Raw genomic sequence first — 57671 nt, 5'->3', positions numbered from 1 at the left:
AAAGCTAGCCCCAGTTTGTTGCCACAAGAAAAGGCTAATTGCGGGCGCACAGCCGGAGAAAAGAACTGAGCCCAATGAATGACCAAGACTCACAAATCGGTAACGAGCCCCTACCCCACTGCGCGATAAAATAAGAGTAAACCCCGGAATAAACACAAGGGCGAGAGAGGTTGTCAATAGCAGCCATAACCACAAATTCACCTGGTGGTAAAATAGTTGAACCCCCAGAGCCAGGATGAGTGGCGTTGTGATAGCAAGCCCTAGCAAGATGACTTTTTTAGGACACCAATGATCGGCAAGCCAGGCCGCAGCAACTTGCGCCCCCATATGAACCAGCAGCAATTGGGGCGTAAATTTCTGCATCTGGGTACTTGGGAAAAGTGGCAAGACGTTACTTAAAAAAGACCCCAAATACACAAAAAAAATTTGATTTAATCCGCCGACACCACCACACAACAAAATCGTCCCCATGAAAGCTTTTTTGGAAAAAACTTGTGATTGACGTTCTTTTAAGGGTTGAGTTTGATAGATAAGGTAATCAGCGGACTCAATCAAAAAATGGCGCATAATAAAGACTATTATCCCCAAAACGCCCCCAATTAAGAATGGAATACGCCACGCATTTGCTGTCGCCAATTGCGGGGTAAGTGAGACGGCATAAGAAGCCAAAAAGACCCCGAAATAGGATGCGAGGCCTACTAAGCAATTAATTAAAGTCGGCCGATCTTTCAGAAAAGTCTCATAGAGCATGATTCGAATGCCATCGGTTTCGCCCGATAAAAAGATTCCCTGGAACAACCGACAACCGATCAAAATTACTGTGGCAGTCACCCCCCAGTCTTGATAGGTTGGCAAGATCCCAATCAAGATGGTTGGGATAACAATTCCCAGCATTGTCCATTTCAACGCAATTTTGCGGCCGAATCTATCTCCAATCCATCCAAAAATGAGAGAACCAATAGGTTTGGCAAAAGATCCTAAGGCAAAAACAATATAGGTTTTAAGAAGGGATCCACTGGAATCATCTGCCGGGAAATAAAGTTGACTAATGAGAGCAGCTGTAAATCCATACAGGGTGTAATCATAATACTCAACAATTGTGCCCAAGAGAGGCAGCCAAAAACCTTTAGTTGTGGGAAGCCTGAAATAGCTAACGAATTGGCGTTTTTTAATAATTGTGTTCATTCACTCTTCCTCCGCTGGTATGAGCCAGATCAGGTTATAAGGGTATTTCTCAGCTGCAAGGCAGCACCCCTGGTGTTTTCTTAAAAAGACAACCTGACTATACCTTTCATTTATGTAAGTTACAATGAGATTATAGGTAGGTGAAAAAGTGTTAAATCGAAATAAAACTTCACATTTTTAACTGAATGTATAATATTAGCAAATTAAATTGAAGCGTTGTGATGGTATAGAACGTAGCTTTAGATGAGAGTTGAAGTCCTAAAACACCGTTAACAGAAGACAAGCCTTTAAGGTTTTTAATGCGACGGAAAATCGCCAAAAATCAGCTTAGAAAAGTTAACTTTTCCATTCAATTTATTATAAATGAGGAGAAAATTCGATGTTTCAGAAAATGTTTCTTATTCTAAGTGTTGCGCGCGCGACTATTTATCAGCCCCATGCCATGGAGCCCAATTCAGAAATAATCACAGACACACAAACGACGCTGATTCCAAAGAAAATCCCCTTTGTCATACACAACACAAGTAGTACTCTCGAATTTCGTCAGAACCAAAGATATTCGCTTATTGACTCTCCATTTATAGAAAAAGATCTTGGCACTTTAAAAAAATTGCGGTTTCGCGTCATCCCAGGAGCTATTACTGAAAACAAAAAAATATTTACTGAGTGGATGAATTATAACTCCTGTTTTAACCCAGCAACCCAGATGTTATCGACACGTGCCAGCACTCTCATTACCTTGCAGGATCCAGCATCTGTGACAAAAATTTCAGAACAACACTATAATAATCTTGGTAATAATAATCTCCTTCCAAAAAATATCTCTATTACCGAAGATCTTGCTAATAGCAAACTGTTAACTGTTATTTATTCCTTTGATATCTCAAAATTTATCCAATCAACACCCGCTGGGGGAAAATTGTATCAAAAGATGTGTTTTGCTAAAACATTTATATTAGATGTCAGCATGTCTTCGATTGAAAGCATCGATTTAACCTTTTACGGATTTAAAAATCGCCTGGATACTCCTAATATGTCATTAACAATCAATAAGACGCAAACGAGGTATACTTATGGCTATATAAATGAGTATTCCAATTAGGAAACCAATACTAATCAACTTGTGCATGCCGATACTTTTGCGTGGACAAGCGAGTTATTATTCCCTTTTAAAATAACTTGTAAGAAAAATAATATTGATTTTACAAAAGAAAACTTTGTTGGGTATTTACAAGGTATTTTCAACCAGAAAGTCTTCTTAAACTATCGGCCGAACTCCACATTCATTACGACAGCTGTTCAGACGTTGCCCGCTTTTAACCAATAGCTGTTGAGGGATTCAGAGGCACAAGGGATAGATTTTATAGCGCAGTTTTGGGAAAAATTTCTCGTCTTAAAAACCGTCAATAGCTGGTCCTCTTTAAGGTTTTTAAGACGATGAAAGGACGTGAAAAATCAGCTAAGAAAATGCTGTTTTTGGACTTAATTCACTATACGTCTTTGGAAGAGTTAAAATTCTTAACGTTTTTTGAGGTGCTGGCGCTGGTGTTGCTTTATTTTTTGTTTAATCTCTAAAATACTGGTGCGTGCGGCATTCACCCCTGCTTTGTAAACATAAGGATTTAAGCCCTCATCAAATGTACCAACAGAGGCCAGTGGCACATTAATAACATAATCTGCTGTTTGAGTGACTAATCGCCCCTGCTGAAGATAACTGATTTCCAAAGACCGTTTCAAAATCCCGAAAACATGAGAGGGCACTTCGTCTGATAATTGATCACCAAGATTGACAGCAATAACAAAATCAGCCCCAATTTTCCGAGCAATGTCAACCGGCACGGCATTAGCAACCCCGCCGTCAACAAAATAGTTACCCTGAATATTGACAGGCAAAAATACGCTTGGAAAAGCAGCAGAAGCCCGTACAGATTTATTTAAATCACCAGAAGAAAAAGCTGTAAGTTCCCCTGTTTTTAGATTGGTCGCCACCGCCACAAATGGCATCTGTAAGTCCGCGAAAGTTTTTGCAGTGAGATTTTCTTTCAAAAACTGTTTCATCGCCCAGCCATTACTGAACCCATAGGGTAAATGTGCCAATGAGATATCAAGCAAATCGTCCCGCTCAATCTTTAACAGCAACTGTTTTATATGCGCAAGGTCAGGCTTATCCGCATACAGTGCTCCTACAATTGCCCCCGCACTGCAGCCAACAATAAGATCTGGCTTAATCCCAGCCGCAGTTAATTCTTCTAACACTCCAAGATGAGCAAGACCCTTTGCTCCGCCCCCACCAAGGACAAACGCCACCTTAATATTGTCATAATGCGGCAGTGCTGGGCGATAGATCGATGCATTATTATCTAGGTTAATCGTTGTACAACCACTTAAGACCAAACAACAAAAGGTCATAAAAAATCTGGAGAATTTAGACTGTGTGCCTCTCATAAAAAGACGGCAAATGAAATCTACGAGAAGAAACATTGGAGGGGATGATTTTTTGAAATGAAATCTGCTCACAGAATACTAAGTTTAAAAAATAGCTTAGGGAAAACCCTAAGCTATTAACCTTGACGTGCTTTAAAACGTGGGTTTTGTTTGTTGATGATGTAAGTTCTGCCGCGACGACGAACTAATTTACAACCTTTATGACGAGACTTTAGTGTTTTTAGGGAGTTTGCGATTTTCATAACAAAATACTCAAAATTAAATCATTAAACTCTTTTTAAGGGATAATCAGGCTTATGTCAAGTCTTGGGTTGCGAGCTGTGGCAAATAATGTCAAATTTTTTGGCACCTGTGGCAAATTTAGCTGGAAATTCTTAAAAGTGTTGAAATAAAGTAGAGCCATTTTGTTTCAGCCACTCTCTTGCCTGTTTATATTGAGGGAAAAGCGCAGCAACGACTCGCCAAAAATCAGGACTATGATTGAGATGAACAAGATGCGCTACTTCATGGGCACCCACATATTCAAGAATAAAAGGTGGCGCCAGAATCAACCGCCACGAAAAGGACAACAAGCCATCCTGGCGACAGCTTCCCCAACGCGATTTATAATCTTTAATTTGTATGCCTTTAAAACTGACTTCAAGACGGGTTGCAAAATCAGAGCAGTGTTTTTCAAGTTGTTGCAGCGCCTCACGCCTAAAAATAGGTTTGAGACGGACTTTTATCAGATCAGAATCCATGTTATGGCAGATCAGCTGCTGCTCATGATTAAAGGCAACATTTAACCTTTTATGGGAAGTTGATTGAAAAACAAGTTGATAGTTTTTCCCCTGAAAAAGAATTTCCGAAGCATGGGTATTTGTCTTCGAAAAGGTAGCAAGTTGAGTTATTAACCACTCTTGATGCTGCCACACAAACGCTGTGATTTTTTCTAGCGATAGACGCTTAGGAGCCATGACAACAGGCTTCTTTTTTAGCCGATCAATACGCAGACGCAGTGTCTTTGCTGCTGCATGGCGTTGCACGGTCACGGTAATATCGTTGATTTTGATAATTTTTTGTGCGTCTGAGAAAGCCATTTAATAGAGTAATTGTAAGTGGAGAATTGACATTTTATAGCGTAGTTTTGGATGAGAGTCCAAGCTTTTAAAACAGAGAAGAGTCAAAGCTACTTAAGCCTTTTTAAGAAAATAGATGATCACTAAAAATTAGCTTAGATTTTTTCATCCCTCCTTCACTCAAGAGAGATATGGAGATATTTTTAGCCGAAATAGATTTAGGTGCATTGGAGGCACAAAGCCTTGTCTTTTTCAGTTTTTCTTCATACTGCGCAATAAAACTATTGTGAATTCTTATCTGTTTAGTTATGTTTGTACCCGGAGAGGTGGCCGAGTGGTCGAAGGCGCACGATTGGAAATCGTGTATACGGCAACGTATCGAGGGTTCGAATCCCTTCCTCTCCGCCAGAAATAGAGAAAATACAAGAGTCAAGATTAAAAGCCGACGCTGCGTCTTGAGTCTTGTATTTTTTTGTTTAAGAGTTGGAATAGGATGATAATCCTCGATATGCCCTTTCTTTCTGCTAAAGATAACTTCTTTGGAGAAATCTCCCCCTGATGATGACATTTATCGCTTTTATTGGTGCTGCAGTTGCTGAAATCACTGGATGTTTTGCCTTTTGGTATTGGCTTAAATTAAATAAATCTGCTATGTGGTTAGTCCTTGGGACGGTTTCTTTGTGGTTATTTGCCTATCTCCTCACTTTGGTTGAATCTGAGTTTGCTGGCAGAGCTTATGCGACATACGGGACAGTTTATATTTTTGCCTCGATCCTTTGGATGTGGGTTATAGAAGGAAATACGCCCGATCGCTTTGATATTATTGGCACGTTTGTGTGTGCGATTGGTGCTCTTATCATTTTTTTTGGCCCTCGAGGATAATCAATACTTGATTCTCTGCCTGAAGGATATTTTATATTCACATGTGACACTCGTATTTCTAACAAATTAATTCCTCATCTATTAGAACCGCAATATAAACATTCAAAGTCTCTGCTGCAGTTTTACACACAGTATTCTCATCATTTTCCGCAGTAAATTGACTGGAAAACAAAAAACAATGATTATATAAATATGGAAAAACTAATTAAAAAACTAATGGAATTCCTTATGATTTCTATTCACAAAACAGCACGTCTTTCTTGCCTAACTCTAAGCCTTTTTTTTGGTGGAATGCTAACCTCCACGCCAACTTTTGCCATGGATAGGCAGTGGGACGAGCAATCTGAAAAAAAATTTCAGCTTTTGAAGGAAATTCGTTATCAACTCCAAGATAACTTAGATTTAAATAAGTGGGATTTAGAGAGCCTTCGGGAAAATGTAAGAAAATATATAAAGTTAACCTCTACAGAAGAAACAGTCCCACATATCGATTTACTTAGACAGGCTGGTAACGAGCTAAAAGACTTCAGTGATAGCTTATTAGCATTTAGTACTGACCGAGTGGAAGATTGCCGCCATTCTTTAGAACAATTGACCACTTCCACTCAAAATTCAATCTCTTCAAAGCAACAGATTACAAATTTAAAACTTTTATTGGAGAATCGTTTACACACCAGTCTTGTTAATCAAGAAACAGCAAGAGACTATCAACAAACAATTAAGACATATCTTTCCGACTCTCTTGAAAGTCCTATGCCCCTCGACAAGGGAAAACTAGGCCAGTTTATTCCCTTCGCAGAATATAATGGCCTCACAGATTTATTGACGGAGATATACTATTATGCTGAAGAAAAAACGCTAAGTGATCAGAAAATCACTGACATTTATTACGAAGCACTTAATGATTTTGGTTTAGAAGAAATGATGAAAAATTTTTCATGTATCTTCTCTTTAGCAAGGGTTTTTGAGGAATATTTAATTAGTCGTACTGGATTTCTTCTCTCTCGCCAAATGACATTACAAAAAGGATCCACCCCATCAACCAAACAAAAAGATCAAGATTCATTAGATAAGCTTGACCGTGAAAAAGTAGAGATAGCTTGTACATTGTTTCAAAATCTTACCGAACCTCTCGCAATCATCTATAAAACATTGAAGCAAGTAAGTGGAAATAAAAATCCAGACTATCTATTATCGCCAGAAATCAAAGAATTACTTGCAGCATCACCAACACTCCTTCCCTATTTGCAGGGACAAAACGATGTGTCTGTAGACCCCGATTCATGTCTTGCTGATGTTGTATATTTTGATAGACTCAAAAATAAGACCATCATTGAAATTAAAAACAGGCTTGGAATCGTTCTTGCTCCACCACTAAAAAATTTAAAGCGTAATGAACGGCGCGAGATTGAGCGTCAATCAAAAAAAGAGGCCAAGAAAAAAGAAAAGCAACCATTATCTAAATCAAAGACTCAATCAAGTCTTACCCAAATTAAAGCAAAACAACTGCAACTAAAGGCTCAACCAAGTGTTGCTAAAATTACACCAAAACAACCCCCACAAAATCAAGTAAATCAGCTGGCGAAAAAACATGCAGTACAACCCATTGCACCACAATCAAGCTCTTCCTCACCAAAGGAACAACTAGATCTCACTCCTCGCCCACTAAAATATGAAGCAGTATCGTCCTCCAATTCTGTCACCTCTTCTTCAAAAGAAGAGATAAAAGAGCAACTAATCTCTCCCAAACCTAAACGGTGGCGCGGTGATGTCGTTGTTAGACGCCAAAAAGAAAGCAAAACGTTAGATTTAACGAGCGCTACTAAGGATTTAAATCTAGAAGTAGAACAGAAAAACACTCCCACTGCGACATCTTCAAATGTATCAGAAAGTAGCAGTGATTACGAAGTAACAACCTTTGTCACTCAACAAAATCTGAGTAAAGAAAATCTTAAAACTTTGGATCTCCTCTGTGATAATACCACCCATCCTAACACCATTTCACGGGATGGTTTCTTCAAGTTACTTGAAAAACTTGGAATTGCAGTGAAAGGAACTACTGGGAGTATTTATAGCCTTAAATATGAGAATAAAACCAAACTAATGCATATTCATGAGGAATTAGGACGCAATGTAACGAAACGAGCTCGCTTGGTCTTAGAATATTTTGGATTTTTGACAAAATAATAAAAAGCCCCCTCCATTGGGGGCTTTCTCTTTATCTAGAATACATTTAGCTTTACGCGGCACCTAATAACTTTAAAACGTAAGGCAAAATACCATCGCTCTTAAAGTAATCAACTTCATCTTGGGTATCAATACGGCATTTCAGATGAATGGTTTCCATCTCACCGTTGGGGCGTGTAATTTCGCATTTCACCGCCATACCTGGCGTAATCCCTTTTTCAAGACCCACCAAATTGATTGTCTCAAAACCAGTGAGACCCAAAGTTTTACGGTTGACGCTCTCTGGGAAAACAAGGGGTAAAATTCCCATTCCAACAAGGTTGGAACGGTGGATACGCTCAAAGCTCTCTGCAATGACTGCCTTCACTCCAAGCAACTTTGTTCCCTTCGCTGCCCAGTCACGAGAGGAGCCAGTCCCATACTCTTTTCCAGCAATCACCACCAACGGTGTTGATTCTTGACTATACTGCATGGCTGCTTCATAGATAGAAATAATTTCGCCGGTAGGACCAAAACGCGTATAGCCGCCTGTCTTTTCTGGAACCATTTCGTTAGCTAAACGAATATTGGCAAAAGTTCCGCGCATCATGACTTCATGGTTACCACGGCGTGACCCATAAGAGTTAAAATCAGGAATATCGATGTGATGCTGGGTCAGATATTTGCCAGCTGGGCCATCTTTTTTAATACTTCCTGCCGGCGAAATATGGTCCGTCGTTACACTGTCCCCCAACAATGCCAAAACTTTAGCCCCTTGAATGTCACCTATGGCTGTTTTCTGATGCAGATTGGTAAAGTAAGGTGGATTTTTGACATAGGTGCTGTCGTCATCCCAACTAAAAGTTTCACTAGGTTTCGCAGCAATTTCCTGCCATTCAGTGTCGCCTGTAAAGACGTCAGCATAGCGAGATCTAAACATTTCGGGGGTGAGGAATTGATCAATGGACTCTTGAATTTCTTTGGAGGTTGGCCAAATATCTTTCAAGTACACAGGTTGGCCATCCTTTGAAATACCCAACGGTTCTTTGGTGATATCAATGGCCATCGTACCGGTCAACGCATACACAATCACCAAAAGCGGTGAAGCTAAATAGTTGAGCTTTACATGCGGATTAATACGTCCTTCAAAGTTACGATTGCCCGACAAAACACCAGCGACACTCAAATCATTTTTCTCAATAACCTCAGAAATTTCTGGGTTAAGAGGACCTGAGTTACCAATGCATGTCGTGCATCCATAACCTACAAGGTAAAAACCCATGCTCTCTAAATCTTTAATGAGGCCTGATTTTTCCAGATAATCACTGACAACTTGTGAACCTGGCGCCAAAGAGGTTTTGACCCATGGTTTTGGTTTGAGCCCCAGTTGGTGCGCTTTGCGCGCCACTAAACCCGCACCCAACATCACCGATGGATTAGAAGTGTTGGTACAGCTGGTAATTGCGGCAATCACCACGTCCGCATTCTTCAAGGTGTAATCTTTTCCTGCAACGGGGAAGTCAATCTCAACAGACTTTTGTTCAGTCGCCAATGTTTTAATACATGCGTCTTTCGCCTCACTCACATAAACGCGATCTTGAGGACGTTTTGGTCCTGCCAACGTCGGCAAGACATTACCCAAATCAAGTTCCAATAGCTCATCATAAAGGGGGTCAGCGGCGGTGTGATCATGCCATAACCCTTGTTCTTTCGCGTAAGTCTCCACTAGGTTGATACGTGCCTGATCGCGACCTGTAAATTTCAAATAACGCAAAGTTTCTTGGTCAATAGGGAAAAAACCACAGGTAGCCCCATATTCAGGCGCCATGTTGGCCACGGTTGCTCGGTCAGCGATGGTGAGGTGCTCAAGTCCTTCGCCAAAAAATTCAACAAATTTCCCAACCACACCTTTGGCACGTAAAATATTGGTGATAGTTAACACCAAGTCAGTGGCGGTAATGCCTTCAACTAATTTACCAGTTAATTTGAAACCAACAACTTTGGGAATGAGCATGGAGAGAGCTTGACCCAGCATCGCAGCTTCTGCTTCGATACCTCCAACACCCCACCCCAGAACCGCCAACGCATTGACCATCGTCGTATGGCTATCTGTCCCAACCAACGTATCCGGATAGGCAACAAGAGTGCCATCTTCTTCCGTGGATGTCCACACACACTGAGCCAGATATTCCAAGTTAACCTGGTGACAAATTCCAGTTCCTGGTGGGACTACCCGGAAATTTTTAAAGGCAGTTTGGCCCCATTTTAAAAAAGTATAGCGCTCTAAATTGCGCTTAAACTCCATCGCCACATTCTTTTTAAAGGCATCTTCTCGGCCGTAATAATCAACCATTACCGAATGGTCGATCACCAAATCCACAGGAATTAATGGATTGATTTTTTCAGGATCACCACCCAAGGTTTTCAGGGCATCACGCATTGCGGCCAAATCAACCACCGCGGGAACACCAGTAAAATCTTGCATCAAAACACGTGCGGGGGAAAAGGCAATGTCGGAAAAAACTTTATCTTTTCCTGGCAGTTGGCAAAGCGCCTTGATATCTTTTAGCTGAACGCTCTTCCCATTTTCAGTCCGCAATAAATTTTCTAGCAAAACGCGTGTTGAATAGGGAAGTTTACTGATGGAAGAAAGACCCGCTGCCTCAGCTTTTTTCAAGCTATAATAGGTATAACTTTTGCCTTCAACAACAAGGGTAGAGCGAGTACCAAGACTATCTAAAGAGCGCACCATAAAAGACCTCATGTGCTAAAAGTTTAGTGATTCAAAATGCTGACATCGGGAAAGTATAAACCGACGTTAGTTAAAACACCCTTAAGACTTACCTGCTTGCCTGTCAAATTTAGAATTTCTATCCAAATCTTGCTTTGCGTCCAAATTTATACTTATGGAAGAGCGTAAGCATAATTAGGATAAATTTCAATAAAAGTTTATTTATTTGCCGGGGCAAAGAAAAAATTCTTGAAATAGACTGTAAGATTATCGGTTTTAGCTTTTTCTGTCGTAATTTTAGCCGTTAATTCTCGAGCAATCTTCAAAATAGCATCTTGATTTAAAGGTTGATCAGGAAGCCAACGATCACAAATCAAACTATAAAGTTGCGTCATGTACGCATCAAAGAGAATCGGGAAAAGAGGTTTTAACGTTTCAATAGAAGTCCCATCTTTTGTTGCAAGTTGGATTTCCAAGCGCAAATATCCATACACTTTGCTGGCCTTGATAATGGGAATTATCATTGGTTCTAAAGTCTTAAAATTACTTGCATCTGCCGGCCCAGCCATCATCGCTCTTGTCGGCATAGGGGGAGCTTCCTCTCCATTGGCAGGACTGGTGACTTCAGCAGCTTCACCCTCTTCATCGGCCATCACGATGTGGGGACAGCTCAAAAGAGTAATACTCAAGAATAGCTGTAAAAACTGCATCATTGCGGAACCTGTTTAGATAAATTATCAAGTGAGGCGTTGACAAAAGCTGGTTCTTGTCCGGAAAAAAAAGCTTTTGTTACATTAACATACTCATTAATGATAACGGGTTTTGGCGCATTTGTATTCCCCAAAAGCTCATAAGTAGCCGCCCGTAAAATTGCTTTCACGACAACTTCCAAACGCTCAATTGTCCATCCATTTGCCAATATGTTACTAATCAAAAGATCAAGTTCCTGACGTTTCTCGTAAACCCCTGAGACGATCTGTTCAAAAAGGTCTTCATTTACTTTGACGGGAAAAAGTTTTTCTTCCTTAAAACGGTGTGCAATAAATTGGCCAATAACAGCTCGTGGACTAATAGGTTCAATTTCCAATTGGTAAAGCGCTTGTACAGCCGCTAAACGAGAGGCAGTTCGGGCCCCAAAAGCCCGAGTTTGTTTCGTATCCATTATTTTTCCAAGACCATATTTTTTAAGAGGTTATCAGCAAAATCTTGCAGCTTGGTTAATTTTTTCAAGCTCAAGGCGGTAGAGTTCTAATTCGTCATCATTACAACGAGGTATTTGAAGGGGATTACCCTCGACAAAAACACCCTATGAAAATGGCAGGGGAATACATAAGTTATCCCATGAATTAATGCGTTTATAGCGATTGATGGTCTGCCCGCGGGTCATCCTATAAATAAACCTTAAGGAGAGACTAAGGAGAAAGGAAAAAAATTCAAGAAAAACACCAGAAGGAGTGATTTTTTTAGGCAGCTTTTTCATTCAGTATCCTCGTCCAACCGCGCTTGACGATGCCACAATTTATAATAATGTTGTTGTTGTTGAAGCAACTCATGGTGTGTTCCTCGCTCAACAATGCTACCATTTTCAAGGACGTAGATCAAATCAGAATCAACAATCGTTGACAAACGATGCGCCACGACCAAGGATGTTTTCCCCTGCATCAAGGTAATAAAAGCATCTTGAATATGTTTTTCAGACTGACTATCAAGGGCGGACGTGGCCTCATCCAAAAGTAAAATTGGTGCATTTTTTAAAATGGCTCTTGCAATAGCAATTCGTTGGCGTTGGCCGCCCGATAGGCGTGTCCCATTTTCACCTACCAATGTCTCATAACCCTCTTTTAACTTCTCAATAAAATCGTGGGCACCAGCTGATTTGGCAGTAGCGATTACTTCTTCTTTGGTTGCTTGAATATTACCATACAAAATATTGTTATAGATCGTATCATCAAATAGAGAAATTTCTTGGCTCACAAGAGAAATATTATGCCTTAAATTTTGCAAATCATAGTGAGTGATTGGTTGGCCATCAATTAAAATTTCCCCTTTTGCTGCATCATAAAAACGGGGGACTAAATTAATAAGAGACGATTTCCCCGACCCACTACTACCTACAAAGGCAACTTTTTGGCCCCTGAGAATTTCTAAATTAAGATTCCTCAAAGCTTTCTTCCCATTCGGATAACTAAAGGAAACATCTTTAAAAGTAATTTCCCCTTGGAAGCGTGGCTTAATAATGGGCTCATTCATCGACTGAATCTGAGTAGGCGCGTCAATAATTTTAAAAACACGCGTCGCCGCAATGATCCCTTCTTGCAAGCTGTGATTGACGTTACTGATCCGTTTTAATGGCTCATAAGCTAAAAATAGTGCGGTAATAAAAGAAACAAAATCACCCGTCGTACGTGTGCCATTCATCACTTGTAAACCACCATAAACAAGAATCGAGCTAATAATCAAACCTGCTAAAATATCAATAATAGGATTACTTAGAGCCCGCGTTTGGGATGATTTAGTAATTAATCCCACAATAGCATTGGTTTGTGTCTGCATGCGCCTCACTTCATAAGCTTCCATACAATAGGCCTTAACAACGCGAATACCTTGGAAAATTTGTGATAAGTAGCTGGCGAGCGATCCATGTTCATCTTGAGCCTTATCAATAACCCGTCTGAATCGTTTATTGAGTTTTGCCAAGAATAAGGCCACAATCGGGATCAGCATCAGCGATACAGCCGCCAAGAGGGGATCGCGAACAAACAAAAGTGTCACCAAACATACAAGATTTAAAGTATCTCGGGTAAACGAAATAATCACGTTACTGACAGTGGCACGCATCAAATTCACATCATTCGTAAAGATGGAAATCAGACGACCCGTTGCGTGTTGCTGAAAAAAAGAATAGTCAGTGTTGATCAAATGTTGAAACAGACGGTTTTGAATATCTGAAATCACGCGTTGCCCTAGGTTTGTCATTGTAACGGCTTCCCCAAAAGCCGCAACACCCCTGCAAGCAAAAACAGCAAAAATAGCACTACATACGTATACAAGAGCCGTTTTATCGTGGCTCACAAAAATGTCATCAAAAACTGGCTTTAAAAAGTAGGGAATTGCCGCATTGGAAAGCGCTGACAGAATCAAAAAGCCAATTGCCATAAAGAAGTGGGTTTTGTAACATAAGATATGTTCGCGCAATAACCGTCTGAACAGTTGACGCGTTTGCGGATTTAACAAAAAATTTTTAAGGCTTTTCTTCATAACAATTATTTAGCTTAATTTTTGACGGATTGACTAGTAAAAAGAGAATAAAAAAGGTAATAAAATCCCTATGAACCTAAATCAGCGTCTTCTTGATTGGACTAATTGGCTAAAACTAACGAAGCGATTTTCTTCCCACACACTCTATGCCTATGAGCGAGACTTTCGTGAATTTCTGACATTTATGGCGCAGTATAAAGCAGAAACCCTCCTTGAACAAGCATTGATTGATCTTAAAATTACAGATTTCCGTAGTTGGCTGGCTTTTCGGAATAATAAAGGTCTCTCACCACGCTCAACGGCACGCGCTTTATCGGTTGTCCGTAATTTTTATACCTATCTCGGCAAGCAAACAGGCAATACTTGCCCGGCTTTAACGGCGGTACAATCTCCCCGTGTCAAAGTGAGCTTACCACGCCCTTTAAGCGAAGGGCAAACGGCAGAGTTAATGACAGATATTGAGGGGTTTGCGACAGAAGAATGGCTGGGATTACGAGACAAAGCGTTATTTGTTTTACTGTATGCAACGGGAATGCGTCTCGGCGAAGCTTTGAATCTGACGGGGTACTGTCTGCCGTTAACAGATCGATTAGCGATTATTGGCAAAGGAAAAAAACAACGAATTGTGCCGATTATTCCCGCCGTGCAAACCACAATTACAGCTTATGTGAAGGCCTGTCCCTTTCCCATTGAGGCAACAACACCCCTTTTTTTGGGGGTTAAAGGGGGGGCGCTCAACCCATCAATGGCCCAAAAAACCTTGCGCCTTTATCGCCGTGCTATGGGATTACCAGAATATGTCACACCGCACGCGTTGCGTCATTCCTGCGCGACACATTTGATGTCGCAAACACAGGATTTGCGTGGCATTCAAGAGCTGTTAGGCCATGCATCCCTTGCCACAACCCAAATCTATACCAGCATCGATCAACAACAACTGATGCAAACCTATAACAAAGCCCACCCTCGCGGAAGGAGAAGATGAGGGGGAGATAACATTTCCTGAAAACGCAGAGCGCTTACTTGGTGTCAGGCAAAAAATGTCCGCCGCCTCTTGTATGATCATTCTGCTTTCTGACTATTCTCTAAATCTTTAAAAGATAACTTTAAACGTTTAGCATAAAAAGGTGATTATTATTAAGTGCCTGACCCTCCATTAAGCATTCTGCCATCCTCCTTCTTAGTTGAGACAACTTTTTTAGCCCAATGTTCATTTATAATATTGTAAAGGATTGATTAACAGTCTAAATATCATAATAGGATCAATATGACCTTAGAGTTTGGATGTTTCATCATTGGAAAAAAACGGGCAAGCGCTGCGTTGGCGCAAAATACTCCTCTTTTGTATTTTAATTCTCAGCCTACCCATTGGCATGAGAGCCTTATTTTATCCAACTGCCCCTTCTCACAAAGAAAAACCCTATGTGAATGTCTATAACTGGTATGGCATGATCCCTGCCCATCTGGTGCAGCAGTTTGAGGAGGAAACTGGTCTCACTGTCCGCTATGACCTTTATGATAATAATGAAATTCTTGAGGCAAAGTTGTTTTCTGGAAACTCAGGTTATGATGTTGTTTTTCCGTCAGCTTCTCCTTATGTTCAGCGTCAAATTGAAGCAGGTGTTTATCAAAAACTTGATAAAACATTGCTGCCCAATTTAGTTCATATGGATTCTCTCATTTTTGACCGGATGCGCGTTGCTGATCCTAATTTAGAATTTGCAATTCCTTACTATTGGGGCACGTTTGGGTTTGCCTATGTCGAAGAAGAAATTAAAAAGCGTCTACCAGGAGCACCTACTCATAGCTACCGAATGCTGTTTGATCCAACAATTGTCAGTCATTTCAGTGATTGCGGTGTCACCTTACTGGATGAAGCGGTTGATGTCTATCCTGCAGCCATGGCTTATTTGGGCATTAATCCCCATAGTGATTCCTTAGAAGATCTGACTAAGGTTCAGCAGGATTTACTCGCCATCCGTCCCTTTATAAGTCGCTTTAGCAGCTCTCGTTTTGTCAATGAGCTTGTGTCGGGTGAAAGCTGTGTGGCCCAAGCCTGGTCAGGCGAGGCCCAACTTGCCCAGCAACGGGCCGATGAAGTGGGTAAACCTATCCATATCCGCTATGTTGTCCCTGAAGAAGGGGGAACCATGTGGATTGATGTGATGGCTATCCCTAAAGATGCACCCCACCCTAAAAATGCCCACAAATTCATCAACTTTTTATTGCGTTCTGAAGTTGCTGCTGAAATCGCCAATTATACTCAGCTTGCCGTGACGGTCAAAGGGGCGTTACCTCTTATTGAGGATAAGATTAAGAATGACCCCACGATTTTTCCAAAACCAGAAACTTTAGCAAAGCTAAAACTCGATAAACCACAAGCGCTCTCTTATGAGCGGCACCGGACGCGGTTATGGACACAATTTAAAATAGGCAAAGTAGATGCTCACCCCAGTGAACCCGCTCCAATGAAGACCAGCAATATTAGAAAAGGATAAGAAGAGGATGCCACCAATTTCACAACCTCTACGCGCCGTTGAACCTTGGCAAGATCCAAAGGCACGCCCTTACATTGTTGTTGACAACATCTCCAAAACCTTTGGTTCAGTTGCGGCAGTCAAAGGGGTTTCTCTATCGGTTTATGAGGGAGAACTCTTTTCTTTATTAGGGGGCTCAGGCAGCGGTAAAACCACCTTATTACGGATGTTGGCTGGGTTTGAAAAACCTTCTTCTGGTCGTATCCTTATTGACGATATTGACGTAACTGACTGGCCTCCTTATGAACGTCCCGTCAATATGATGTTCCAGTCTTATGCCCTCTTTCCCATGATGACGGTAGAACAAAACGTCGCTTTTGGCTTAAAGCAAGAACGTTTACCTAAACATATCATCCGCGACCGAGTTAAGGCTGCCCTTGATCTTGTGCAAATGTCTTCTTATGCGGAGCGTAAACCAAATCAGTTATCCGGTGGACAGCGCCAACGGGTGGCGCTCGCCAGAAGCCTTGTCAAAGAACCAAAACTCCTCTTGTTAGACGAACCTTTAGGAGCACTCGATAAGAAGCTTCGCGAGCAAACTCAATTTGAATTAGTGAACATTCAAGAACGTGTGGGCATTACCTTTATTATGGTTACCCACGATCAAGAAGAAGCCATGACGATGTCCACCCGAATGGCAATTATGGATGAGGGGCGAATTCGTCAAATCGGGGCTCCGCATGACCTCTATGAATTCCCTAATTCTCGCTATGTGGCCGAATTTATTGGATCCATGAACATCTTTGAAGGGGTGGTGATGGAAGATGAAGAAGATCATGTGTCTATCGATTCAGAAGAAGCTTGTTGCAATCTCTATGTTACTGACTCAGCCGCCGTCCCGGTAGGCTCGCACGTGGCGGTGGCAATCCGCCCGGAAAAAGTGATGATTTCCACAACACCGCTTGCAGGTAACCGAAATACGGCCAAAGGGGTAGTGCGTGAAATTGCTTATCTTGGTGATATTTCTATTTATTACGTCCAATTAGCCTCGGGTAAAATTGTGCAAGCAGCTAGACCAAATCTATTGCGTTTTTCTGAACGGGAAGTTAAATGGGAAGATGAAGTTTATTTGTTTTGGCGTTCCGAAAATGGAGTGATTTTAACATCATGACGCAGCAACTCCACCCCCAAAAAACAAAATCGAAGCCTGTATGGCGCAATCGCTATACTGTTGCGTTGATTCCTTATTTCTGGTTGATTTTGTTCTTTTTAATTCCCTTTTTAATGGTTCTAAAAGTTTCTTTCTCCCAGACAATTTTGGCAATTCCGCCTTATCAACCCCTATTGAATTTTGCCTCTGAAGGGATTTTAACCATTACTCTGAATTTGAATAATTATATTCGGATGGTAACGGATTCTTTTTACGCGACTGGCTTTCTCGCCTCTCTCACCATCGCGCTGATTTCAACCATTTTTTGCCTGATTTTTGGCTACCTAATTGCTTATGGCATTAGCCGTGCCTCGTCCCATTGGCGCAGTGTCCTACTGCTCTTGGTTATTTTGCCTTTTTGGACCTCGTTTTTGGTGCGTGTTTATGCCTGGATAGGGATTTTGAGTAAAGATGGATTGCTGAACAATTTGCTACTTTATTGCGGTTTAATTTCTGAGCCAAAGCAATTCTTATACAACAATATTGCTGTGACTATTGGCGTTGTTTATTGTTATCTCCCTTTTATGGTGTTACCGATTTATTCTACCTTGGAAAAGCTAGATGATGTGTATTTAGAAGCCGCCTACGACCTTGGTTGCCGCCCCTGGCAGGCCTTTTGGCGCATCACTGTCCCTTTATCAAAAGCTGGAATCTGGTCGGGTTGCGCTTTGGTCTTTATTCCAGCTTTGGGTGAGTTTGTTATCCCAGAGCTCCTTGGGGCTCCTGATAACTTAATGATTGGCCGCATTATTTGGCTTGAGTTTTTTAACAACCGCGATTGGCCCATTGCCTCCACTGTTGCAGTGATTATGCTGATGCTATTTGTGGTCCCCATTATGATTATGCAACGCCGCCAACTGGATCGACAGGAGACAAACTAATGCGCCGTTTTTCCACTGTCACAATTTTAGGCTTAATCTTAGGATATGCCTTTTTATACCTCCCGATTTTAACTGTTGTGGCTTTTTCTTTTAACGAGTCAAAATTGGTGACCACTTGGAGCCAATTTTCACTTAAATGGTATGTCTCTTTATGGAATAATGAAGGATTGCTCAGTTCAATTCTCACCAGCTTTCATATTGCGGCGGTCACAGCGACCGTTGCCGTTATTTTGGGAACATTGTCCGCTCTGATTATGGTGAGATTTGGCAAATTTAAGGGTCGAACTTTGTTTAGTGGCTTGATCTCCGCTCCTCTCATTATGCCAGATATTATCACTGGCCTTGCCATGTTAATGTTATTTGTTGCCACTGAACAGTTGATTGGTTGGCCAAGCCATCGTGGTATTTTAACAATTACGATTGCCCATATTACCCTTGCCACTGCCTATGCCTATTTAGTGGTGAAAGCCCGACTTCAGGATTTTGATGTCTCATTGGAAGAAGCAGCGCTGGATCTTGGCGCCAAGCCTTTCAAGGTGTTCATGATCATTACTTTACCGTTAATTGGCCCTTCCCTTGTGTCCAGTTGGCTTTTATCCTTTGCGTTATCTCTCGATGATTTAGTGATCGCAAGCTTCCTGTCAGGGCCTGGTTCTACGACTCTGCCAATGTTGATTTTCTCCAGCATTCGCTTAGGCGTGAGCCCTGAAATTAATGCCTTGGCTACAATTATTGTGGGTATTATTTCTCTGGCAGTTCTGATTGCTGGGATTATTATTTACCATCAGCAAAAGAAAAAGCGATATTAGGTGCATACAGCCTAGGTCAAATGCTGGTATCTCTTTCTATTTTTACTTCTCTGCACGAGAGATAAAGAAAAAATTAAGAAAATATATTTATCCTGAATTAGATGTTCAAATAAAAATACGATCGGACAGCGAGTTATGGGATGTTTAACGATAGTTGCGCTTCGTTTTTCGATAATTATTGCTTTATTTCTCAAAGTTTTATCCCCCGATGGATCAACCTTATGGGCGATGGAATTACATACAGCGCCATCCCCCTTTAAAAAGCGTGCTCGGATCTATCGAGGACATAGCCATTCTTCCTTGAATATTGAAAATGTTTTCGTTAAGCCGTGTATTTCTCTGGGAAGCTCATGTACTGAGAAAATTGCTGACTTGATAAAAGAATCAGACGAATTTGTTGTAGTTTTCATGTACAGGCTTGACGCCCCTAATATCATCCATGCCCTGACTGATAAATATCTTACGAATATTAAAAGAGAGGAAGGAACCAACTTTCGCGTTATCACTTTTCTTGATTACGAGCAATCTTTAGGAGATAAACCCTATCACTCATATATAAAAGAATTAGTTGATAATGTGCCAACCAGTCTTGTCAAACTTGGATCCAAATCTTTTCATCACAAAGTAACGATAAGCAAGAAAAAAGGATATCAGGCAGTAGTAACCATTGGATCTGCCAATGCTACTTATGAATCTGATAATGTTCATTCTGAAGACACCCTTTTTATACAAAGTAATGAGTTAGCAAAAAGTCTATTAGATAAATTTTATAGCTTATTTACTATGAAAGGACCTAGAGAAGAACACACCATAAAAATTTATCACATGAATAGGGTGGACAGCGGAGTAAGCAATACAGAGCAACTCACAAAACTAGATAATTTCTTTAACCCTGACGATCAGTTTCAGAATATAGAGGGATATAGCCAAGCAAACATAAGATCTTTAGCGATTTCTACTGGTTTTGCCCAGAACGTAAAGGAAAATAATAATTGTTTCGAGATATTAGAGAACATACTTGTTCAAAAAAATAATGCTTTGTTTTTATTTGAGAATTTTTTAACCTCAACAGATTTTTTTAAATTGCTCAATGAGAGCGAGACGCCTAAACTTATTGTTGTTGATAATGATAAAACCAATAGAGATGTCGAAGATACTATTAAAAATATCTCACATTCTGCCTCACTCCTTTTCACGCCTTATACAAAAGGCAAATTTCATCATAAGCTTATTATTCAATATCCTGAAGAAGGTAACCCTGTCGTTTATACGGGATCATTTCATCCATCTACAAATGCTATCAAAAATAATTCAGAACTCATCATTGGAATTGAATCTGAAGCATTGGCAAGTCAATATCTCTCTCATATTTTATACCAATCTGGCTTGGGTAATCAGAGAACAGTTTGGGGTTTTATGTATGAGAAGCTCCCTGAACTGTTTTCTCCTGAAGGAGAGATAACAAAGATCGCTCAAAAAATTAACAATCGTTTGCATCATAATATACAAGGATATCCAGAACGATTTTATTCGATTCTTGAGAAATTTCCTTTAAAGGAGACAAAAGGAAACCTCCAGAACAAAATTGAAGAAGAGGCTAACAAATTTGGTCAATTAGATAATAGGGAGAAATATAATTTACTTAGTTTTTGGGCTCAGGATATTTTTGCACTTCTCAATACTGAACCTTATCGCAACGTGTTTTTTTCGAAACAGCAGATGGTTGGACGTTTCTTAAAAGTCAATCAAATAGGGCTGAGTTCGACTCCCGAAGAATTCATAACTAAACTAGGGGTATGGATTAACGAAGCCAAAGAAAAATTAGAAAAATATATCTCCGAAGGAAATATAGATCATTTGACTGAAATTAAGGACAATTTATCAGAAATAGAATCCATATATGTTTGTCTATACTATGCTTTTAATTATGTGGATGATTTTAAGTCTTTAGCTATGTTGCACGATACGCTTGATAGGATTATAGGGGGGCTCTGATAAGACGTATTTTAATGTCACATGCGTGAAAGATTATAAAAATAAAACTTTTGACATTTTATAGATTTTTTAGGTACTTCATTGTAAGATATCATTAAAAAAATTTATAAAATGGATTTAAATTAATGCAAAAAATTAAACTTTTCTTATTTTTTTTATTCTGCATTCCCATTCCTGTCTCAGCGATGGAATTGAAAGAGCTTGAAGATCAGAAACCACCATTGGTACTCAAGGGGGAGCTCTTCGAAAAAGATATAGAATCGCTCCAAGAGCCGTCTAAAGAAATCTATCTAGTCAACGTTTATCATAAAGATAAAACTAACAAATCCTTCCTTAATAGGCGTATTATCATTTCTCCCGATGTCATTAATTTTCAATCTTTAATAATCTTATCAATCGGAGGAGGTGGCTTGACAGATGCCCATATTAAGGAGATCCACAACTTCAAATTCTTGAAAAAATTATCTCTTTCAGGAAATTGTATTACAGATGAAGGTGTATACCCAATTGTAAAGCTGACTGAATTAGAAGAACTCAATTTATCGGGAAATAAAATTTCTGATGTAGGCACTGAATGCCTTTCTTATCTGCCTCATCTCATTTTTTTAGACCTTTCTTTAAACGATGATATTACAGATACGGGTATCACACGTTTTCGAAAACACACAAAACTGAAAGAATTAATTATAGAACATACCAAAATTTCCTATGACATGTATGACAAACTGCGCGAAAAAATGAAGGTAAAATTCTTCCCTGGTCCCGGCGTCAGACCTAATCTCCGTGCCTATCAAGAATTAGAGTCTAAGATGGCTAATATGCCTAATACGGCACCATTACAAAAATTTTAAAAAGGAGTTCAAGATAAATTCTTTTGTGGTGGCCTTGGGCATTCAGGATTTACCGACGCTTAAGACCACTCGCCCTTTTTTTACGAGAAGGCCGCGCCATGTAACCAATGGGTTGCTCTCGCAAAAGAAAAAGCAGTATTTATAATGCTCCCTTTCCTACAAAATCTCAGCATCTGAGAGGATAACATCGAGATTTAAGAACTCTATTCTGACCTTTTTGTCTTTGAGATTCGCGCAGGTGACCACCAATTCTTGGCCTTGGGAAGAGGAGCCGTCTCCCTCTAAACCATCGTAAAAATAACCAAGAGGTACCCCCAAAATCTTGGATAATTCATACAGTCGGCTGGCGGGAATACGATCAATTCCTTTCTCATACTTATGAATTTGCTGGCCAGACACACTCAGCTGATGCGCCACACCATGTTGGCTTAAGTGAAGCTGCAGGCGTCGTTCTCTGAGCTTCGTCCCAATATGTTTTTCTATGCGAAACAATCTTTTTTTCAGACCTGTATAAGCGGTTTCCATGTTTGTTCTTTCCCTGATTCGTTTTTAAAGAGTGTTAGAAAATTTAGGAAAAACAAGCACTTGTCCCATGGAAGGAAAGGGTTTTGCTTCCTCAGGGGTAAGATCTTTCAGGCGCAAAGATTCTCCTTTTTTATGACTTTGCAGGTAGCGTCTCAAATAACAATCGTCCCTTTGTTCTTGCCACAGCTGTTGACGGATCCTGTCTTTGAGGTTTTCCGTTTTCACCACAAAGAGGTCATAAGCATCCAGCGTCGTTGGCAGGGTAAGCGTGACGTGCTTATCTCCCATAACCCTTTGAGAGGAAAAAGACTCAAAGAAACCATCAAAAGCGGTAAGATGCTCTGACTCGGCTTTTTCTAACACAAAACGAGCTGTGCCCAGGTCTTGGTATTCAGCTAAAAAGAACAATAAATCCACAGCTTGAAGAACAATTTCAATGCCAGCTACCTCATACAACGCACTGCTCAAGCTTTCTAATTGCTTGTTATCATTAATGGTAAAGCGTGTCACCAAAAGCTGCTCCCCTTCTTCTTGCCAATTCATAGACAAAGTAAAGTTAGTTTCCTTTTGCTCTAAAACCAGGTCCATTCCTTGCGCAGAAAAGGTACTCTTTAAGGAGTAAGAAAACACCAATCCATTGTCCTGAATTGACGTAAGATAGGCTTTTAACTCGTGAACAAGATGGTTTCCATAAGAAAGAGATATTTTCTGTTGTAGAGTGTCTGAATAAACCATAAGTATATATTTCCCTTTATTTTTTGCGTTCCCAGGATATATAAGAGAGTTTTTTTATTGCCTGTACCCCTTTAAAAGTTTTAGTCCCCATATCAAATTTGCATAGCCGATTTTCGTGGAGAAAAATTTTATGAAACTGGGGAGAAAAAATTTTAACCGATTTATTTTAGAGGAAAAACAGGGTAAAAAATAACAATAAAATTTTTTTCGTGAGAATTTAGAAAGTTTTTTATCGGCGGACGGGAGGTATGCAATTTTGGTATGAAGCCATAATAATTTAACAGATAAGCTTTGATAAAATCTTCCCTTTTCCTCCCTAGAAAGTTACCGTGTCGGTCGCAATCTCTTGAAAAAAGGAATTATCATAATCTTTTCAAGATCCTTAGGATAGCAATAGACCGCTTTGGAGTGGGCATATTCAATTAAGGGTGGAATAATAATCTACTTTTTCACCTGAAGATTTTTAAAAACAGAATTGACTTAAGGTTGAAGAAAGTTTAGCAAATTGAATGTATAGTTAACAAAAAATAAGAATAAGGAAAAATATTATGCAACAAGTAAAACTAGAAAACACCCAGGCTCATCCATGTTATTGCGTATCAGTCTGTAAAAAACAGATAAGATAAAGCACTTGTCAATTACTCTGTTTCTATTGCGTTCAGATACTCAAATAATAAATTGATTTTTACAGAGTTTTTTCTTGTGTTTGAGAAAATGTAATGTACTTGAAATTCTGGTCCGCGTTCAGTCGGTAAGACTTCAACAAGGCCAGAATTTAAAACAGATGGGTCATTAGGCGCTTCTATGATACCAAAGCCCTCAAGTGCACTGTTGATTAATCCGTGAAGGGAATCCACTTCCAAAAAAGATTCTCTCGCAGGTTCCTCTAGCTTTTTCCCCAACCTAAGAACCCAACTAGAGTTGCTACCATAGGGATTATAGATATTGCCCCCATAGGTAATTAATTGGTGATGATCTAAATCTTCTACTGTTTGCGGCACCCCAAATTGCTGAAGGTATTCTTCACTAGCAAACAAACTGATATTCGATGTAAAAAGATATTTTTGAATAAGATGGGAATTATTAAGAGATGGAGTTGCTATTGCGATATCTGCCTCCTCTATTATAATATCTTTGTTTTCTCTAAATTTAAGTTTAACTCTTATATTAGGGTAATCGTCCACAAACTTTTTTAATTTTGGAAGTAACCATGTAGCGCCAAAATAAGGTGTTGTCGTAATTATCAATTCTCCTTCCACCTCATCTATTTTCTCATGGAAAGCTTTTTCAAAACTATCCGCTTCTTGGATCATTTTCTTTGCAAAGCTATATAGACGTTCCCCTTGGGACGTTAATTCCATACCGCGGTGTGTTCGGATAAAAAGTTTGGTTTTCAGGCGATATTCAAAATAGTTGATTGCTCGACTTAAAGCCGGTTGGGTCATATGAATGCGTTGAGCGGCTTGCGTTATACTGCCTTCTTCCGCCACCATATAAAATTTTTTAAGGAGCTCTAAGTCCATAGTTTTATTCTCCTGCTTTTATCTCAGGTTAAAGCAACTTTTTTAATTTTTCGTTTATTTTTGCCAGAGAGATCAATCTCTTTCCTACTCCAGTATAAGGTCCTTACGAGGAGGAGAGCGACGCGTCAAACGTCGACATACTTAACATCCCTGCCCCTTAAGGATTATGAAAGGGGGCTGGCGATAAATACTTTCATTAAGGCCTTGGCCTTCGGGAAGTGTCGGCGCTTAAGGTTAAGTTTCACTCATGATGCGTATATATTCCTAACCCCAACTTACGTAACGCTTCTTTCAACTCTGGGCTTTCAATACCTTCAATCTGCTGTTCAATGCGCACACGATCGGCGTCACAGACCTGTTTAACTGGCTGTTGGTTTTTTCGCGGCGCTGGCATCTTTTTATGCCGAATAACCAATCGTTCGACAGCTTTATAGCCAAAATATTTATTGACCTTATCAACGATCATGGGTTCCAAATACGACAATTCCGGCGCAAAAGCACTTGAGGTTGCCACGTATAAAAGCCCATTACTTTTTTTATGGCTCGGAAATAGAATTTTTTCAGGCTGACAAATTACTGCAAACTTTTCCCCCACAATCAAATGCCAGTCCATCAACAAGGTTGCCGCGACAAATCCATACCTTTGGCAGATCGGAGTTGCGACTTTCTTTAGGATATTATTAAAGTTCTTCATTTGATTCCTTCATGGAGCTAGGTTCTCTCGCCCCTCATTCACTCAAAGATGATTTTGAGGAAGTTAGCGGCACCAGGCTTCGGGAAAATACTTGATTTGTTGCCCTGGTACTCTATACGTTAATTTAGTATAGTTTAGCGGTAAAAATCCACATTTTCGGATATCATGAGTATAATTCTTGGCATTGAAACAAGCTGTGATGAAACAGCCGCTGCTGTTGTGCGCAGCGATAAAACGATTTTATCCAATATTGTGCATTCGCAAATGCAAGAGCATCTGCCCTATGGGGGGGTTGTCCCTGAAATTGCTGCGCGCAGCCACTTGGTCTACCTTGAACCGGTGATCACCCAAGCGCTGACCCAGGCAAATGTCACCTTAGAAGAAATTGATGCGATTGCCGTCACGGCAGGACCTGGCCTGATCGGGGGTGTTATGGTTGGTGTGATGGCCGCAAAAGCCATGGCTGCCGTGCATGAAAAGCCCTTTATTGCCATCAATCATCTGGAAGGGCATGCCCTTACGGCGAGGCTCACCGATGACGTGCCTTTCCCCTTTATTTTATTGCTTATTTCCGGAGGACACTGCCAATTTATTTTAGCAAAAAACTTAGGCCACTATGAGGTCTTAGGGCAAACAATTGATGATGCAGTGGGAGAATCTTTTGATAAAATTGCTCAGTTACTAGAGCTTGATTACCCGGGTGGTCCCGAAATTGAAAAGCTGGCTCGCCAAGGCGATCCCAATCGTTTTGTTTTGCCCAAGCCCTTGAAAGGTAAACCCGGTTGCGATCTGTCCTTTTCGGGATTAAAGACGGCGGTTAGGCAGCTTATTGAAAACCAAACGCTCCAAAATCCGCAAGATCGCGCTGACATTGCCGCGAGCTTTCAACAAACCATTGCTGACACTTTAGGCAATCGCTTGCAAAATTGTCTCGACCTTCATGGGACAGGAGTGAAAGACTTGGTTATTGCAGGTGGCGTTGCCGCCAACCAATACTTGCGCCAGAAATTAGAGGCAGTCGCTACTCTCTATCAAAAAAGATTAGTTGTTCCACCGGCAAAATTATGCACAGATAATGCTGTGATGATTGCCTGGGCGGGGGCAGAAAGATTGAAGGCTGGGTATGTGTCTAAGCTTGACTTTGCCCCCCGACCTCGATGGCCGCTTACAGAGATGAATGAGCTGGAAAGTTATTAAAAATGACCCTTAAAAAAATTGCCGTCTATGGATCTGGCGCCTTTGGCACCGCGTTAGCGATTTCTTGTGTGCGTGCGGGTCAGGACGTCGCTCTTCTCACTCGGTCGCCTGTAACAGCTGCGATTCTTAATGCCGATCGACGGAATGAGCGATATCTGCCGGGAATCACTTTCCCTGAGTCTTTGAAGATTTCCCATGATCTGAAGAATCTCACCTCCAGTGATCTGATACTCTTGGCCACACCAGCGCAATCTTTGTTCACCGTCTTAGCGGATTTAAAACCATATCTTAACCCGATGACGCCGCTCATTCTTTGTGCCAAAGGAATTGACCGACAACACCAAATGTTGCTCTCAGATGTTGCCAAACAGCAGGTAAGCAATCCAATTGCCATGCTGTCCGGCCCCTCCTTTGCCATCGAGATTGCCCAGAACCAACCTACCGCCGTGATGTTGGCAGCTGAGTCTCTCGAGGACGCCATCGCGTTAAGTCAACCGTTGCGTCACGCTAATTTTCGTTGCTATGCCTCAGAGGACCTGGTTGGTGTTCAAATTGCTGGGGCTGTTAAAAACGTTATTGCCATCGCCTCTGGCATAGTCTATGGCAAAGCTTTTGGCAATAATACCAGGGCAGCCCTCCTCTCCCGCGGCCTTGCAGAAATGTGCCGTTTGGGTTTGGCAATGGGGGCAAAACAAGAAACCTTTTTGGGGCTGGCAGGTGTGGGCGATTTAATTTTGACCGGCACCTCTGAGCTCTCTCGTAACTTCTGTTTTGGTAAAATTTGGGGAGAAACATTGTCACGCGAGACCGCCATGGCAGCCATGGCTGGAAAAGTCGTCGAAGGTTCTGCCACTGCTGAGGTCTTAAAAAGTATTGCCGAGCAGCATCAGGTGCGTATGCCAATTTGTCAAAATGTATATGATTTGCTTTATACGGCAAAACCTCTGCAAGAAATCATCGACGCCCTTCTTTCACATCAATCAAATTTGGAGATTTAACATGGCTTACTGGTTGCTAAAAACTGAACCCTCCACCTGGTCTTGGGAAGATCAGACAACAAAAGGAGTAACCGCATGGGATGGCGTGCGAAATTATCAGGCTTCTAACAATATGAAAACCATGAAAGTGGGTGATCTTTGTTTCTTTTATCATTCTGTCAACGAACGTCGAATTGTTGGAATTGTAGAAGTTATCAAAGAATATTACCCTGATCATACAGATCCAACAGGGCGATTTGGCATGGTGGATGTGAAATATGTCTGTCCTTTCAAAACGCCGGTTATCCTTGAGATAATCAAAGCGGATCCACGCCTGAAGCACCTGGCAATTGTCAAGCAGTCTCGCCTTTCCGTGGTGCCCATCGATCCTCAGTCTTGGGAGATTATTTGTCAATATGGAGGGGTTTCCATCTCATGATTGACACGTTAAGGCCTTATTTTTTATTGACGCGCTTTGATAAGCCAATTGGGACGATTTTATTATTATTTCCTTGTTGGTGGGGAGTCGTCTATATCCAGAAAAGTCAATTTTCACCAACACTTCTCATCTTGCTTTTCCTAGGCGCGCTGATTATGCGCTCAGCTGGTTGTATCTTGAACGATTTATTTGACCAAAAGTTTGATAAAGAAGTCGCCCGCACCAAAACCAGGCCCTTAGCAGCAGGTACTGTAGAGCGTCGCCCCGCGATCATGCTGTTCCTTGTTTTGTGTTTAGCTGGCCTGGTCATTCTGCTTCAGTTACCTCCTCCTTGTTGGTTAATTGGACTCATTGGGCTATTGCTTTTATTGATCTATCCCGCCATGAAGCGTCTAACAAACTTGCCCCAAGTTTGTCTTGGTTTTGCGTTCAATATTGGATTTTTGGTGGGTATTGTCGCGGTGACAGGTGATTTAACGAGTCTTTACAATCTACCCGTTGCCTTGATTTATGGCGCTGCCATTTTATGGACGGTGGGCTATGATACAATTTATGCAGTCCAAGATAGAGTGGATGATATTAGGCTTGGTGTGCGTTCCACTGCTGTTCTGTTTGGGTCAAGGACGCGACAAATTACGCTGGCCATTTATGGAACATCCGCCACGTTGATGCTGGTGGCGTTCATTCTTCAGTCAATGTCACTGGCATCTTTTGCATTGATTAGTCTTGCCTATGGTTGGTTAGGATACCATCTCTGGTGGCTGGATCTAGAGGATGTGGCAGCGTGTCGCGACTTTTTTATTGCCAACCAATGGTTGGGAAGCTCTGTTTTTTTAGCTTTGATGGTATAATTAAAAAAAGAGGGAAAAATCATGACAAAACTAGTGATTTTATGGTTACGTCAGGATTTACGATTACATGATAATCCGGCGCTCATCGCTGCTATCAACAGCAACCAGCCTATCATTTTTCTTTATATTTTAGATGATACTTTAAACATAGGGGGCGCCTCGCGCTGGTGGCTACATCACAGCCTGGATGCATTGGCGCAGTCGCTTCAAAAGAAAGGAGCGACTCTTGTTTTAAGAAAAGGTGCTGCAAAAACGATTCTGCCCCAATTGGTTACCGCAACAGATGCCGATAAGGTGATGTGGAATCGCCGCTATGATTCGGCGGGTATTGCGATAGATACAGAAATCAAAACGAGTCTAGGCGCAGCAGGTGTCAGGTGTGAGTCTTTCAACAGTCACCTCTTGTTTGAGCCTTGGACGATTAAAAATAAACAAGGCAAACCCTATCAAGTCTTTACTCGTTTTTGGAACCACTGTTTAGAACAACCCACCCCCCCTATTCCTCTGGCTGCACCGGATCAACTCACCAGCGTTGAGATAGCTTCTGACCCTCTAGAAAGCTGGAATTTGCTCCCCACTAAGCCAGATTGGTCTGGGGGACTAAAGGACACTTGGCAGCCTGGTGAAGCCGCTGCTCTTGCGCGCCTGGAGAATTTCTTAGATGAGTTAGTGGCAGACTATAAGGAGGACCGCAATCGGCCGGATTTGACAGCCACCTCGCGTCTGTCACCCTCTCTTGCCTGGGGGGAGATCAGTCCGCGAGTCATCTATTATGAAACACGACGGATGATGCACAACAATTCAATAACTGCGCGAGGAGGCCAGGCGCTGCTGTCAGAGATAGGTTGGCGGGAGTTTTCTTATCATCTCCTCTTTCATTTCCCCGATTTACCCACGGCCCCCCTTAAGTCACAGTTTAAGAACTTTCCATGGGCAAAGGATGAGAATTTGTTCCATCTCTGGACAAAAGGATTAACTGGCTATCCTATCGTTGATGCGGGGATGCGTGAATTGTGGCACACGGGCTGGATGCACAACCGTGTCCGAATGATTGTAGCCTCGTTTTTAGTCAAAGATTTACTCCTTTCCTGGCAACAGGGGGCGGCCTGGTTTTGGGATACTTTGGTTGATGCGGATATCGCCAACAATAGTGCCAGTTGGCAGTGGGTTTCAGGATGTGGTGCTGACGCAGCACCTTATTTCCGGATTTTTAATCCTATTTTACAGGGAGAAAAATTTGATCCCAATGGTGAGTATGTCCGCAAATGGATCCCAGAACTCAAAGACCTGCCCAACGAGCTAATCCATAAGCCCTGGCAAGCTTCTACAGCCCGTTTGAGTGTGGCGAATGTCCAGTTAGGGATAACTTATCCAAAACCCATCATTGATCATGATAAAGCACGTCATCGCGCCCTCGCCATTTTTCACGGATTGCCAAAAGGGTAAGAATAAAGATGGTTTTAACTTTGATAAGCAACTATCTAGCCATTATAATTCACTTAATCGATTTTGGCCGTGAAATTCTTGAAAAAAAGTATGAGTCAGAGGGAATTGAATTCTGTCGCTAGATTTTTTATTAACTTCTGCGATGAGTTTTTTTATAAGTTTAATAAGAAGTTAAGAAAAATTTAAAATGGAAAGAAATATTTTCAGAAGAAGATTAAGGCAAGGAATAAGACGTAAAAAAAGGGACTTAAAAGCCCCTTTCTTATTGCTCTTCAGCTTTGGATCCAAAGTTAGAAAAGCGCTTGTTAAATTTGCTGATTTGACCAGCTGTGTCAAGCAAACGGTGGGTTGCACCGGTCCATGCTGGATGAGATTTTGGATCAACATCCAGTTGCAATGTGTCACCTGGTTTACCCCATGTGGAGCGCGTTTGAAACTTTGTACCGTCCGTCATAGTGACAGTAATTTCATGATACTGGGGATGAATGTCTTTCTTCATGGTCAATACTTTCAAAAAAATCTTGCTTAGATCTATAGCCTATAGCAGCTAATTATGCAATAATTTTTATAGATCTGACTGATTTTATTAAGGTTTTGAATTGCAAGTGACAAATTCATCATTGCCAGACGTGGATATCGTGAAAAACCAAGAAATTATACATCTTGTTTTGTCCGGACGATGGGTGACGCGCAATCTTAGCAAGGTCGAATCCAAACTGGCATTAGAGTCCCTTCATTTAGACTCTTACCAAAAAATTCATATGGAATTTAGTAAAAATTTTAAAGCAGATACGGCAGGTTGCTGGCTTATTGCCAAATTCCTCCGGGCGCTTAAAAACCACAACATCGTTTATACTACTGAAAACCACCCCGGCTACATAGACGACCTGATTGATAAAGACTTAACCATAAAAACAGAACCTGCGCCTCCGGGCTGGATGCAGTTTTTAGAAAAATTGGGCAAACAAACCCTTGAGATGGGAAAAAATGGGCGGCAGCTTACCGAATTTTTAGGCGAGGTTTTGGTCACCCTCTATCGCAGTTTTCACCATATCAAGTGTTTGCGCTGGATCTCCATCACACATCACCTTCAAGTGGTTGGATTTCAGGCATTACCCATTATCGGTCTGATTTCCTTTTTAATTGGCGCTGTGTTGGCCTATCAGGGAATTATTCAGCTGGATAAATTTGGCGCCTCTATTTACAGCATCGATTTTTTAGGGATTGCATTGCTGCGTGAAATTTCAGTCCTATTAACATCTATTGTCGTTGCTGGACGGTCTGGTAGTTCTTTTACTGCTGAAATTGGCACCATGTCATTGAATCAAGAAATTGATGCCATCCGCGTCTTGGGACTAAATCCGATCATTGTATTGGTCGTTCCCCGCGTATTAGCGTTACTATTAGCGCTCCCCATTTTGGTGATGTTTTCTATGCTCACCGGCTGTTTGGGAGGCATGATCTTAACTTCTCTATTAATTGATGTGGGGGCTTTGCAATTTTGGCACGCACTGCAAAAGGCAGTCTCTGTTTCAACCTTTTGGGTCGGGATGAGTAAAGCCCCTTTATTTGCGATCATCATTGGAATTGTTGGTTGTTTCCGCGGATTTCAAGTTAAGGGCAGCGCTGAAAGCATTGGCTTAATGACCACAAGATCAGTCGTTGAGGCAATTTTCCTTGTCATTATTTGTGATGGTCTGATGTCCATTGTTTATACAAGGATGGGGATTTAAAAGATGGATAAACCGATTATCCAAGTCAAAAATCTCTCCACCAAATTTGGCAACCAAGTGGTACACAACAATTTAAATTTGGAGGTGATGCCCCAAGAGGTTTTAGGTATTGTTGGCGGCTCTGGGTCGGGTAAATCCGTCTTACTTCAGTACATGATAGGTCTTAACAAACCGCAAGCAGGCAAAATTATCTACAATACCGATCCCCCTTATCCCTCTACCCAAATTGGCGTCTTATTTCAGTATGGGGCGTTGATCTCATCCCTTACGGTATTAGAAAATATCATGGCACCTCTTAAAGAGGTGGCAAAATTATCGCCAAACTTGATGCAAGAGCTCGCTCTCTTAAAGCTTGAAATGGTGGGATTATCTTTGGAAACAGCAACCAAATATCCAGCGGAACTTTCTGGCGGCATGATCAAACGCGTTGCGTTGGCGCGTGCTTTAGCATTGGATCCGGAAATTTTGTTTCTGGATGAGCCTACCTCGGGACTTGATCCCATTAGTGCGGCCTCATTTGATCAATTAATTAAACGTTTACAGCAACAATTAACGATGACAGTGGTAATGGTAACGCACGACTTAGATAGCCTTGTGCAAATATGTAACCGCGTTGCCGTATTGGTTGATCACAAGATTATCCTAGGAACTGTCGCAGAAGTAGCAGCTGTGGATCATCCGTGGATAAAAGAGTATTTCCATGGTACCCGTGGGGAGAGATATTTTCAGGGTTCAGTGAAGGAAATTTAATGAGGATGATTTTGAGATGTTTTTAACCGGAAATGAACTTCTTTCAACTTTCTTTCATCGAACGTAGAGTTAGGTAAGGTAGAACAATGGAAACACGTGCAAATTATGTTTTAGTTGGTGGGTTTGTCTTGGCGGGATTCTTGGCCATTATTATTTTCCTTGTATGGCTTAGCAAAACAAATTTGGGCGAGCCTTACCAGATTTATGATATTTATTTTAGAGGGAGTGTCACGGGGCTAAAAAATGGAGCCACGGTCCAATATCGAGGTGTGCCCATTGGCGTGGTCAAAGATATTAGTATTAAACCTGACAATTTAGAAATTATTCGCGTACGCGTTGCAGTTGATCAAAAAGTAAGCTTACGTGAAGACGTCACGGCATCCCTTGAAACTCAAGGGCTTACCGGTATTGCGTTTATTCAGATAAAAGGCGGCACCAATGATAGTCCAGTGTTACGAGCCAAGCCCGACCAAAAGTACCCAGTCATTCCTGCTAAAACATCCCTGTTCGAGGAGGTGGCAGGGTCTGTCCCTGAAATCTTAGGACATATGACCCAATTAATTCGCCAGATGCAGGATTTCCTCTCAGAGGAAAACCGCGACTCTTTTAGAAAAACCATCCAAAATGTTGAGGATATTACCAATTATCTTTCACCAAAAGGGAAAAAAGAAAATGTGTTGAGTGACATCAAAAAATCAGCCAATTCTATTGAAGCGACCATGAAAGAATTTAGAGAAATGGTTAAAGAGAATCGAAGGGAGATTAAAGATTTTTCGACCCATGGATTGGATTCTTTCGCCAAATTTTTGAATGAAGGGCGCGAAGCGATGTCGACAATCAAGCGCATTGGAGACTCCCTTGAGCGCAGCCCTTCCCGCTTTCTCTATAATGATACAAAACAAGGAGTTCGCGCCCAATGAAAAGATCATTGATGACCATAATCCCGGCTTCTTCAGCTATTTTAGCTATATTGCTAAGTGGTTGTTCAATTATTCCTAATCCGGGGGAATCCCCCAAAAGATTCACCCTTGAGGCAGTGGCTGGAACATCTGAAAAAAACTTTTCAAAACAGAAGATTATGGTGGATATGCCGGTGATTTATCCGCCTATAGATAGTCAACGAGTCGGTGTTGTGCCAGCCGCCAATCAGATTGACTATTATGCGGATTGTGAGTGGGGTGATAGGCTTGGTGTATTGATCCAAGACTCCCTTACTTATTCTTTGCAAAACAATAGAATTTTTACTGTTGTTAGCCGCACCAATGAAGGGGTAGTGTCGGATTTATTGCTAAAAACCAATGTCCGTAAATTCTTTGTTGTGCAACATCCCCAACCCACAGCAACTGTGCAGTATTACGTTCAACTGATCCAGTTAAGTGATCGCCAAGTACTGGCGCAAACTACCCTTGAAACATCTATTCCCTTACACGAAGAAAAACTGGAAGAGATCAGCTCTAAGCTTAATCAAGCGAACTTAGAAACAACGACTAAAATTTTGAATTGGTTAAGAGAGGCAGTACATCGCTAGGACGTTTGGTACTTTTAAAAGAGAAGTCGATGATAAGTGTCCTTCAAAGAGAAAAGTCACCTCTCCTCTGTGGGCCATAATTCCCTCTCTTTAAGTATTTTGAGTGGCATTCAACAAGCAATGCGAAAAATCGATGGCATCTGGGTCAAGAGTTTCGTATAACAAAGATAATACTACTCTTAAGTTATGGTATGTTGATGGCTGGATCTGTTAATAAAGTAATTCTCGTTGGTAATCTTGGACGTGACCCTGAGGTCCGTTTTGGTCAAGACGGGTCAAAAATTGTAAGCTTGTCGATTGCCACAAGCGAATCTTGGAAAGACAAAAACACGGGTGAGCGTAAAGACCGCACTGAATGGCACCGCGTGGTGATCTTTAACGATCGCTTAGGTGAAATTGCGGAAAAATATTTGCGTAAAGGCTCTAAAGTTTATTTAGAAGGTCAATTACAAACGCGCAAATGGACTGACCAGCAAGGCCAAGAACGCTATACGACCGAAGTCGCGTTAGCCCGTTATCGTGGTGAGATGACCTTGCTTGATGGCAAAGGTGAAACCGGTGGTACCAACGATTTTGATACGGGCCCGCTCGGCGGTTCAAATAGTGATCCTTTTTCATCGTCGCCGTCAGGACCTAAATTTGACGACCTGAACGATGAAATTCCTTTTTGATTTAATGACCCACTCTTGAGTTAGGTGCTTTTAATGACCACATCCCTGCAGTCTTTTGATGTTAAGCCGATCGCCATCGAAGAGGAAATGAAGCGTTCATACCTCGACTATGCGATGAGCGTGATCGTTTCCCGTGCTTTGCCTGATGTTCGTGATGGCTTAAAGCCTGTGCATCGCCGTATTTTGTACGCCATGAAAGAGGCAGGAAACGAGTATAACCGAGCTTACCGTAAGTCGGCCCGTACTGTGGGTGATGTGATGGGTAAATACCATCCGCATGGTGACATGGCAATTTATGATGCCCTCGTGCGTATGGCGCAGAACTTTTCCCTTCGGTTGCCGTTGATTGATGGTCAAGGAAACTTTGGGTCTATGGACGGCGATCCACCCGCAGCCTCCCGTTATACGGAAGCGCGTTTAAGCCGGGCAGCACACGACTTATTGGAAGATATCGACCGTGAAACGGTTGATTTTCAGCCAAACTATGATGATTCCACAGAAGAACCCAAGGTTTTACCGGCAAAGTATCCCAATATTTTGGTGAATGGGGGCAGTGGGATTGCGGTGGGGATGGCAACAAACATTCCAACACACAACCTTTCTGAAGTGATTGATGCGTGCTGCGCGTTGATTGACAACCCGGCTCTTTCCACAGAAGAATTAATGCACCTAGTGCCTGGTCCTGACTTTCCAACAGGGGGGACAATTGTTGGGAGAGCTGGTATTTTAGAGGCCTATCGGAGTGGTCGTGGCTCGATTGTCATCCGTGGCAAAACGCATATCGAAACCATTCGCAACGACCGTGAAGCTATCATCATTGATGAAATTCCGTTCCAGGTGAACAAAGCGCGCTTAATTGAGCGAATTGCGGAAATCGTTAAAGAGAAAATTGTTGAAGGCATTTCAGATTTACGGGATGAATCGGATCGCGATGGTGTTCGCGTAGTGATTGAGTTAAAGCGTGATGCCAATTCCGATGTAGTCTTAAACCAGCTTTATCGTTATACATCGTTACAAACGTCCTTTGGGATCAACATGTTGGCTCTGCACCAAGGGCGTCCCGAACAATTGTCGTTGCATAGGATATTAACAGCGTTTTTGGAATTCCGTGAAGAAGTTATTTTGAGCCGGACGCGTCATGATTTGCGTAAAGCGCGGGAAAAGGCTCACCTTTTTGTCGGTCTTGCCATTGCGGTTGCTAACATTGATCCGATCATAGCCTTGATTCGTGCCGCTTCAGATCGACTCCTTGCCAAAGAACAATTGCTCTCAAAGCGTTGGGGAGCATCCACCGTTGCGCCGCTTTTGGCGATTGTTGATGAACCTGGCAACGAAATGACAGACGATGGCACCTATCAGCTGACAGAGGATCAGGCCCAGGCCATTCTTGACCTTAGATTGCATCGCTTAACAGGTTTGGAACGGGATAAAATCGCTAATGATTTGAATGAACTGGCTGAGAAAATCGCTGACCTGCTTGATATTTTAGGGTCACGGGAGCGAATGCTTGGTGAAATGCGCCAAGAATTAGTTCAGGTAAAAGAACTTTACGGTTCACCACGCCGCACTGATATTGAAGAAGGCGATTCTTCCGTGGATGTTGAAGATTTAATTCAACGCGAAGAAATGGTTATCACTGTCAGCATGGAAGGATATATTAAACGTGTGCCTCTTACCACCTACCGGGCGCAAAAGCGCGGTGGCAAAGGGCGTTCAGGTATGTCGACAAAACAAGAAGATATCGTTCAAGATGTGTTCGTCGCCAGCACTCATAGTCCGGTCTTATTCTTCACCAACTTTGGACGGGTTTACCAACTTAAAGTCTATCGTTTACCCTTGGGAAGCCCTCAATCAAAGGGTCGTCCAATGATTAACTTGCTGCCCTTATCCAGCGGTGAAGTTATTTCAACGGTTTTGGTTTTGCCCGAAGATACCTCTGAATGGGATAACATGAACGTCATGTTCTCCACCTCCTTTGGCCATGTTCGTCGCAACAAACTCAGCGATTTCTTGAACATTAAATCCAACGGTAAAATCGCGATGAAGCTGGATGAGGCGGAAAAATTGATTGCTGTTCGCGCCTGCAGCGAAACAGATGATGTCATGTTATCCACCCGTAACGGTAAATGTATTCGCTTTAACGTGGATGAAGTTCGTGTTTTCGTTGGCCGTGATTCCACGGGCGTTCGCGGAATTAAGCTTGCCCAGGGAGATGCCGTCATTTCCATGACGATTTTGGGACGTTCCATTATGACCATGGAAGAACGCGATCAGTACCTTCGTCAAGCAGCCAAACTGCGCACCGTTCTTGGTGAGGAAAGCAGCGAGATCGATGATTTGGAAGAAACAACAACTTCTTCGGACATCCAATTATCGCCAGAACGGTTTGAAGAACTTTCCACCGCGGAGCAGTTTATTTTAACCGTCACTGAAAATGGTTTTGGTAAACGCAGTTCTGCCTATCAATATCGCACAACCGGTCGTGGCGGTGTTGGCTTCGACAGTATTATTGTGAATGCGCGTAATGGCGGCGTTGTTGCTTCCTTCCCCATTCAAGAAAATGACCAGATTATGTTGGTAACTGACGGGGGCAAATTGATCCGGTGTCCAATTCATGACATTCGCATTGCCGGTAGAAGAACTCAAGGGGTAACCATCTTCCGGATTACTGATCAGGAAAAGGTCGTTGCCGTGAGTTATATTTCTGGGGATCAACTGGGTGAAGATGGTATAGGCGAAGAGGGTGTGAGCGAAGAAGGAGATGAGGCATAATACGCCTCGCAAAGAGGCGCGCGGCAACAGTAAGGTAATACTCTCTTTCAAAAAGATTGGTTAATCTTTTTCCTAAGCCCGCGATGCCGCTTCACGCCTCCCAAAGCCGAAAAAAGAGACAACATCGCAAGCTCCCAAAAGGTGTGGCAATCACTTAGCCAGTTCGTGAGGAGTTTGCCCCGGCCCAGGCTAATCCTCGCAATGAAACCTCTGCAATTTTAAAGGTAATCAGTATCGCGAATTGAGCCGAAAATTACTTTACTATTTTTAAGCTGTTCATATATTTTTTTCGCAAAACTGGTAATATCAGATCGTGGCGTTGCCATAATACTCCAATAAAATTCCCTGACATTTTCAAAAGTAAAAGCGCCAGCTCCCTTCAATTTTTCATACAAAACATAAGAAGCCTCAGCATAATTATCGTGGTACTGTATAAACCAGACTTGCGTTTTAAAATCTTCATCAGAAAGTATACATTTTAAAAAAGGTTCTTCCCTCTTATCAAGATAAATGGGATCAGTAAGTTTCATTTCAGGCGGATTATAGACTGCTGGGTCCTGCACAAACTCATAAGTAACAGTATCAAAAAAATGGATTTTTAATTCATCAACTGACGTCATTTCTTCACTGGAATGACTAGGTGCTGACAAGACAGATATACCTACAAAGAATAATACTAAAAACATATGCTACCGCTCACTATAATGACCCCATCAATATATATGTTAACCGTGTCCATTGATCTTTAAAGTGATAGGAACGGCGGCCAACGCCTTAGAAACAGGGCAGTTTTTCTTTGCAAACTCAACAATTTCCTGAAGTTTTTCTTGTCCAATATTAGCAGCGCTTACTTGAGTCTCCAGATTAATTTGAGAGATGGTAAAACCAGTCTCATCCCTTGATAGATGAACCTTAGCAGTGGTAGCAATCTCAATATTTTTAAAACCTTCCTGGGTCAAAGCTGCTGAAATTGCCATCGAAAAACAGCCGGCATGGGCTGCTGCAATCAATTCTTCAGGATTAGTAGCACTTGACTGATCCGCGGTTCTATCTTTAAAGCTGTAAGGACCTGAAAATGCACCACTGCCAAAGCTAATATGCCCGGAACCGGCCATAACATCACCTTGCCACTTTGCATTGGAATGCCTGATAATTGCCATGATAAATCTCCTATAATATGACCAATGAGGATAGTACATTAGATATAGAAAATAGGTTGAAAAACAGTTAAACTGGCTCATATTTTCATCTCAAAATTCGCTGTAATGACACCTTATATTGGCCAATTCCTCCTCAATCTAGCAGCTTTGGCTGCTTTATTGCCATTGCTGCTTCCAGCTCAAATAACAACGCTTAAAAGACTTTATAGCGTACAGATAGTGTGCTTGGTGGCAGCTTTTTTATGGTTAATCAAGGCTCATATCACATCGGATTTTTCCCTGATAAACGTATTTTCCCACTCCCATACCCAAAAGCCATTGCTTTACAAAATTGCGGGGACCTGGGGTAATCACGAAGGATCGATGCTGCTGTGGGTGATGTTGCTTGGAGTATTTGGATTAGATTCTTTAAGACGTAAGGCACTCGAGACTGAGGTCCAACAAACGCGAATTATCCTTCACAGCTGCTTAAACTTGCTGTTCATTGCTTTTATTTTGTTGGTATGCGACCCATTTGAAGCAGCCGCCATCCCTGCTGCAGAAGGACGTGATCTGAATCCTCTACTCCAGGATCCATTGCTTGCCATTCATCCTCCCTTTCTTTATGCAGGTTATGTGGGCTTTGTCGTCGTCTTTATTGACGTGATCAGTGTTATTTTTCACCAAGTACCGGCCTCTATTTGGTTACCTCAATTGCGATCCAGGGTTTTGCTTCCCTGGACCCTGTTGTCTATTGGCTTAGGTTTGGGAACTTTTTGGGCCTATTATGAGCTTGGCTGGGGAGGCTGGTGGTTTTGGGATCCGGTGGAAAACACAGCGCTAATACCATGGCTTCTCGGGCTCTTATTGCTCCATGCGTTGCTCTATGGCGCCCATCAAGAGCAAACAACTCGCCTAGTCGTCGTATTGTCGATTCTCACATTTATGTCAAGTCTGGCAGGGACGTTGCTTGTCCGATCGGGTTTATTGACTTCAGTTCACAGTTTTGCCGTTGACCCAGAGCGCGGTCTATTACTCTTGGGATTAGTCGTCTCAGTTTTGAGTGGGTCCGTAGCCCTCGTTTACAGCAAATTTCCCCCCTCATTACCTACAACTTCCGGTTTTATAAACCGCTCAGCTCTCGTTCGCACATCCATTTTATTGACATTTGCCGCTCTCTTTACCCTTGTTTTTGGAACACTTTACCCTCTCTTAAGTTCTGCCATTGGATATCCGATAACAGTTGGTGCCCCCTACTTTCAAATGACTTTTATACCAATGGTGTTGCCGGTTCTATGTTTGTTACCTTTTATTCCTTGGGTAGGCTGGGGACAGGGCAATATGACCACCACTTTGGGAAAAGCACTTCCTAGCCTGACGATCAGCGGTTTTCTTGTGATTTTGCTGTGGCACGTTGGTGAAATTAGGACGATCAAAGAAATTGGCTTTTCCTGGGTTGCCTTATGGGTGATTACCAGTACTTTATTATCCCTGCGTCTGGTGAACCTAACCTGGCGATTTATGGGAATGTCGCTGGCACATATGGGAATCGGTGTGGCGATTTTAGGGATGGTCTTATCATCCGCCACTGAGCAAGAACAAGTCAAAGCTCTCAAGATAGGCGAAAAGCTTCAAATAGCAGGAATGACCCTTAAGCTTGATGAAATAAATGCCATTGAGGGGCCAAATTATGTTGCTCAACAAGCAAAGCTCAGCCTTAGCCGCAGCGATAAAGTCATAGCAATGCTTTTGCCGGAAAAACGCTTTTATTGGACACAAGGAATCATTCATGGCGAAACAGCCATCTATTCGGGTCTCTTAAGTCATATTTATGTGGCCTTGGGAGAGCAATATGAAGGTGATATCTGGAGTTTGCGCCTCTATTCCAAGCCCCATATTAATCTCTTATGGTTGGGGATGATCTTGATTGCAGGAGCAGGCGTCATGTTGATTGCAACCCATCGAGGCGTTGTATCGTTGCTTTTGCTACTGATAATGCAAGCCTCCAGCATGGCCATGGAAGCTCATGAGCTTATCCTTGATCCCGTGGCTGAAAAGCGGGCTATGCATGTGGGCCGAATGATTTTGTGTCCCAGTTGTGCCGGGCAAAATATTAATGACTCTGTGGCCGAAGAGGCGCAAACGATGCGGAGCCAAGTGCGTCAACTGATTGGTCAAGGGCTCAGTGATCCTGAAATTTTAGATTACTTTATAGAGAGACATGGGGAGCGTATTTTATACCAACCTGCCTTTAAGCTTAGTAATGCTGCGCTATGGGGTATGCCATGGCTGATTTTTATGATTTGTGGATTGATTGCCTGGCGGCGTTATAATAATTTTCTCAACTCTCCCCCTTCCAAATAATCAACTACACGTTTATTTGGAAGTATAGTGAATTAAGACTTGCAGACAACGAGCCAGACTTTTCGTATACCTAAATTCAGGTTTTCCATTTAACCAAGCCACCTTGTTCCGAAAAAAGGTTAAGAAACTCGAGCTATCCAAAAATCTCCACCGAAGGGAAAATTCAAGATTTGAGAGCACACTTCCCGAACAAAGCTCGCTGACACACTCATATCTCTCCCGTCACAGATGAGCTTTCTCTTCTCGTAATTACATAAATCACTTAAAAATTGAAATAGATAAATTCACTAGAGATAGTAACGCCGATGTACTTTATATACACCAATAAGAAAAAAATAAATGTTAAACTAAACTCTGTAATATATTGAATTTTTCTCATTTTTCCTCAAATACTCTCTCTAGAATTTGTTGGTGAACAATCTTTCTCTTATCCGCTTGAGGATGAATAAAATCTGACATAAATTTCCCATCCCAAGGAAATAGGCGAGATATATCATAATAAGGAATCCCCAGTGAACTAAACATTTGGGTGGCTTTTTGTACGTAAGCTTCTAGAAATCCTTTAGGATAAATATGGGGGGCTTCCTTATGAGAAGGAGTTGGAGTTTCATAAACAATCAGTTTAATTCCTCTTTTGTCAAGTTCTTGTTTTAAAATTGCAAAGGCAACATAAACATCCCCAGTGGATTCCATTGATTCTAGACAATTTCTATTTAGCCAATGAAAATTAGAATCACTTCCATTAGCTTGATCTTCAACAAGAAGAGGGTTTTCATAAGTGTCTTTTAAACTATTATGTAATACCTTATTCTTATGCTCTTTAATTTCTTGAAGGCTAGAAAATTTTTCGGGTAAAATTTCTAAGCGATTAAAGTTAATTGTTTGTAGTTTGTGCACAAATTCATGCCATTGGAAAAAAATTTTATTGCTTGGGTTAATGTATAATTGAGCTAAATTAGCAATAGTGAGATTTTGCGGTCCGCATTCTTGTAAATGATTTGTTTTGTAGTCTAAGGGAAAAGGCCTTCCATGGGAATATGCCCATTTTAATCCTTGCGTAGGCCAACAAAGATCATCAATAAATATCTGACCAAAACCTAAAGGGCTAACTCCAAAAATAATAGTAGTTAAATTAGGAGTGTCCATAATAGCCAAAGCGGTTCTAAATCCATTTAGAAGAGAATTTCCCCTTATACCTAATGTTCCTGATTTATAGAGATTATTATCATGTTTAAATGTGAAAAACCCTATATTTGTTACATAAGAAGATCCAACAAAGATAATTTTTTTCTCAAATCCATCAAATATTGGTTGGCTATAAAGATTAGATCGAAAATCACCTTTAATGTAGGATATTTCTTCTGCAATTCCTTTATCCACGGGTAGAATACGATACACCCATTTATCGATAGCGTGAGTATAAAATAAGACTGACGCAGTAAATAGAGTAATATGGGCAACTACAAGATATGTAGCTAGCCTTAAGGTGAGGCCACTAGCAACAATTTTGCGGGCGTAACGTTGAATGATAACCTGCGATTTTTTCAGATTAAGATTAGCTAGATTTTTCTCTTGGAGACCAATTCTATAAGAAGCCAAAATTTCTTGTGTATTTGGTAATAACAAACAGAAAAAAATAAGAGACAAAATAATCAATATAGATTTTACTTCTATTGTCTCTATTGTCAAAAGTGAAGAAATATCAACCATAGCCTTTAACAAATAGCGGGCAGTACTGAAGGAATCTGCTCTAAAGAATACCCAAGCGACAACAACACATAAGAAAGTTATAGCCCACGCCAAAGCATCTCTTAAAAAGCTTTTTTTACTGTTTGGGATAAATTTACTCTTAATAGAGTTCCATAAGTGATTGATGCAAAGAAAGATGCCATGGAGAATTCCCCACACTATAAATGTCCATCCCGCCCCATGCCAAACCCCTCCGATTAACATAGTGAGAAAGAGATTAACATACCTTCTAAAAACGCCTTTTCGGTTTCCACCTAAGGGGATGTAAACATAATCCCTTAAAAACCTAGAAAGACTCATATGCCAACGACGCCAGAACTCTATAATATTTTTGGATTTATATGGTGAATCAAAGTTAATGGGTAGATTAATGCCAAACAGTCGAGAAATCCCCAGAGCCATGTCAGAATATCCAGAGAAATCAAAGTACAGCTGGAAAGTATACCCCAAAGCCCCCACCCAAGCTTGCCCCATGCCTATTACTTGGTGATTCTTGGCTTGCTCAAAGATTGGAGTCGCATATAGAGCAATTTCATCAGCAATAATAACTTTCTTGAAAAGACCAATTGCAAAAACTAGCAACCCTACAGCTATATTTTCTTTCGTTACCCTATGGGACATTTTTGAAATAAATTGAGGTATGATATCTTTATGGTGAAGAATCGGGCCGGCAATAAGATGGGGAAAATAGGTCACAAAAACAAGATATCGCGAGAACGAGAATTCTTTTGTTTCTCCCCTGTAAGCATCTACTAAAAAAGCAATTTGAGTAAAAGTAAAAAAAGAAATTCCCAAAGGTAATATTATTTTGCCAAAAGGGTTTTCCTGAGATAAAGCGAGGAAGAAAAAGTTAGTATACTTGTAATAAAATAGAACCAATAAATTAAGGAGCAGACTAAAAATGAGTAGATGTTTTTTTCTTGCCTTTACCTTTTCTCTACTAATCAACAACCCACAAAAGTAGTTAGTTATGAGGGAGGATGAAAGTAAAATTAAATAATATCCATCCCAAAAAGCATAAAAACAAAGAGAGGCCACCGACATAAAGACAATGGCTGGTTCTCTACCAACTTTTTTATCAAGTACAGAATACAAAAGTAAAGTTAGGGGTAAAAATAGAAAAATAAAGGAAATAGAATTAAAAAGCATTATTTATCCAAATTTTTTATACATACATTCAAAGTTTTTATACTCTTATACATATTTTATTTTTGAAATCCTAGTTTTTAAAGCTCTATTCTACAGAAACTTACGGGACTTACGGGCCTCAGAAAAACAGATTATTGATTTAATACAGTCAGGAATTGCCAGTATTGGAAATGTCAGCATGAAAAAATCATACTGAGAAAAAGATCCGGCGTGTTGAAAAAGTTTTTGATTATTTGAAGAGCAAGCTATAAGTCAAACATATAAGACCTAGATCCCCCTTTAAAATGGCGGACCCTTCTATGTTCTCCCTGACTTCGAGCTACAAAACATAGCTGATTCAGATCCTGCCAGACACCACTTTGAAACGCTGTATGTTGCAAATTCACGGAGCAATACAGTGAGTGTCATTGTCGCAGGCACAAAAACCAAAGATATTAAAGTTGAGAAAAGTCCATGTGTTTTTGCTGTCCAGGAGAATATACTCCATATTGCAAATAGTAAGAGCGGCACAGTCAGCATGACTGTCGGGGATAAAAAAACCCAAGACATTACGTTATCTTATTGCTAATAAAGGATTCTGATTCCAAGTTATTTTAAGAAGCGTATCAAGCTCTGCTAAGGTCAGGTTGATCCCCAGTTTTTCTAAAGACGTGACGCCAAATTGGGACAGGCCACAAGGAATGATTCCTGAAAAATGACTGAGGTTGGGCGCCACGTTAATGGCAATGCCGTGGTAACTGATCCATTTACTGACGCGGACTCCAATGGCGGCAATTTTTTCATCGCCAAAAGGCGTTTCTACCCAAATACCAACGCGGCCGTCGCGACGCTCTCCTTTGATGTGCAGCAGGGTTAACGTATCAATCACCCATTGTTCGAGCGCTTGCACAAAGGCGCGTATATCCTTCCCTCGTTTGGTCAAATCCAGCATCACGTAGGCAACCCGTTGGCCAGGACCATGATAGGTGAATTGACCACCCCTGCCGGTCTGATAGACGGGAAGGTCCGCCGCATCAATCAGATCGCTTTCCTTCGCACTGGTACCAGCCGTATAAAGCGGGGGGTGTTCTAACAACCAAATGAGTTCATCTGCTTGGTTTGTTTGAATCGCAGCAACGCGTGTTTGCATCGTCTCCAGCGCTTCCTCGTAAAGCACCGGTTCACCGGTTTGACGCCATTCTAATGCATGGGGAGAGGCTAAAGACATGAGAGTTGTTCCTGATCAAAAAGGCGGATGCCTGCTTCATGGCAGAGTGAGTCTATTTTAGCCCAATAGGAACTACTTTTCAAAAAATAAAGTCGGTCGACTCTGGCGGCAATTGCCTCAAGCGCAAAACCAGGTTGATCATCACAGGCAATCCCTAACTGCACCTCATAATTTGGTAAAGCTTGTTGAAGTTTTTGTTGGGCCTTCCGGTAGTAATTCACGCCATAATTGACAGCAAACCCGGGACTCGCCACAAGACAGATTTTTTGTTCTTCCTCACCCGCAGCGGATAATGACATGGCACTCTGCCTAGGATTATCCCAGGAGTTTGCCACGCTATTTTCAAGGGAGCGCAATGACACTGTCTGAGAGGAAGATAGCAAAAAATAGAGATCTCTATATTCGTTAATAACAATCAGCTGCATAGCTATATTTTTGCCTTTTAATCCGCAAGAGAGAGTATTTATGCCACTAAGCCAACCTCCCTCATTACTTATCGACGTTACTCCTGAGGCTCCATAATGACTTTGCGGCGGGGTAAGTCATATGGCTTTGCGACCTTTGCCATCGCTGGCGCAGGGGGAATTTGAGATTGAGTTGGAGCCAATTGTGCCTCTAAAAGGAGCTGCTTAATATAATTTTTCTGCGTGCTCGCCTTATCCCTTCCCGCTTTTTTTAGCTGATCTATGGTGATGTTTTTTTCTGAATCTTGGCTCACAAATTGTCTCATAACAGCATAGATTTTCTCCAACAGCTCTTCACCTGTTGTGTCTTTGATTTTTTTTGCAGAAGTTTCCTGGTCAATTATCAATGCCATAGAATATAAATCAACCAGCTGATCTTTTACTCTAAGTTTATCCTTTGTCTCGGGACTTAATTTCTTATAATTTAATACAGAGACAATATTCTCCACGTCTTTCCATAACCCCTGCAAAACCTGCCTATCAACTACTTTGTGAAACAATTCATCACTTCTCCAGTAATTTGAAGAATTATATCCCATAGCGTTAACAGGAGTGCCCATAAAATGAAGCACCAAGAAAAACGAGCTAAAAATTAATCTTACAAACATTTTCGACCTCATATAAAAAGTACTATTAAGAAATATTATCATACGTTACAACATCTTAATATAGGATGTTATTGAATGTTTTCCCATGCCTGCTGTGCCACTTCCAGTATTCTGGCCTTAATACTTGCCTCAATAGAAGGATTTGGACTATGAGGATCTCTGCCAGAAGAAGGATTAAAATCTCTGTAATAAACCCGAATCCCATAGCCTCCTGCCAATCGAAATAAATTTTCCGACAATTCAGACCCATTTGTATCTGCTGGAGAGCTTGGTTGACCTAAAACTGTCAATATCTCTTCCAAGCTACGTAATAGCATACCTTTACCACCCCATTCAAAATTTACATTCATGTAAAAATCGTCAGATTTTATGGCTTTTATGATCTCCTTATTCTTTTCCAGGCTTTCCCTAATCTTCGATGCGATATTCTCCTTCTGCGTATTATTAAGTTTTGAAGAAAGATTGTTAATCCTTTTGGCGGCATCATCTTCTAAAAACAGGTTTGCTGTCTCCTTCAATACGTCAAGATCAAAAAAATAGAGCATTTCTGGCGCTTCGTAAAAATCCTTTTTCTCTAGAGGTCTATCATAGTGCTCGGGGTCATTTAGAGCATGAAACCAGTGGAGCATTTCATGGAAAAGGTATATTTCTTCAGAATCGGGGATAGGGGAATTTACAAGAGGATTTGAGATATGATCAGAGGCATAGATATTACCATCTTCAAACACCAATTGGCTCTTCTCGGAAGAATAGCTCCATCTGCCCATCTTTAGAATCTTCAAATTTTTGAGATCATCCCTCGCAAATCTTTTTTCTGTTTCCGTGCTCTCTCTGTCTAATTCACCTAAAATCCTGTGCAAGAGAATCCTTCCCACCGGATTTTCAGCAACTTTCAACAATTTTCCATAAAAAAGGCCAGCGTGTTCTGTCAAAACCTCTCTATCTTCTTCTTGCGGCTCAGTATATTCTTCCATAATAAAATTAAAACAACCTCTTTCTACAAACATTTTGACATACTGTTCTGGGCTGACCTGATTTGCTAATTTGGCGATCTCCCTTGTCGAAGGTTGAGAAAGGCTAGAGGAAGTCAGAGCATCTATATTTAGATCATCTGTATAGAGAGTCCGCTCCATTCCATGGACTACAGAAACATTTATTGAGGCGCTCAAAAGTAAAGCAATTAAAATTCTCATTATATAAAACCAACCTAATGAAACTCTGTAAAAAAGCATATCCTCCAAAAAGTTAAGTTTTGTCTAAGATAACAAGAATTTCTCTGGGCTTTTTTGATAGATTCAAAGAGAGTTAGGTGCTTCATTTCCTTTAAGTATTTTCAATAGATTCGCTGAGGTTGACCAAGTCAAACAATCCCCAACTGCATCTCGGAATAGTTGACTGCAAATTCCGGTTGTATAATATGATAAATCTTTTGGCGGGCGTTATCGCACGAAGCGTAATGCGACATGGCAATCTACCCAGGATTCCCCCCAGGAGATTGCCACACCAACGAGCTGCACAACTATTTTTTCGCCTTTTAATCCGCAGGAAAGAGTATTTATGCCGCTAAGCCAACCTCCCTCATTAGTTACTGACGTTACTCCTGGGGCCCTGTAATGACTTTGCGGGCTGGGTCATATTGCTTTGCAGGCTGTGTTTTCATCATTTCCGGTTCATGAGGAATTTGAGATATAGTGGGAGCCCATTGTTCGCCTAAAAGGAAACGCTTAATATAATCTTTCTGCGTGTTCGCCTTATCCCTTCCCGCTTTTCTTAGCTGATCTACGGTGATTTTTTGTTGGGGAAAATGGTTATTATAATAACTAACAAATTGTCTCATGGCAGAATAGATTGTCTCCAAAAGCTCTTCCCCTGTGGTGTCGTTGACTTTTTTTGCAGAAGTTTCCTTGTTTAGTATCCATGCCTTCGCATATAAATCGACTAGCTGATCTTTTACTCCCAGTCTATTTTTTGCCTCAGGGCTTAATTTTTTATAATTTAATACGGCTCCCACGTTCTGCACATCTCCCCAGAGCTCCTGCAAAACCTCCTTACTCACAATTCCTTTTTTAAACAATTCATCACTTCTCCAGTAATCTGAAGAATTATAGCCCATAGCGTTAACAGGAGTGCCCATAAAATGAAGCACCAAGAAAAAAGAGCTAAAAATTAATCTTAAAAACATTTTCGACCTCATATAAAAAGTACTATTAAGAAACATTATCATACGTTCCAACATCTTAATATGGGATGTTATTGAATGTTTTTCCATGTCGTCATTGCCACTTCTATTATTCTGGACATAATAGCTTTCACCATAAAAGGGCTGTGGTCATAATGAATTCTGCTGCCATTAAAATCGATATAATAAATACGAATCCCATAACCCCCTGCCAACCGGAATAAATTTTCCGATAATTCAGATCCATTTACATCGGAAGGATGGCTTGGTCGACCCAAAACTGTCAATATCTCTTCTAATGTACATAACTTGCCGCGTGAAACGCCCCATTCATCCATAAGATTGCCATAAAATTCAGCAGGGTTTATGGTTTCTATATCTTGATCCTCTTTTTGACGACGCATGTTGATTCCATTTATGGCCCCCTCTTTATTTTTGATTGCAGGGTTAAGATTGGTAATCTTTTGCTGAGCTACCTCGGCTGTAAGAAGAAGTGCCCTCTTCTGAAGTGAGCCCAGTTCGAAAAAATTGAGCAATGCTGGCTCCTTAGAAAAATTCTCTTTCTCAACCTTTATATCGTAGTGTTCTATGTCTTGGAGAGCATGAAACCAGTGGAGCATTTCATGGAAAAGGTATATTTCTTCAGAATCGGGAGCAGTGGACGTTGTAGTAGGATTTGGTACATTATCATGCGGATAAATATTACCATCTTCAAATACCAATTGACTCTTTTGAGCTGAATAGCTCCATCTTCCCACCTTTAGAATCTTTAGTTTTTTGAGAGAGTCCCTGCTAAGCTCTTTTTCTTTTTCAGTACTTGGTTTATCTAATTCAATTAAAAGGCGGTACAAGAGAATTTTTCCCACTGGATTTTCAGCAACTTTTCCTAGCTTTAAGTAAAAAGCTTTAGCTTGCGCTTCTAAAACAGTTCTATCTTTTTCCTCTGGCTCCATCTCTTCTTCCAGGATAAATTTAAAACAATCTCTGTCTACAAATGTTTTGACATACACTTCTGAACTGATCGCATTTGCTAATCTCGCCACCTCACTTGCCGCAGGTTGAGAAGAAGTAGAGGAAGTACGAGTGGGATGTGAAGAACTCCCGTCCATTCTATGGCACGTCGAAACACTTGATGAGGCGCATCCATGAACTACAGAAACATTTATTGAGGCACTCAAAAGTAAAGCAATAAAAATTCTCATTATATAAAACCAACCTAATGAAACTCTGTGGAAAAGCATATCCTCCAAAAAGTTAAGTTTTGTCTAAGATAATAAGAATTTCTCTGGGCACTTTTGGGCACTTTTTATTAGATGCCGGGGGAGTCAGGTTCTTCATCCCCCCTTGAGTATCTCTAATAGATCCTCTAGGATTAACAAAGAATGCTTTTTTTATGTTGGACTCATGCGATTTTTCCCTTCCGTGTTAGTGTTTATTGCAGCGTTGATCTGGGCATCGGCATTTATCTATCTAAGTCTTAATGTACAAGACATTTTAGAAGGATTTTCGCTTCTCGCGATTGGGACAATTTCATCCTTTGTTTTAGCTTATTGGGCCCGTTTAATTCATCGCAACCAACGACTTTATGAGCGATTTCGCTTTTTGCAGACGGGGATTGCGTCGCTGGCGCCAACCATTGAATCGGTTATTTTTGACAATACCGGAAAAATTGTGTGGACAACTCATCCCAACGCTTATCCAAATTTGACAGAATTTAGCCGTAAACTTTTTTTACGAATCAAGTCTTCAGAAAAAACAGCAGAAATTCAGCGGGTAATAGATCAACGTGAGCGGTGTGATATTCTCTTTTGTGGGGGCGGTAATGGGTTAGGACAAGACCAGAAATGGTGGACTTTTAGTCAAGCGCCCTTTGATAAAAATAGCTCAATCATTATTGTGAAAGATGTCACTACACACTTTGATACTTATCATCACTTAAAACATAATTACCAGCAACTTGAAAAGTTTTTGGACGAGGCCCCTTTTGCAATTTTCTATACAAGTGGGCAGGGGAAAATTTTGGGCGTGAACCAAACTTTTTGCCAATGGCTGGAGTTGAGTCAAGATCAATGTCTGGGGAGAAACATCACTGATTTCTTAAAGGAATCAGATGGGTATAAGGGACTCGTAAAAGTTGTTAATAAAAATGGCCCAAGCTTTAAAGCCTTGTTGTTTAAGCCAACGATAGCCCCACAAACACGTCTTCGCCCGTCCATTTTATGTAAATTTGAGACTCCTATCGCCTTAGTTCATGAAGAAATCTTGACGGAATCGGCCTTCATTGATGCTGCTATCCCAGCTGTGACCTTAAATCATTTAGGAACCATCACCTCAAGCAATTCTGCCTTCAATGCAATTTTGGGGGAAAATTATGTTAAAAGGGAATTTGCTCATTTAGTCCATCCCGGTCAGCGCGAAGAAGTGGCACGCAAATTGCAAAAAGCCTTTGATCAACGCTCCCCAATTTTACCCTTTGAAATTCGCCTCGATCACAACAAATTACAGGCAACTGTTTATGCCTCAAGACCCTATCAAAAAGGTTATCACCAGGAAGTAATGTTGCAATTCATCGACATTTCCGAACAAAAGAGGCTTGAAGATCAATTTATTCAATCGCAAAAAATGCAAGCTGTCGGACAATTAGCTGGTGGTATTGCCCATGACTTTAACAACTTACTTACTGCCATGATTGGTTATTCGGATTTGCTGCTACAACGCTATTTACCAAACGACCCCTCCTATACCGATGTGATGCAAATTAAACAAAATGCAAACCGAGCTGCCAACCTCGTCCGTCAATTATTAGCCTTTTCCCGCCGCCAAACTTTGCAGCCAAAGGTTGTAAATATTACGGACCATTTGGTAGAGATTTCTACTCTCTTACGGCGATTGATTGGCGCTGGCATAGAGCTAAAAATGTCCCATGCGCGGGATTTGTGGCCCGTAAAAGTTGACATTGGCCAGTTTGAACAGGTGATTATTAACCTTGTGGTAAATGCCCGGGATGCGATGAAAGGCGGCGGGACGCTCACCATCAAAACCTTGAATCATCAGTTTTTGAAACAACAACGCCATGGTCATGACCTCATTCCCAAAGGCGAGTATATATCAATAGAAGTAATTGACACAGGACACGGAATTGCACCTGAAAATCTACCTTATATCTTTGAACCATTTTTCTCGACAAAAGAGGTAGGCGAAGGAACCGGCTTGGGATTGTCAACTGTGTATGGAATTGTTAAGCAAACCGGGGGCTTTGTCTTGGTTGACAGCCAAGTTAATCAAGGTACGACCTTTAACATCCTGCTCCCGCGCTATGTGGGTGCAATTGAGGACGAGACCATCAAAGTTGACCAACAAATCAGTGATCTGACCGGTGGTGGGAAGGTCTTGCTTGTCGAAGATGAAGATGCGGTGCGCATGTTCAGTGCCCGAGCCCTTCGTGAAAAAGGATACGAGGTGATCGAGGCTGCCAGCGGGGATGCTGCTCTTGATTTAGTCAAGGGGGGCCAGGAGTTTGATATCCTTGTCACTGATGTGGTAATGCCCAAAATGGATGGTCCCACGTTGTGTAAAAAAATCCGCGATATCCATCCCAATGCGCGCACGATTTTCATTTCTGGCTATACCGAAGACACCTTCCGTAAGAATTTGGATTCAGACGCAAATATTCACTTTTTACCCAAACCATTTACGCTAAAAGATCTAGCGTTAAAGGTCAAAGAAGTGTTAGGTTCTGAATCATGAGAATCTGTAAAAATTCTCAGCCTACGACAGCACAGACGCTTATTCTTCCGGGCTGTCAAAAATAAAGAGATCCAGGCTTCAAGAAAATGTAAGAATTTCCTCAGAAAACTCAACATTTTCTAGTCCAAGGATGACAGTCAGGAAAAAGCGCCTTATTAATACGTCAACTGTCGGATACTAAGATAAAAATTGAAAAGAGGTTACAAGATGAGCTACGGAGATTTAGGAAATAAGGGAAGCGATCGCGGCAAAGCGTTAGATGCGGCTTTAGCTCAGATTGAACGTGCTTTTGGCAAAGGCTCAGTTATGCGGTTAGGCCAACGGGAAACTGTTGATGCCGAAGTTGTCTCCTCAGGTTCTTTGGGCCTTGACATTGCCCTTGGTATTGGCGGTCTGCCAAAGGGGCGCATTATCGAAATTTATGGCCCAGAATCTTCTGGTAAAACGACACTCACCCTCCACGTTGCCGCAGAGGCGCAAAAAGTCGGGGGGACTTGTGCGTTTATCGATGCGGAACATGCGCTAGATCCTTCTTATGCTAAAAAACTTGGGGTCAACATCGATGAGTTGATTATCTCTCAGCCAGATACCGGTGAACAAGCTTTGGAAATTGCCGATACACTCGTTCGCAGTGGCAGTATCGATGTGTTGATCATTGATAGCGTCGCCGCCTTGGTTCCAAAAGCGGAATTAGAAGGCGATATGGGTGACTCCCACATGGGATTGCAGGCCCGATTAATGAGCCAAGCTTTACGTAAATTGGCTGGGTCTATTTCCAAAACCAATTGTATGGTGATTTTTATTAACCAAATCCGTCAAAAAATTGGTGTGATGTTTGGTAATCCCGAAACCACAACGGGTGGGAATGCCTTGAAGTTTTATGCTTCTGTTCGTCTAGACATTCGCCGTATTGGCGCGATTAAAGATAAAGATCAAGTAACTGGCAACCAAACCCGCGTGAAGGTTGTGAAAAATAAAATGGCGCCGCCCTTCAAAGTTGTTGATTTTGATATCATGTATGGTGAAGGCATTTCCAAAATGGGTGAGTTAATTGACCTTGGTGTTCAGGCGAGCGTGATTGAAAAAGCCGGATCCTGGTATTCTTATGGGACACAGCGGATTGGCCAAGGACGTGAATCAGCCAAGACATTTTTACGGGAAAATCCAGAAATTTCAGCCCAGATAGAGCGTGCTATTCGTGACAATGCCGGTCTTGTGGCCGATCAAATGATTGGTGGGAATGAAGCCACGGGCGGCGAAGCGGCCTAGAAAAATACTGTCATTGCGAGAAGCAGTGCTCCCTGGTCACCCAGTTGAATAGACGGATCACAAAGAGCTCTGCTGAGGACTCGCAATGACTTAATTGGGAATGACTTTCAATTCAAACAATCAGGTAGACAATGCGTACGTTAACCGATATTCGTTCAAGCTTTATTGATTTCTTTAAACGACAAGGACATGAACCGGTGTCCTCAAGTTCTTTGGTCCCAAAAAATGATCCCACCCTATTATTCACCAATGCGGGGATGGTCCAGTTTAAAGATTTGTTCACCGGCCAGGAAAAGCGTTTCTATACACGCGCAACGACGGCACAAAAATGTGTCCGCGCTGGCGGAAAACATAATGACCTTGAAAATGTCGGTTATACAGCACGCCACCACACTTTTTTTGAAATGCTAGGGAATTTTTCCTTTGGTGATTACTTTAAAGACGATGCCATTGAGTATGCCTGGACTCTGATCCATAAAGAATTTGGCCTGCCCAAAGACAAATTGTTGGTGACAGTTTATTCTGAAGATGAAGAAGCCGCTGCTATTTGGAAAAAAGTAGCAGGCTTTAGTGAAGATAGAATCATCCGCATCCCGACGTCGGATAATTTTTGGTCGATGGGAGATACAGGTCCTTGCGGTCCGTGTACTGAAATTTTTTATGATCATGGCCCCCATATTCCTGGAGGGCCTCCCGGCAGTCCGGATCAAGATGGGGATCGTTTTATCGAGATTTGGAACCTGGTTTTCATGCAGTTTGAGCAATTTGCCGATGGCTCTCGCATCCATCTACCAAAACCATCTGTTGACACAGGCATGGGGATTGAAAGAATCGCAGCGGTCATGCAAGGCGTTCATAATAACTATGACACCGACTTGTTCAAAGCCATCATTCAAAGTTCTATGGAGTTGACTAAAACGTCAGATCCGGCATCTCGTCACTCCCACAATGTGATTGCGGACCATTTACGTTCAACCTCGTTCCTCCTTGCTGATGGTGTATTGCCAAGTAACGAAGGTCGCGGCTATGTATTGCGTCGTATTATGCGTCGCGCCATGCGCCATGCCCATCTTTTAGGGGCTCAAGAACCCTTGATGTATCGCTTAGTACCAACATTGGTAGAGCTGATGGGTCAGGCTTACCCCGAATTAGGACGTGCCCAGGCCCTGATTGTAGACAACTTGAAATTAGAAGAAGAGCGATTCCGCCAAACATTGGAACGAGGTTTGCGTCTCTTGGATGAAGAAACGGTTAAGCTTACTTCTTCGCAAGCTTTTCCCGGCGATATTGCTTTTAAGCTTTATGACACCTATGGCTTTCCCCTTGATTTAACGCAAGACGTGCTCAAAAGCCAAGGCCGCACAATTGATATGGCTGGATTTGAAACAGCGATGGCAGCTCAAAAAGCAGCAGCCCGCGCCGCCTGGGTTGGGACAGGAGATGCCAAGAATGAACAGGTCTGGTATGATCTTAAGCAAGAACACGGTGCCACGGAATTCCTTGGTTACGAGGTAACTGACGCTGAAGGCATGGTTTTGGCGCTGGTTGATAATGAAGGCAAAGCCCTTGAAGCCGCTTTTGCGGGTGATAAAGTTCAAATCTTGAGCAACCAAACGCCGTTTTATGCAGAATCGGGGGGGCAAGAAGGGGACCGTGGGTTCCTTAGCAATGCGACTGTAAAGGTTAAAGTTGTAGATACAGTGAAGCGTTTGGGCGAGCTGCATGTGCATATAGCCGAAGTTATCGAAGGAACGCTCAAAATTGGCGATCACCTTAAACTTAATGTGGATACCGAGCGCCGCCTCCAAGTGCAAGCAAATCACTCAGCGACTCACTTATTACATGCCACTCTGCGTCGACTCTTAGGTGATCATGTGACCCAAAAAGGCTCCCTGGTTGCAGAAGATCGCTTGCGTTTTGACTTTACCCACACCAAACCATTGACAGAAGAGGAGCTTAGAACAATCGAACGGGATGTGAATCACCAGATCATTGCCAATACGGTTGTTGAAACCCATTTGATGGATGTTGATGCAGCAATTGCCAAAGGAGCGATGGCCTTGTTTGGAGAACGTTACGGTGATGAAGTTCGGGTTTTAAGCATGGGGTCCGAAGTGGATCAGGCTTATTCTGTTGAGCTTTGTGGGGGAACTCACGTTTCGCGGACTGGTGATATTGGTGTGTTCAAGATTCTCTCCGAAGTCGGCATTTCTTCTGGGGTGCGCCGGATTGAAGCGGTGACAGGCATGACCGCCTGGCAATATCTTTATGAGGCAAACCAAACGCTTCAGCAGGCAACCAACCTCTTAAAAACAGCGCCAGTTGAGTTCATGGAAAAATTAACTCAAGCTCTTAATGATCGCCGTATCCTTGAAAAACAGGTGGCAGATTTAAGACAAAAGCTAGCATTGGCAGGAGATAGTTCTTCTCGCCAAAGCGGGGCGGCAAAGCAAGTCGGCAACTATAAGGTCATAGTGCGACAATTTGAGAGCATGCCGACCAAGGACTTAAAACCACTCGCGGACAAGCTCAAGCAAGAAATTGAAACTGGCGTGGTCATTTTGACCAACAGGGAAGATGACAAAGTCTCTTTAGTCGTAGCAGTGACAGATAATCTCGTCTCCAATTTAAGTGCGGTTGATCTCGTTCGCTTAGGTGCTGAAGCACTTGGTGGCAAGGGAGGGGGTGGCCGTCCTGATATGGCTCAGGCAGGTGGCGTTAATCCGGTCGAAATTCCAACGGCGATCGAGAAAATGGAAAATTATATTTCGTCTCACTAGACTTTCTTAACGTTATTGTGAGAAGCGCACAGAGCCTAGCACTCTCCTTATATCGATTTGAGAGGAGAGTGCCATAGAGCCATACTGGCTTTCGCAATTGACAAATCCAGCCAAGGTTGAGGTTAAAATTCCTTTTGGTCCCTAGGATTCTTCCTCATCTCAAGTTCACCCTACTTATCTGCCGACTCAATCGTTTCCTTTAAAATCGCATCCGTGAGAAGTTGTGGCAGGACAATTGGATCTTTTCCCACTGGGAAGTAGACATAAAGGGGTACGCCACTTCGACCAAACCCCTCCAGAAACTCAGTAATCTCCGTATTTTGGTTGGTCCAGTCTGCTTCTAAATAATGAATGCCTTTTTGCTTGAAGATGGATTCAGCAGCGGGTCCAGATAAGGTTAGCTCGTTATATTTACAAGTGATACACCAGGACGCTGTCGCATTGACAAACACAGGTACTTTATCCCGCCGATACTTTTCAAGCAAAGCTGATGAGAAAGGTTCAACCACCACAGATTCTTTCAAAATGGGAGGTTCAAGATACAGAATAGGCGCCAAGCTAAACCCAATAAAAATTACCCAAGTAATCACTCTTATCAATCGGTTTTGCAAATTGAGTTTGCCCCACAACCAGATACAAAATGCCATCATTACCAACCCTGCACCAATACTAATCAGAGCACGGGACCCACCTTGTTGGACAAGAACCCATAACAACCATAAAACTGTCGCATACATGGGAAAGGCCAGCAATTCTTTAAATGTTTCCATCCAGGACCCTGGCTTAGGTAATAGTTTTAAGAGGATGGGGAACAAGCATAACAGCAGATAGGGCACCGCAAAGCCTAGACCAAGGGCGCAAAAGACAATAATAACAGTGGGTGTGGACTGAGTTAAAGCATACCCAATGGCGACTCCCATAAACGGAGCTGTACACGGGGTGGCAACCAAAACAGCTAAGACACCCTCGTATAACTTCGTATAATGTATGCTATACGAAGTTATTACGCGCCAAACATTGGAACGAGGTTTGCGTCTCTTGGATGAAGAACGGTTAAGCTTACTTCTTCGCAAGCTTTTCCCGGCGATATTGCTTTTAAGCTTTATGACACCTATGGCTTTCCCCTTGATTTAACGCAAGACGTGCTCAAAAGCCAAGGCCGCACAATTGATATGGCTGGATTTGAAACAGCGATGGCAGCTCAAAAAGCAGCAGCCCGCGCCGCCT

The 57671-nt window shown here is 41.8% G+C and carries 50 protein-coding genes, 1 tRNA gene, 1 pseudogene and 1 riboswitch (1 of these 53 cut by a window edge); of the genes and pseudogenes, 29 read left to right on the top strand and 23 right to left on the bottom strand.

The window, feature by feature from the left end; all coding sequences use genetic code 11:
- On the bottom strand, positions 1-1185 hold the 5' portion of the coding sequence (locus IG80_RS0106315) for an MFS transporter (protein WP_032112996.1). 66 nt of this gene lie to the left of the window's left edge; only the first 1185 of its 1251 coding nucleotides appear in the window; the start codon lies at positions 1183-1185; the stop codon falls past the left edge of the window.
- Positions 1174-1266, bottom strand: a riboswitch (TPP riboswitch). (Overlaps the previous gene by 12 nt.)
- A gap of 298 nt (positions 1267-1564) precedes the next feature.
- Between IG80_RS0106315 and IG80_RS0106310 the strand changes: the two genes are divergently transcribed.
- The gene (locus IG80_RS0106310) at positions 1565-2287 is read left to right on the top strand and encodes a hypothetical protein (protein ID WP_032112995.1); all 723 of its coding nucleotides are present in this window, start codon (positions 1565-1567) and stop codon (positions 2285-2287) included.
- 416 nt (positions 2288-2703) lie between these two features.
- Here IG80_RS0106310 and IG80_RS0106300 read toward each other — a convergent pair whose 3' ends face one another.
- The 3 genes from IG80_RS0106300 to IG80_RS13220 all read right to left on the bottom strand — a co-directional run bounded on the left by IG80_RS0106300 (position 2704) and on the right by IG80_RS13220 (position 4709).
- A complete protein-coding gene (locus IG80_RS0106300) occupies positions 2704-3594 on the bottom strand; it encodes a patatin-like phospholipase family protein (protein WP_052046146.1) in 891 nt (296 codons plus the stop codon).
- Positions 3595-3746: 152 nt separating this feature from the next.
- A complete protein-coding gene (ykgO, locus tag IG80_RS13965) occupies positions 3747-3872 on the bottom strand; it encodes a type B 50S ribosomal protein L36 (protein ID WP_075553164.1) in 126 nt (41 codons plus the stop codon).
- A 132-nt stretch (positions 3873-4004) separates the two neighbouring features.
- Positions 4005-4709, bottom strand: coding sequence for a M48 family metallopeptidase (locus IG80_RS13220; RefSeq protein WP_052046144.1), 705 nt, complete (start codon positions 4707-4709; stop codon positions 4005-4007).
- 299 nt (positions 4710-5008) lie between these two features.
- Between IG80_RS13220 and IG80_RS0106290 the strand changes: the two genes are divergently transcribed.
- The 3 genes from IG80_RS0106290 to IG80_RS0106280 all read left to right on the top strand — a co-directional run bounded on the left by IG80_RS0106290 (position 5009) and on the right by IG80_RS0106280 (position 7757).
- Positions 5009-5096: transfer RNA gene (locus IG80_RS0106290), tRNA-Ser, on the top strand.
- Between the two features lie 150 nt (positions 5097-5246).
- Entirely contained in the window at positions 5247-5570 is a 324-nt protein-coding gene (locus IG80_RS0106285) for a YnfA family protein (protein WP_032112993.1), read from the top strand.
- A gap of 192 nt (positions 5571-5762) precedes the next feature.
- Positions 5763-7757 (top strand): hypothetical protein, encoded by a 1995-nt coding sequence (locus IG80_RS0106280; protein WP_032112992.1) that lies wholly within the window; start codon positions 5763-5765, stop codon positions 7755-7757.
- Between the two features lie 52 nt (positions 7758-7809).
- Here the strand turns inward: IG80_RS0106280 and acnA are convergent, their stop codons facing one another.
- The 4 genes from acnA to IG80_RS0106260 form a co-directional block, all read right to left on the bottom strand.
- The gene (gene acnA, locus IG80_RS0106275; RefSeq protein WP_269517169.1) at positions 7810-10500 is read right to left on the bottom strand and encodes an aconitate hydratase AcnA; all 2691 of its coding nucleotides are present in this window, start codon (positions 10498-10500) and stop codon (positions 7810-7812) included.
- Between the two features lie 185 nt (positions 10501-10685).
- Positions 10686-11180: a flagellar basal body-associated FliL family protein gene (locus IG80_RS0106270; RefSeq protein WP_032112990.1), complete on the bottom strand. Its 495-nt coding sequence runs from the start codon at positions 11178-11180 to the stop codon at positions 10686-10688.
- Positions 11177-11629 carry a transcription antitermination factor NusB gene (nusB, locus tag IG80_RS0106265; RefSeq protein ID WP_032112989.1) on the bottom strand — a complete coding sequence of 151 codons (453 nt, stop codon included), beginning with the start codon at positions 11627-11629 and terminating at the stop codon, positions 11177-11179. The genes IG80_RS0106270 and nusB overlap by 4 nt, the downstream gene beginning before the upstream one ends.
- Positions 11630-11943: 314 nt before the next feature.
- Positions 11944-13701: an ABC transporter ATP-binding protein gene (locus tag IG80_RS0106260; protein ID WP_232224342.1), complete on the bottom strand. Its 1758-nt coding sequence runs from the start codon at positions 13699-13701 to the stop codon at positions 11944-11946.
- 94 nt (positions 13702-13795) lie between these two features.
- Here IG80_RS0106260 and IG80_RS0106255 point away from each other — a divergent pair, with 94 nt between their 5' ends.
- From IG80_RS0106255 to IG80_RS0106225, 7 genes are all read left to right on the top strand, one after another.
- Positions 13796-14710: a tyrosine recombinase XerC gene (locus IG80_RS0106255; protein WP_032112987.1), complete on the top strand. Its 915-nt coding sequence runs from the start codon at positions 13796-13798 to the stop codon at positions 14708-14710.
- A 310-nt stretch (positions 14711-15020) separates the two neighbouring features.
- Complete coding sequence (locus IG80_RS0106250; RefSeq protein WP_052046143.1) at positions 15021-16223, top strand: extracellular solute-binding protein; 1203 nt, start codon at positions 15021-15023, stop codon at positions 16221-16223.
- A gap of 7 nt (positions 16224-16230) precedes the next feature.
- Complete coding sequence (locus IG80_RS0106245; RefSeq protein ID WP_032112986.1) at positions 16231-17373, top strand: ABC transporter ATP-binding protein; 1143 nt, start codon at positions 16231-16233, stop codon at positions 17371-17373.
- A complete protein-coding gene (locus tag IG80_RS0106240; protein WP_032112985.1) occupies positions 17370-18293 on the top strand; it encodes an ABC transporter permease subunit in 924 nt (307 codons plus the stop codon). The genes IG80_RS0106245 and IG80_RS0106240 overlap by 4 nt, the downstream gene beginning before the upstream one ends.
- Positions 18293-19102, top strand: coding sequence for an ABC transporter permease subunit (locus IG80_RS0106235; RefSeq protein ID WP_032112984.1), 810 nt, complete (start codon positions 18293-18295; stop codon positions 19100-19102). The genes IG80_RS0106240 and IG80_RS0106235 overlap by 1 nt, the downstream gene beginning before the upstream one ends.
- 135 nt (positions 19103-19237) lie before the next feature.
- Positions 19238-21097: a phospholipase D-like domain-containing protein gene (locus IG80_RS0106230; protein WP_032112983.1), complete on the top strand. Its 1860-nt coding sequence runs from the start codon at positions 19238-19240 to the stop codon at positions 21095-21097.
- A 125-nt stretch (positions 21098-21222) separates the two neighbouring features.
- Positions 21223-21948, top strand: coding sequence for a leucine-rich repeat domain-containing protein (locus tag IG80_RS0106225; protein WP_032112982.1), 726 nt, complete (start codon positions 21223-21225; stop codon positions 21946-21948).
- Positions 21949-22104: 156 nt separating this feature from the next.
- On the opposite strand, the gene IG80_RS13215 is transcribed toward IG80_RS0106225, so the two are convergent.
- The 4 genes from IG80_RS13215 to IG80_RS0106205 form a co-directional block, all read right to left on the bottom strand.
- Complete coding sequence (locus IG80_RS13215) at positions 22105-22473, bottom strand: helix-turn-helix domain-containing protein (protein ID WP_052046141.1); 369 nt, start codon at positions 22471-22473, stop codon at positions 22105-22107.
- Between the two features lie 24 nt (positions 22474-22497).
- Positions 22498-23208 (bottom strand): hypothetical protein, encoded by a 711-nt coding sequence (locus IG80_RS0106215; protein ID WP_032112981.1) that lies wholly within the window; start codon positions 23206-23208, stop codon positions 22498-22500.
- A gap of 638 nt (positions 23209-23846) precedes the next feature.
- A complete protein-coding gene (locus IG80_RS0106210) occupies positions 23847-24731 on the bottom strand; it encodes a LysR family transcriptional regulator (protein WP_032112980.1) in 885 nt (294 codons plus the stop codon).
- 241 nt (positions 24732-24972) lie between these two features.
- On the bottom strand, positions 24973-25425 hold the full coding sequence (locus IG80_RS0106205; protein WP_052046140.1) for a DUF721 domain-containing protein: 453 nt from the start codon (positions 25423-25425) through the stop codon (positions 24973-24975).
- A gap of 165 nt (positions 25426-25590) precedes the next feature.
- Here IG80_RS0106205 and tsaD point away from each other — a divergent pair, with 165 nt between their 5' ends.
- The 5 genes from tsaD to IG80_RS0106180 are packed head-to-tail and all read left to right on the top strand — an operon-like array spanning position 25591 to position 30335.
- Entirely contained in the window at positions 25591-26622 is a 1032-nt protein-coding gene (gene tsaD / locus IG80_RS0106200; protein WP_032112979.1) for a tRNA (adenosine(37)-N6)-threonylcarbamoyltransferase complex transferase subunit TsaD, read from the top strand.
- A gap of 2 nt (positions 26623-26624) precedes the next feature.
- On the top strand, positions 26625-27620 hold the full coding sequence (locus IG80_RS0106195) for an NAD(P)H-dependent glycerol-3-phosphate dehydrogenase (RefSeq protein ID WP_032112978.1): 996 nt from the start codon (positions 26625-26627) through the stop codon (positions 27618-27620).
- 1 nt (position 27621) lies between these two features.
- Positions 27622-28038 (top strand): EVE domain-containing protein, encoded by a 417-nt coding sequence (locus IG80_RS0106190; RefSeq protein ID WP_032112977.1) that lies wholly within the window; start codon positions 27622-27624, stop codon positions 28036-28038.
- Complete coding sequence (ubiA, locus tag IG80_RS0106185) at positions 28035-28889, top strand: 4-hydroxybenzoate octaprenyltransferase (RefSeq protein WP_084756189.1); 855 nt, start codon at positions 28035-28037, stop codon at positions 28887-28889. Before IG80_RS0106190 ends, ubiA begins: the two co-directional genes overlap by 4 nt.
- 21 nt (positions 28890-28910) lie before the next feature.
- Positions 28911-30335: a cryptochrome/photolyase family protein gene (locus IG80_RS0106180; RefSeq protein WP_032112975.1), complete on the top strand. Its 1425-nt coding sequence runs from the start codon at positions 28911-28913 to the stop codon at positions 30333-30335.
- A gap of 262 nt (positions 30336-30597) precedes the next feature.
- On the opposite strand, the gene rpmE is transcribed toward IG80_RS0106180, so the two are convergent.
- The gene (gene rpmE, locus IG80_RS0106175) at positions 30598-30834 is read right to left on the bottom strand and encodes a 50S ribosomal protein L31 (protein ID WP_032112974.1); all 237 of its coding nucleotides are present in this window, start codon (positions 30832-30834) and stop codon (positions 30598-30600) included.
- 106 nt (positions 30835-30940) lie between these two features.
- On the opposite strand from rpmE, the gene IG80_RS0106170 reads away from it, so the two are divergent.
- The 6 genes from IG80_RS0106170 to gyrA all read left to right on the top strand — a co-directional run bounded on the left by IG80_RS0106170 (position 30941) and on the right by gyrA (position 37789).
- On the top strand, positions 30941-32068 hold the full coding sequence (locus IG80_RS0106170; protein ID WP_156962068.1) for an MlaE family ABC transporter permease: 1128 nt from the start codon (positions 30941-30943) through the stop codon (positions 32066-32068).
- A 3-nt stretch (positions 32069-32071) separates the two neighbouring features.
- Positions 32072-32818 (top strand): ABC transporter ATP-binding protein, encoded by a 747-nt coding sequence (locus tag IG80_RS0106165; protein WP_032112973.1) that lies wholly within the window; start codon positions 32072-32074, stop codon positions 32816-32818.
- 86 nt (positions 32819-32904) lie between these two features.
- Complete coding sequence (locus IG80_RS0106160; RefSeq protein WP_052046137.1) at positions 32905-33738, top strand: MlaD family protein; 834 nt, start codon at positions 32905-32907, stop codon at positions 33736-33738.
- Positions 33735-34346 (top strand): ABC-type transport auxiliary lipoprotein family protein, encoded by a 612-nt coding sequence (locus IG80_RS0106155; RefSeq protein WP_032112972.1) that lies wholly within the window; start codon positions 33735-33737, stop codon positions 34344-34346. Before IG80_RS0106160 ends, IG80_RS0106155 begins: the two co-directional genes overlap by 4 nt.
- Before the next feature lie 197 nt (positions 34347-34543).
- On the top strand, positions 34544-35017 hold the full coding sequence (ssb, locus tag IG80_RS0106150; RefSeq protein ID WP_032113448.1) for a single-stranded DNA-binding protein: 474 nt from the start codon (positions 34544-34546) through the stop codon (positions 35015-35017).
- A gap of 33 nt (positions 35018-35050) precedes the next feature.
- Positions 35051-37789, top strand: coding sequence for a DNA gyrase subunit A (gene gyrA / locus IG80_RS0106145; RefSeq protein ID WP_032112971.1), 2739 nt, complete (start codon positions 35051-35053; stop codon positions 37787-37789).
- Between the two features lie 218 nt (positions 37790-38007).
- Here the strand turns inward: gyrA and IG80_RS0106140 are convergent, their stop codons facing one another.
- Together IG80_RS0106140 and IG80_RS0106135 are read right to left on the bottom strand one after the other, a co-directional pair.
- Positions 38008-38475 (bottom strand): hypothetical protein, encoded by a 468-nt coding sequence (locus tag IG80_RS0106140; protein ID WP_032112970.1) that lies wholly within the window; start codon positions 38473-38475, stop codon positions 38008-38010.
- A gap of 39 nt (positions 38476-38514) precedes the next feature.
- On the bottom strand, positions 38515-38949 hold the full coding sequence (locus IG80_RS0106135) for an OsmC family peroxiredoxin (protein WP_032112969.1): 435 nt from the start codon (positions 38947-38949) through the stop codon (positions 38515-38517).
- A 105-nt stretch (positions 38950-39054) separates the two neighbouring features.
- Between IG80_RS0106135 and IG80_RS0106130 the strand changes: the two genes are divergently transcribed.
- Complete coding sequence (locus tag IG80_RS0106130) at positions 39055-41292, top strand: cytochrome c-type biogenesis CcmF C-terminal domain-containing protein (RefSeq protein WP_052046135.1); 2238 nt, start codon at positions 39055-39057, stop codon at positions 41290-41292.
- A 375-nt stretch (positions 41293-41667) separates the two neighbouring features.
- Here the strand turns inward: IG80_RS0106130 and IG80_RS13210 are convergent, their stop codons facing one another.
- Positions 41668-44085, bottom strand: coding sequence for an MBOAT family O-acyltransferase (locus IG80_RS13210; protein WP_198027234.1), 2418 nt, complete (start codon positions 44083-44085; stop codon positions 41668-41670).
- A gap of 7 nt (positions 44086-44092) precedes the next feature.
- Here IG80_RS13210 and IG80_RS15660 point away from each other — a divergent pair, with 7 nt between their 5' ends.
- Both IG80_RS15660 and IG80_RS15045 read left to right on the top strand, forming a co-directional pair.
- A complete protein-coding gene (locus IG80_RS15660; RefSeq protein WP_198027232.1) occupies positions 44093-44386 on the top strand; it encodes a hypothetical protein in 294 nt (97 codons plus the stop codon).
- A 132-nt stretch (positions 44387-44518) separates the two neighbouring features.
- A complete protein-coding gene (locus tag IG80_RS15045) occupies positions 44519-44758 on the top strand; it encodes a hypothetical protein (protein WP_156962067.1) in 240 nt (79 codons plus the stop codon).
- On the opposite strand, the gene lipB is transcribed toward IG80_RS15045, so the two are convergent.
- The 6 genes from lipB to IG80_RS0106095 form a co-directional block, all read right to left on the bottom strand.
- The gene (lipB, locus tag IG80_RS0106120; RefSeq protein ID WP_032112968.1) at positions 44744-45397 is read right to left on the bottom strand and encodes a lipoyl(octanoyl) transferase LipB; all 654 of its coding nucleotides are present in this window, start codon (positions 45395-45397) and stop codon (positions 44744-44746) included. The genes IG80_RS15045 and lipB overlap by 15 nt on opposite strands.
- Complete coding sequence (locus tag IG80_RS0106115) at positions 45388-45696, bottom strand: hypothetical protein (RefSeq protein ID WP_156962066.1); 309 nt, start codon at positions 45694-45696, stop codon at positions 45388-45390. The genes lipB and IG80_RS0106115 overlap by 10 nt, the downstream gene beginning before the upstream one ends.
- A gap of 203 nt (positions 45697-45899) precedes the next feature.
- Positions 45900-46469 carry a hypothetical protein gene (locus tag IG80_RS0106110; protein ID WP_032112966.1) on the bottom strand — a complete coding sequence of 190 codons (570 nt, stop codon included), beginning with the start codon at positions 46467-46469 and terminating at the stop codon, positions 45900-45902.
- A gap of 68 nt (positions 46470-46537) precedes the next feature.
- Positions 46538-47662 (bottom strand): hypothetical protein, encoded by a 1125-nt coding sequence (locus tag IG80_RS0106105; protein WP_156962065.1) that lies wholly within the window; start codon positions 47660-47662, stop codon positions 46538-46540.
- 401 nt (positions 47663-48063) lie between these two features.
- A complete protein-coding gene (locus IG80_RS0106100) occupies positions 48064-48618 on the bottom strand; it encodes a hypothetical protein (RefSeq protein ID WP_232224341.1) in 555 nt (184 codons plus the stop codon).
- A gap of 101 nt (positions 48619-48719) precedes the next feature.
- Positions 48720-49850 (bottom strand): hypothetical protein, encoded by a 1131-nt coding sequence (locus tag IG80_RS0106095; protein ID WP_156962063.1) that lies wholly within the window; start codon positions 49848-49850, stop codon positions 48720-48722.
- 202 nt (positions 49851-50052) lie between these two features.
- Between IG80_RS0106095 and IG80_RS14625 the strand changes: the two genes are divergently transcribed.
- From IG80_RS14625 to alaS, 3 genes are all read left to right on the top strand, one after another.
- Positions 50053-52395 (top strand): response regulator, encoded by a 2343-nt coding sequence (locus IG80_RS14625; protein WP_052046131.1) that lies wholly within the window; start codon positions 50053-50055, stop codon positions 52393-52395.
- 207 nt (positions 52396-52602) lie between these two features.
- Positions 52603-53664 carry a recombinase RecA gene (recA, locus tag IG80_RS0106085; RefSeq protein WP_032112962.1) on the top strand — a complete coding sequence of 354 codons (1062 nt, stop codon included), beginning with the start codon at positions 52603-52605 and terminating at the stop codon, positions 53662-53664.
- Between the two features lie 131 nt (positions 53665-53795).
- Positions 53796-56444 (top strand): alanine--tRNA ligase, encoded by a 2649-nt coding sequence (gene alaS / locus IG80_RS0106080; RefSeq protein WP_032112961.1) that lies wholly within the window; start codon positions 53796-53798, stop codon positions 56442-56444.
- Positions 56445-56614: 170 nt separating this feature from the next.
- On the opposite strand, the gene IG80_RS0106075 is transcribed toward alaS, so the two are convergent.
- A complete protein-coding gene (locus IG80_RS0106075) occupies positions 56615-57433 on the bottom strand; it encodes a protein-disulfide reductase DsbD family protein (protein ID WP_478210016.1) in 819 nt (272 codons plus the stop codon).
- A 25-nt stretch (positions 57434-57458) separates the two neighbouring features.
- On the opposite strand from IG80_RS0106075, the pseudogene IG80_RS16775 reads away from it, so the two are divergent.
- Positions 57459-57671: pseudogene (locus IG80_RS16775) on the top strand (alanine--tRNA ligase-related protein); the annotation flags it as partial.

Source organism: Candidatus Paracaedibacter symbiosus, assembly GCF_000757605.1.
GTDB lineage: Bacteria > Pseudomonadota > Alphaproteobacteria > Paracaedibacterales > Paracaedibacteraceae > Paracaedibacter_A > Paracaedibacter_A symbiosus.
The sequence above is the reverse complement of the archived record's forward strand: the minus strand, read 5'-3'. Positions and strand labels throughout refer to the sequence as shown.

What these genes read in the sequence shown, in the direction of transcription:
- IG80_RS14625 (WP_052046131.1), top strand. Translation starts at nt 50,053, where the DNA reads ATGCGATTTTTCCCTTCCGTGTTAGTGTTTATTGCAGCGTTGATCTGG.
- recA (WP_032112962.1), top strand. Translation starts at nt 52,603, where the DNA reads ATGAGCTACGGAGATTTAGGAAATAAGGGAAGCGATCGCGGCAAAGCG.
- IG80_RS0106245 (WP_032112986.1), top strand. Translation starts at nt 16,231, where the DNA reads ATGCCACCAATTTCACAACCTCTACGCGCCGTTGAACCTTGGCAAGAT.
- ykgO (WP_075553164.1), bottom strand. Translation starts at nt 3,872, where the DNA reads ATGAAAATCGCAAACTCCCTAAAAACACTAAAGTCTCGTCATAAAGGT.
- IG80_RS0106095 (WP_156962063.1), bottom strand. Translation starts at nt 49,850, where the DNA reads ATGAGAATTTTTATTGCTTTACTTTTGAGTGCCTCAATAAATGTTTCT.
- IG80_RS0106140 (WP_032112970.1), bottom strand. Translation starts at nt 38,475, where the DNA reads ATGTTTTTAGTATTATTCTTTGTAGGTATATCTGTCTTGTCAGCACCT.
- gyrA (WP_032112971.1), top strand. Translation starts at nt 35,051, where the DNA reads ATGACCACATCCCTGCAGTCTTTTGATGTTAAGCCGATCGCCATCGAA.
- acnA (WP_269517169.1), bottom strand. Translation starts at nt 10,500, where the DNA reads ATGAGGTCTTTTATGGTGCGCTCTTTAGATAGTCTTGGTACTCGCTCT.
- IG80_RS13215 (WP_052046141.1), bottom strand. Translation starts at nt 22,473, where the DNA reads ATGGAAACCGCTTATACAGGTCTGAAAAAAAGATTGTTTCGCATAGAA.
- tsaD (WP_032112979.1), top strand. Translation starts at nt 25,591, where the DNA reads ATGAGTATAATTCTTGGCATTGAAACAAGCTGTGATGAAACAGCCGCT.
- IG80_RS0106155 (WP_032112972.1), top strand. Translation starts at nt 33,735, where the DNA reads ATGAAAAGATCATTGATGACCATAATCCCGGCTTCTTCAGCTATTTTA.
- IG80_RS0106130 (WP_052046135.1), top strand. Translation starts at nt 39,055, where the DNA reads ATGACACCTTATATTGGCCAATTCCTCCTCAATCTAGCAGCTTTGGCT.
- rpmE (WP_032112974.1), bottom strand. Translation starts at nt 30,834, where the DNA reads ATGAAGAAAGACATTCATCCCCAGTATCATGAAATTACTGTCACTATG.
- IG80_RS0106195 (WP_032112978.1), top strand. Translation starts at nt 26,625, where the DNA reads ATGACCCTTAAAAAAATTGCCGTCTATGGATCTGGCGCCTTTGGCACC.
- IG80_RS0106105 (WP_156962065.1), bottom strand. Translation starts at nt 47,662, where the DNA reads ATGAGAATTTTAATTGCTTTACTTTTGAGCGCCTCAATAAATGTTTCT.
- IG80_RS0106225 (WP_032112982.1), top strand. Translation starts at nt 21,223, where the DNA reads ATGCAAAAAATTAAACTTTTCTTATTTTTTTTATTCTGCATTCCCATT.
- IG80_RS0106235 (WP_032112984.1), top strand. Translation starts at nt 18,293, where the DNA reads ATGCGCCGTTTTTCCACTGTCACAATTTTAGGCTTAATCTTAGGATAT.
- IG80_RS0106230 (WP_032112983.1), top strand. Translation starts at nt 19,238, where the DNA reads ATGGGATGTTTAACGATAGTTGCGCTTCGTTTTTCGATAATTATTGCT.
- IG80_RS0106285 (WP_032112993.1), top strand. Translation starts at nt 5,247, where the DNA reads ATGATGACATTTATCGCTTTTATTGGTGCTGCAGTTGCTGAAATCACT.
- IG80_RS0106280 (WP_032112992.1), top strand. Translation starts at nt 5,763, where the DNA reads ATGGAAAAACTAATTAAAAAACTAATGGAATTCCTTATGATTTCTATT.
- IG80_RS0106310 (WP_032112995.1), top strand. Translation starts at nt 1,565, where the DNA reads ATGTTTCAGAAAATGTTTCTTATTCTAAGTGTTGCGCGCGCGACTATT.
- IG80_RS0106215 (WP_032112981.1), bottom strand. Translation starts at nt 23,208, where the DNA reads ATGGTTTATTCAGACACTCTACAACAGAAAATATCTCTTTCTTATGGA.
- IG80_RS0106110 (WP_032112966.1), bottom strand. Translation starts at nt 46,469, where the DNA reads ATGTTTGTAAGATTAATTTTTAGCTCGTTTTTCTTGGTGCTTCATTTT.
- IG80_RS0106135 (WP_032112969.1), bottom strand. Translation starts at nt 38,949, where the DNA reads ATGGCAATTATCAGGCATTCCAATGCAAAGTGGCAAGGTGATGTTATG.
- IG80_RS15660 (WP_198027232.1), top strand. Translation starts at nt 44,093, where the DNA reads ATGGCTGGTTCTCTACCAACTTTTTTATCAAGTACAGAATACAAAAGT.
- IG80_RS0106300 (WP_052046146.1), bottom strand. Translation starts at nt 3,594, where the DNA reads ATGACCTTTTGTTGTTTGGTCTTAAGTGGTTGTACAACGATTAACCTA.
- IG80_RS0106180 (WP_032112975.1), top strand. Translation starts at nt 28,911, where the DNA reads ATGACAAAACTAGTGATTTTATGGTTACGTCAGGATTTACGATTACAT.
- nusB (WP_032112989.1), bottom strand. Translation starts at nt 11,629, where the DNA reads ATGGATACGAAACAAACTCGGGCTTTTGGGGCCCGAACTGCCTCTCGT.
- IG80_RS0106160 (WP_052046137.1), top strand. Translation starts at nt 32,905, where the DNA reads ATGGAAACACGTGCAAATTATGTTTTAGTTGGTGGGTTTGTCTTGGCG.
- IG80_RS0106240 (WP_032112985.1), top strand. Translation starts at nt 17,370, where the DNA reads ATGACGCAGCAACTCCACCCCCAAAAAACAAAATCGAAGCCTGTATGG.
- IG80_RS0106210 (WP_032112980.1), bottom strand. Translation starts at nt 24,731, where the DNA reads ATGGACTTAGAGCTCCTTAAAAAATTTTATATGGTGGCGGAAGAAGGC.
- lipB (WP_032112968.1), bottom strand. Translation starts at nt 45,397, where the DNA reads ATGTCTTTAGCCTCTCCCCATGCATTAGAATGGCGTCAAACCGGTGAA.
- IG80_RS13220 (WP_052046144.1), bottom strand. Translation starts at nt 4,709, where the DNA reads ATGGCTTTCTCAGACGCACAAAAAATTATCAAAATCAACGATATTACC.
- IG80_RS0106255 (WP_032112987.1), top strand. Translation starts at nt 13,796, where the DNA reads ATGAACCTAAATCAGCGTCTTCTTGATTGGACTAATTGGCTAAAACTA.
- IG80_RS0106270 (WP_032112990.1), bottom strand. Translation starts at nt 11,180, where the DNA reads ATGATGCAGTTTTTACAGCTATTCTTGAGTATTACTCTTTTGAGCTGT.
- IG80_RS0106190 (WP_032112977.1), top strand. Translation starts at nt 27,622, where the DNA reads ATGGCTTACTGGTTGCTAAAAACTGAACCCTCCACCTGGTCTTGGGAA.
- alaS (WP_032112961.1), top strand. Translation starts at nt 53,796, where the DNA reads ATGCGTACGTTAACCGATATTCGTTCAAGCTTTATTGATTTCTTTAAA.
- ssb (WP_032113448.1), top strand. Translation starts at nt 34,544, where the DNA reads ATGGCTGGATCTGTTAATAAAGTAATTCTCGTTGGTAATCTTGGACGT.
- ubiA (WP_084756189.1), top strand. Translation starts at nt 28,035, where the DNA reads ATGATTGACACGTTAAGGCCTTATTTTTTATTGACGCGCTTTGATAAG.
- IG80_RS0106205 (WP_052046140.1), bottom strand. Translation starts at nt 25,425, where the DNA reads ATGAAGAACTTTAATAATATCCTAAAGAAAGTCGCAACTCCGATCTGC.
- IG80_RS0106165 (WP_032112973.1), top strand. Translation starts at nt 32,072, where the DNA reads ATGGATAAACCGATTATCCAAGTCAAAAATCTCTCCACCAAATTTGGC.
- IG80_RS13210 (WP_198027234.1), bottom strand. Translation starts at nt 44,085, where the DNA reads ATGTCGGTGGCCTCTCTTTGTTTTTATGCTTTTTGGGATGGATATTAT.
- IG80_RS0106115 (WP_156962066.1), bottom strand. Translation starts at nt 45,696, where the DNA reads ATGTCATTATCCGCTGCGGGTGAGGAAGAACAAAAAATCTGTCTTGTG.